This is a genomic window from Thioclava arctica (assembly GCF_040892615.1).
GTDB lineage: Bacteria > Pseudomonadota > Alphaproteobacteria > Rhodobacterales > Rhodobacteraceae > Thioclava > Thioclava arctica.
Window position 1 is genome coordinate 1 of the sequence record NZ_JBFRYC010000013.1, and the last position, 57,671, is coordinate 57,671.

A 57,671-nucleotide genomic window follows, 5' to 3' on the forward strand; every position below is an offset into this window, starting at 1 on the left:
AGTGATCCCGTGAACTTGGAAAACGTTCTTGGCCAAATCAAGGCCGATCGTGGTAACTTGCATGGGGTGGCTCCTCTCATAAGCAGATATCGACACCTGCAGTATGGCGCATTGCGACGCCCGTTGAAGCAGGAGCCATCCACCCCATCAGCGATCGTCACCCAAGGGACGCCCGTCTTGTCAAATCGCGGCGATGGTGGCTTTGACCGCCTTTTGCCAGCGCGCATAACGGGCTTCGCGCACGTCTTCTGGCATTTGCGGGGTGAAGGTGCGCTCAAGGGCCCAGGACTTGGCGAAAGCCTCTTGATCGGGGTAAATCCCGGCCTTGTGGCCCGCAAGCCAAGCCGCCCCAAGCGCGGTGGTTTCCAACACTTCGGGGCGATCTACGGGCGCGCCCAGAATGTCGGCGAGAAACTGCATCGCCCAATCCGACGCCGTCATGCCGCCATCGACGCGCAGCGTCGGCGGCGCGTCATCGGCCCAATCTGCCTGCATAGCGGCCAACAGATCGCGGGTCTGAAAGCCGACCGATTCCAGCGCGGCACGGGCAAATTCGGCAGGCCCGGAATTGCGCGTCAGGCCGAAAACCGCACCACGCGACTCTGCCTCCCAATAGGGTGCGCCAAGGCCGGTGAAGGCGGGCACGATGATCAGTTCTTGATTGGGGTCCGCGCTTTCGGCGAGCGTCTGGGTCTGACTGGCCGCCTCGATGATGTGCAAACCATCGCGCAGCCATTGCACCACCGCACCGGCCACAAAGATCGAGCCCTCAAGCGCATAGGTCACTTTGCCGTCCAGCTGATAGGCAATTGTGCTAAGCAAGCGATGCTCAGAGCGCACCATCTGATCGCCCGTATTCAGAAGCGCGAAACACCCCGTGCCATAGGTCGATTTCAACATGCCCGGCTTGAAACACGCCTGACCGACGCAAGCTGCCTGCTGATCGCCCGCCACACCAAGGATCGCAATCTCAGCGCCCAGCAGATCACTTTGCGCCATCCCGAAATCGGCGGCGCAATCGCGCACTTCGGGCAGCATATCCATGGGCACGTCAAGGCGGTCGCAAATCGTGCGTGACCAGCGCCCCTTGGCAATATCATACAGCATCGTGCGCGCCGCATTGGTCGCATCGGTCAGATGCGCCTTGCCACCCGTCAGCTTCCAGATCAACCAACTGTCGATCGTGCCAAAAGCCAGCTTGCCCGCCTGCGCACGCGCGCGAGCCCCGTCGACATTCTCCAAAATCCAGCGCAGTTTCGTGGCCGAGAAATACGGATCAATCAGCAACCCTGTGCGCGAGGTGATCGTTTCTTCAAACCCCGCATCGCGCAGCTCGCGGCAATAGTCAGCGGTGCGCCGGTCCTGCCAAACAATCGCATTGTGCACCGGCTCCCCGGTATCGCGGTCCCATACAACGGTCGTTTCGCGCTGATTGGTGATGCCGATGCCCGCGATATCAGAGGGCGCGATGCCAGCGCGGTCAATCGCTTCACGCGCGGTCGCAAGAACAGAGTCCCAGATTTCATTGGCATCATGTTCGACCCAACCCGAGCGGGGGAAATGCTGCGCAAACTCTTGTTGCGCAGAGGTGACCGGGCGCAGATCACCGTCAAACAGGATCGCGCGCGTCGAAGTGGTTCCCTGATCGATCGCTAAAATATGGGTCATGGTTCGGGGTCCGCAGTTTTGGGAAAAGGGATGGGGCGAGTGTGGATTGCCAGCGCCACATCGCAAGGCGCAAAAGAGGCCGAGGCTCTCCCCCGGCCCGCTATCTTATCGGGCGGAATTACGCATCCAGCTTTTGACCAGCGCGTCATGGCTCACCGTCACCGTGACATTCTGCAAGACCATATCCAGCGGATGAATTTGCCTGCGCCCATCAACCGAATTGGACACCGATTTGAGTTCTAGCGTCATAGTTCCTCCCTTTGATCGCGCCCTCTCCTAAGCGGCGACCAATGTGCTGACATGGTGCAGCACGAATTCCTCCAATGTCGCGACCTGCTCTGGGCTCAGACGCAATCCGAGTTTGGTACGCCGCCAGATCACATCTTCAGCCGAACGCGCCCATTCCTTTTCGATCAGCCAGATCACCTCAGCTTCGCTGAGCGTCGCACCGAAATCGCGCCCCAAATCGGCGGCGGATTTTGCCGACCCCAAAATCTCACGCGATTCCAGCCCGTAATGGCGCATCATCCGCTGTGCCCAGGCCTCGCCCAGAAACGGATAATCGCGCGCCAGATCGGCGGTAATCTGTGCGGTGTCTTGCGGCTTGAACGCGCCTCCGGGCAGCGATACGCCAGCCGTCCAAGCCCCTTTGAGGTCGGGGAAGAAGGGGGCGATCTTTTCCAGCGCATGTTCGGACAACCGCCGATAGGTCGTGATCTTGCCGCCAAACACATTGAGCACCGGCGCGCCGCCCGCATCATTGAGCGAGAGCACATAATCGCGCGTCGCCGCCGTGGCCGAGCTGGCCCCGTCATCATAAAGCGGACGCACGCCGGAATAGGTCCACACAATATCGTCGCGCGTCACCGGCTTGGCGAAATAGTTCGAAGCGAAGGCACACAGATAGTCTTGCTCTTCGGGCGTGCATTGCGCCTTGGAGGGGGCGCCCTCATGTTCCTTGTCGGTGGTGCCGATCAGGGTGAAATCCTGCTCATAGGGGATTGCAAAGATGATCCGCCCGTCCTCGCCCTGAAAGAAATAGCACTTGTCGTGATCATACAGCTTGCGCGTCACGATATGGCTGCCGCGCACCAACCGGATGCCCTCGGTCGAGTCGATCCCGATCGTGCCGCGCAGCACCTGATCGACCCAAGGTCCACCGGCATTGACCAGCACTTTGGCGTAGTGATCGGCGCGCCCTTTGGGCCCCTCGGTCACGATGTGCCACAGCCCGTCTTCGCGGCTTGCCGAGATCACCTTGGTGCGCACCATGATCTGTGCGCCGCGCGCCTCGGCGTCGCGCGCATTCAAAACGACCAGCCGCGCATCCTGCACCCAGCCATCGGAATATTCATAGGCCTTGTGAAATTTCGGATTCAGCGGCTTGCCCGCCGGGTCTTGCGTCAAATCCAGCGTCGCGGTGCCGGGCAGCAATTTGCGCTTGCCCAGATGGTCATACATGAACAACCCCAGCCGGATCAGCCATGCCGGGCGGCGGCCTTTCATCCATGGCATCACGAAGGACAAAAGCTTTGAGGTCGGCGTCTCGGTCTCAAAGCGCATGTCGCGGTGATACGGCAGCACAAAGCGCATCGGCCACGAGATATGGGGCATTGCCGACAGCAGCACCTCGCGTTCCTTCAGCGCCTCACGCACCAGACGGAATTCGAAATACTCCAGATAGCGTAACCCACCGTGAAACAGCTTCGTCGAAGCCGAAGACGTCGCTTGCGCCAGATCGCCCTGCTCGGCCAGCGCGACCGACAGGCCACGCCCAGCTGCATCGCGCGCGATTCCGCACCCGTTTACCCCACCGCCGATCACGAATAGATCTTTCGGCACATGGTGTTGATCGTCTAAAGGCACCGACGCCCCTCCCTCTCAAGTTGCGACCAAGGAAGAACATATCATGAGCATAAGTCAACTTTATATTTTCGTTTTTATTCGAAATTGATATAAACGAACAAAAGCGCGCCAAATTCGAAAGCTCAAAGATGTGGAGAAAGCTGTTTCGTGACAAGATTCTAGCGCTGCGGCACCTGTAACGGAGGGGGACTTATGGCACTTAATGTTCGACAGAAACAAATTCTTGAGATCGCGCGCAATGCTGGCAGCGTGGCGGTCGAAGACCTTGCCGATCAGTTCACGGTGTCCCTGCAGACGATTCGACGCGACCTGTCGGACCTTGCCGAAGCGGGCCATATGGACCGGGTGCATGGCGGCGCGGTTTTGCGCACAGGGGTCAGCAACTTTGCCTATGACGAGCGGCGGCGAATGAATGAGGGGGCGAAGTCTGCGATCGCCAAAGCCTGCGCGCGCGCGATCCCGGACAATTGCTCGATCATCCTCAATCTTGGGACCACAACCGAAGCCGTGGCGCGCGAATTGCTGGGGCATCGCAACATCACGGTGGTCACGAACAACATCAACGTGGCCAATATCCTGCTGGCCAATGACAGTTGTGACATCATGGTGGCCGGTGGCAGCTTGCGTCGCCTTGATGGTGGTCTGGTGGGCGATCTGACGGCGGATTTCATCAACCAGTTCAAGGTGGATTACGCAGTGATCGGCACATCGGCCTTGGATGAAGATGGTGATCTGCTGGATTACGACCTTGCCGAGGTGCGGGTGAGCCGGATGATCCTGCGCCGTGCACGCAAGGTGTTTCTGGTGACCGATGCATCGAAACTCGCGCGCTCTGCCCCGGTGCGGCTGGCTTCGCTCAGCGATATCGACACGCTTTTTATCGACGCACCCTTGCCCGAAGCGCTGCGCCAACGCTGCGCCGACTGGGAGACCAACGTCCAAATCGTGTGACGCGGGCGGTCTTGGTGCGACGGCGCGCGGAAAGGGATTGCAGCCACAGGGGGCGTCGCGCTATGGGCAGATTATGCCCAGATACGCGTTTCAAATTGAATATGATGGCGGCCCATTTGCCGGCTGGCAACGCCAGGTCAACCAGTCTTCAGTGCAAGGCTCGGTGGAGGCGGCATTGGCGCGCCTCGAACCGGGTCCGCATTCGGTTATAGCTGCCGGGCGCACGGATGCGGGCGTTCATGCCAGCGCGCAGGTCGCCCATGTTGATCTTGCAAAAGACTGGGATGCGTTTCGCCTGTCGGAGGCGCTCAACTACCATCTGCGTCCGCACCCGATTTCCATTCTCGCCTGCGAACGCGTCAGCGAGGATTTCCACGCCCGCTTTTCCGCGATCGAGCGGCGCTATGCGTTTCGGCTGGCCTACCGCCGCGCCCCACTGACCTATGAGCGCGGGCAGGTCTGGCGCATTCGCAAGCCGCTTGATCTTGAAGCGATGCGCGCAGGCGCGGCCCATCTGATCGGGTGGCACGACTTTACCTCGTTCCGCTCAACTTACTGCCAAGCGAAATCTCCCGAGAAAACCCTCGACGAGATCACTATCGAGGCGCATGAAATCGCCAGAGGAATGGAATATCGCTTTCATCTGCGGGCGCGCTCGTTCTTGCACAATCAGGTGCGCTCGATCGTGGGCACGCTGGAACGCGTTGGGGCGGGATCTTGGGCGCCAGAGCGTGTGAAAGAGGCGCTTGATGCGCGCGACCGGGCAGCCTGCGGACCGGTCTGCCCGCCGCATGGGCTCTATCTGGCAGGTGTTGGCTACCGCGACGATCCCTTCGCCTAGCCCGCCTTATTCGCCGGGGCGATTGGCCGGGCGGTTCACAGCGCTGCGTTCTTGGACGACGCTCATCTGAAGGCTTTCTGCGGCGTGGCTTTGCGGCATATATTCGGGGATCGCGCGCGCCAGCGTGGCCAGCATCTCGGCGGGGTCATTGCGCTCGATCGCATCGCGCAAATCGCGCAGCATCGCGGCGGTTTGCAACTCTGACAACCGATCCTCGCGCACGCGGATGATCTTGGGATGCGAGGTGCTGCCCGCACCTTTGCGCACCATCAATTCCTCATACAGCTTTTCACCCGGGCGCAGTCCCGTCGTGACGATTTCAATATCGCCATCAGGATTGGCCCGATCACGCACCTGAAAGCCGCGCCCCTCGATCATCCGCCGCGCCAGATCGCGGATCAGCATGGGCTTGCCCATGTCCAACACATAGACCTCGCCACCATCCGCGAAGCTTCCCGCCAGCAAGACCAGTCGCGCCGCCTCTTGGATGGTCATGAAATAACGCGTCACCCGCAGATCGGTCAGCGTCACTGGCCCGCCCCGGAGAATCTGCTCTTCGAACAAGGGCACCACAGAGCCCGAAGACCCCAAGACATTGCCAAAGCGCACAATCGAAAAGATCGTTCCCTCAGGCCGGTCTGCCAGATCCTGCACAACCAATTCGGAGAGGCGCTTTGAGGCGCCCATCACCGAGCCCGGTCGCACCGCCTTATCCGAAGAGACCAGTACGAAACGCGCCACCCCCGCCTCGCGGGCAGCGCGCGCCAGAACCTGCGTTGAGAAGACGTTATTCTGAAGCCCCGCGCGCATATTTTCCTCGACCAAGGGAACATGCTTATAGGCTGCGGCATGCATCACCGCATCGACACCATTCTGCGCGAATAGGCTTGCCACCAGAACTGGATCAGCCGCCGAACCAAGCACGGGCACGATCCGCGTACCAAACGGCTCGGCAAGCAGGCGCAATTCTTGATTTGCGGCGTAAAGTGCAAGTTCAGACAGTTCGAGCAAGATCAGTTGCGCCGGACGACAGGCAATGACCTGCCGGCACAATTCCAGACCGATCGAGCCACCCGCACCCGACACCAGCACCGTGCTGCCTGCGTAGGCAATGTAGCTAGAACTGAGCGTTTCAAACAGATCATCACGCCCAAGAAGCTGGCCTGATTTAACCGGCTCAAGGCGCGAAGCAAGCGTGCTGTCATCAATCAGCTGTGCAAAGGCGGGCAGCGTTTCCGTTGTGATCCCAAGCGCCTCAAACTGACGCGACAGTGCTGTCTTGCGATCCGCGGGCAGGTCTGGATCTGCAAGGATGACACGGTTGATATTGTAAAGTACACGCAGTTCTTCCGCCTTGAAAACGGGATAAACCGTCAAGCCGTTCACATGCGAGCCGCGCAGCGCCGGGCTGTCATCAATAAAGCCATAGACCATCACGTCAGGACGATCCATCATCTCGCGAGACAGTTTGATCCCGGAAAATCCTGCACCATAAATGATGACCCGCGACACAATCCGCGAGCGGCGATACAGCATCGTCAAAAGCTGCAGCATGCCCCGGCGCAGCACGATATAGCTGAGAAAATACAGCATCCCAAATAAGGTCGGCGCAATTGGCCTGAGACGTTGAGACGAAACCACCTCCAACAGCCCTGACATCATCGTCAGACCGATGGACATGATCAAGGCGCGTGTTATCGCCTCAGCATCGAAATGTTTGAGCTGCACGCGATGCAAACCAAGCATCATCGACAGACCGCCTGCAACGATCATCAAGATTGGCAGATATCTGGGACCCAACTCAAAGATCGTGCGGTTATACTCAAGAAGCAAAAGCGCGGACATCAAGCCGACAATTGGCACCAACGCCACATCAACCGCCAAAAGGAAGAGATCCTTTTGTTTGCGCGTGAGACCCATGAACCGTTTAAGCAACATCTATGAAAATTCCCGCCATAGTTGTAACGCGCATCAGCGATGCACGCTATTGGCAAGCTCATAGCTATATCTACATCATTAACAGGTTCTTAATTTTGGAAGCCTGCGCCGCAGCAATATTCAGCCGAAGACGCTTTTGAAGGTCCGCCAAATGAGCACGAGATCGAAACAAACCGACATATGCTTTTGATAGATCAGGTCCAGCTTGGCCTTGGCGGGAACACACCGTCGCGCATAGGTCGCATCGACCTCAGCTGCACTGGTGCACTGTCCGAGAATCCACGTTTCATGTTCATTAAAACAAAGCGATGCGAGCCCGGTGACCCCTGGCGGCGTCTTGAGTACCTCCGCATAGATATCGGGGAAACGTTCGACATATTCGCGCAAGGGTGGGCGGGGTCCGACAAAGCTGATGTCACCGCGATAGATGTTCCAGAACTGCGGCAATTCATCTGCCCGCAGCTTGCGCATGATCCCGCCCATCCGGGTAATTCGTTGCTGCTTATGCCCGCCAGACACCCCCGAATCACCTGCAACGACTTCCATTGTGCGAAATTTCAGCAGGCGAAAACTTTGAGTCGGGGACTTCATCCGCTCGGCGGCGTAAAAATAGGGCCGCTTTTCAAATAGGATCACCGTGATCAGCGTGAACAGGAACAATCCCGCGACCAATGGCGTCAGCGCCACTGCCAGCGCCAGATCAAAGAGGCGTTTTGCCAGACGCTGCGTGCGTGTCATGCCATCTCCTGCCGTATGCGTTTCATATCTTCGACCAGATCGGCAGCGTCACCATCTGCGCGCCCCACAAGACCCAAACGCACCGCCTGCGTCACGTCCAGTTCGACGCGCGCGATTGCGGCCTCGGGTGCTGGAATCGGCTGCCATCGCTCCCCGGCCGCAGTCAGCAAATCATCCATCCCAACCACACCGGGGAGCGCGAGATTGAGCCGCTTCGGGAGACGCGCGCGATCGGCAACGGCCAGGCGAACCAGCCGCGCTATCGCAGCCGCCAGCGCACCGGGCCCGATATAGCTGCGCTGCGGCGCGCGGCCATCGGCAAAAACATGCAGGCGGCGGCCCTCAGCGGGCGCAGCCGCGCCGAGCAGCGCATCCGCCCCCGCCACATTCCCAATGCGCAGCGCACAGCCATGCGCCATCCCGGCCAGCATCGCCTCCATGTCGCATTTCGAGCGGCCATAGGCATTGAGAGGCGCGCAAGGCGTGTCTTCGGTCAGTGGCCCGGCCCCGCGCCCATAGACCGCAGCGGACGATGCCGCGATCAGCGGCACCCCCGCCATTTGCGCCGCGTCGCGCGTAGCCTTGGCCAATGCAGCATTGACGACCAAAGCCTCGGGGGGGCCGTTGATCACCCCGGCCAGCAGCAAAACCGCATCGGCCTGAGCGCAGGCGCGCGCCAGCGACTCGGGCGCGTCGAGAATGTCAAACACCGGCCCGTCCAGACCTGCCGCGCGTCGCGCCTGCCATATCGGCACAATCCCCGCTGCATCAGGCGTTGCGCACCAAGCCGCGCGCAGCATCGTTCCCAATCGCCCGGTGCCGCCCAAAATCAGCAACTGCGGCAGATCGGCGCGCGGAGCTTTGGCATCAACGGGCATAGGGAAAATCCATACTGATATTCATTTCAAACCAGTATCATCTTGCTGTTACGTTAAGATCAAGCGCTCTCACCGCCCATGCGCCACGCTATTTCACTGACGCAAAGGTGAGCGCATTTGCCCTCTCGTTTGGCACCGATACAATCGCATCTCTGGACAGCGTCGGCGCGGGGTGGTTTTCTCCGCCGACTTCAGGAGGGTCCCATGGCATTCGGCACGAATATTCGCACTTGGTTCGAAGGTAGCTGGCACGAGGGCGATATCCCCGTCATGCGCGCCGCCGATCACGGACTTTGGCAAGGCAGTTCGATCTTTGACGGCGCACGACTGTTTGACGGGCTGGTGCCCGACCTTGATCTGCATTGCGCGCGCGCCAACCGCTCGGCCGAGGCGCTAATGGTCACGCCAACGATTGACCCCACCGAGATGGTCGAGATCGCCCGCGAAGGTCTGCGCAAATACGCCAAGGGGGCCGCCGTTTATGTGCGCCCGATGTATTGGGCGATTGCGGGGTCGGATCTGGGCGTTGCGCCGAAACTGGGGGAAACCCGCTTTGCGCTATGTCTGGAAGAGGTCGCGATGCCTGATCCTGACAAGGCTACGACACTGACCACCACGCAGTTTCGCCGCCCCGTTCTGGCCGATAACGTGTGCAACGCCAAGGCGGGCTGCCTGTATCCGAACAATGCGCGCATGCTGGTTGAGGCGCAGAGCAAAGGGTTTGGCAATGCGCTGGTGCAGGATTCCCACGGCAACGTTGCCGAAAGCGCCACGGCAAACGTCTTTATGGCGCGCGACGGTGAAGTGTTCACACCGATTGCGAATGGCACTTTCCTTGCCGGGATCACCCGCGCGCGCCACATCAAGAACCTGCGCGCTGCGGGATTTAGCGTGCATGAAACGGTGCTGACCCTTGAGGATTTCCGCGCAGCAGATGAGGTATTCTTGTCAGGCAATTTCGCCAAGGTCACGCCTGTCGCGGCCTTTGACGATACCCGCTACGAAATCGGTCCGGTGACCCGTGCCGCGCGCGAAACCTATTGGGATTGGGCGCTTGGCGCGCCGCTGTAAGCGCAGTTGCCAAAGCCGCCCACCCGCGCGATGATCGCCGCGCGATCCGCGAGCCCGGAGGAAAGATGCGTAAATTTCTGGTCGTTCTTGACGATACCCGCGAATGCCTCAACGCGATGCGCTTTGCGGCGATGCGCGCCTCCCATACCGGGGGCGGCGTGCTGATTCTGTCGGTGATCCCGCCCGAGGAATATCAGCATTGGATCGGTGTCGCCGAAATCATGCGCGATGAAGCACAGGAACGCATCGAGGCGCATTTTGAGGTCTTCGCGAAATGGATGCGTGATCGGCAGGGCGTGGACCCTGAATTGCTGATCCGCGAGGGGGATTCCACGACAGCGATCCTTGAAGTGATCCGCGAGCACCCTGAGGTCGGGGTGCTTGTGCTGGGGGCCGGTACGGGGAAATCCGGGCCCGGCCCCTTGGTCACGCAGATGACAAAAGAGGCCGGCTCGCTGCCCTGCCCTCTCACCATCGTTCCCGGCGAGATGTCCAAGGAAAAGCTTGAACAGATCACCTGAGTTGACCCGCCGAATTCTTGACTATTTCACTCGGAAGGCGCATATGTGCCCCACGCCAAGGAGGCTCGCCATGTTTATTCAAACCGAAACCACACCGAACCCCGCAACGCTAAAATTCCTGCCCGGTCAGACCGTGCTTGAGGCTGGAACTGCTGACTTCCCCACGGCCGAGGCGGCTGTGAAGTCACCGCTGGCGGCGCGCATCTTTGCCGTGCCGGGCGTGACGGGCGTGTTCTTTGGGTCCGATTTCGTGACCGTGACAAAGGCAGAGGCGACTTCGTGGGATCACGCAAAACCCGCGATCCTTGGCGCGATCATGGAACATTTCCAATCTGGCGCCCCGGTGATTGAGGGCGAAGCTGCGCCTTCGGGTCATGCCGAGCATGACGGCGAAGACGGTGCCATCGTCGCCCAGATCAAAGAATTGCTCGACACGCGGGTGCGCCCTGCCGTCGCTCAGGATGGTGGCGACATCACCTTTCACGGGTTCGAGCGCGGCGTGGTCTATCTGCATATGCAAGGGGCCTGTGCGGGCTGTCCGTCTTCGACGCTGACCCTGAAAATGGGCATCGAAAACCTGCTGCGCCACTACATCCCCGAAGTCACCGAGGTGCGCCCGGTCAATGCGTGACGCGCTGATCCTTGGCTTTGATACATCGGCCGCGCACTGCGCGGCCGCTTTGCTGTGTGGCGATCAATGCTTGGCCGCACGCCAGGAAGAGATGACCCGCGGACAAGCTGAACGCCTGATGCCGCTGCTCGAAGAACTGCTTGCCGAGGCTAGCGCAAGCTGGCGTGATCTGGCGCGCATCGGCGTGGGTATCGGGCCGGGGAATTTCACCGGCGTGCGGATCGCGGTGTCTGCCGCGCGCGGTCTCGCGCTCAGCCTGAAAATCCCCGCTATCGGCGTATCAAGCCTTGAGGCCGCAGCCCATGCCAGCCAAGGCCCGGTTCTTGCCGCCATCGCCGCGCCGCGCGCGCGGGGCTACTTTGAGGGCTATCGCATGGCCCGCTCCATCGCCCTGCAAACACGCGAGATCGCCGAACTACCCACCGATTGGGCAGAGCCGGGGCTGACCTGCATTGGCTCTGCCGCCGAAGACGCCGCGATGCAGCTTGGCGCCACCGTCCGCCCCGCCGCCTTCGCACCCGCCGAAGCCATCGCGCGCATCGCCGGAGAACGGGCGCTGGTGGCGGGTTTACGCCCTGCGCCACTTTATCTTCAGCCCGCCGATGCCGCGCCGCCCTCTGATCCGCCGCCGGTAATTTTGGACCGATGACCCCTGCTGAACTCGCCCAGTTGCACGCGGCCTGCTTTACAACGCCGCGCCCTTGGTCGCAGGGCGAGTTTGATGATCTCCTGAAAACCTCTGGTGTCTTTCTGCTCAGCCAACCGGGAGGATTTCTGCTCGGCCGCGTGATTGCGGATGAGGCCGAATTGCTGACCCTCGCCGTCGCCCCCGAACAGCGCCGCAAAGGCATCGCGCGCGCCCTTGCCGCGGCCTTTCACATCACCGTGAAGTCGCGCGGCGCGCAAACCGCTTTTTTGGAGGTTGCCGCCGAAAATGCGGCTGCGCGCGCGCTCTATTTGGCAGCGGGCTGGACAGAATCGGGGCGGCGCAAAGCCTATTATCATGCACCCGATGGCCACCGAAGCGATGCGATCATCATGGTTTTGTCCGTTGATGGGGCAAACGGCTGACCAATCAATCAAATTTGCAAGCATCCCTTACGTCAGCGCCATTTTGACGCTTGACCCCCTTGGCAAGCTCTGCCCAAATTCAGTAGTCCGCGGGCCCATAAGAGGCGCGCCAACAGGCCTATCCAAAAAGGCCCTAATGACCGGGAGTATTTCATGACCTTTCTTAAACAGTTTCTTGGCGCCGCAGCCACGCTTGCGCTGAGCGCCGGTGCCGCGCTCGCCGAGCCTGCGATCATCTATGACCTTGGTGGCAAATACGACAAAAGCTTTAACGAAGCCGCGTACAATGGCGCAAAGCGTTGGGCGGACGAAACGGGCGGCAAATACAAGGAACTGGAAATGCAGTCCGAAGCCCAGCGCGAACAAGCGCTGCGCAAACTGGCTGAATCGGGAGCCAACCCGATCGTGATGACGGGCTTTGCCTTTGGTGACACGCTCAATCAAGTGGCCCCCGATTATCCCGATACCAAATTCGCAATCATCGACATGGTTGTCGATCAGCCCAATGTCGAATCGATCGTCTTCAAGGAAGAGCAAGGGTCGTACCTTGTCGGCCTGATGGCGGGCATGGCCTCGAAAACCGGCACTGTTGGTTTTGTCGGCGGCATGGACATTCCGCTGATCCGCAAATTCGCCTGTGGTTACGTGCAGGGCGTCAAGGCGGCGAACCCGAACGCCACGGTGATCCAGAACATGACCGGCACGACCCCGGCCGCGTGGAATGACCCGGTGAAGGGCGGCGAGATCGCCAAAGCCCAGATCAGCCAAGGTGCTGACGTGATCTATGCCGCCGCTGGTGGCACCGGGATTGGCGTGTTGCAAGCGGCGGCTGACGGGAAAATCCTGTCGATCGGCGTGGACAGCAACCAGAACTATCTGCACCCGGGTCAGGTTTTGACCTCGATGCTCAAGCGCGTCGACACGGCCGTTTACAACGTGTTCAAAAATGGCGGAGACATCAAACCGGGCATCAAGGTGATGGGCCTTGGCGATGACGGTGTGGGCGTGGCCCTTGATGACAACAACAAGGCGCTGGTGACCCCGGAGATGCTGAAAGCTGTGGATCAGGCCAAGGCCGATATCATCTCGGGCAAAGTTCAGGTCCATGACTACATGTCGGATGACAGCTGCCCGGTTAAGTGATGAGCGCAGCAAATAAACCAAAGGCGGGGCGGCAGGCAACTGCCGCCCTTGGCGCTAAAAATGCAGCCACGCCCGCAAAAGTGCCCGCGATCGAGTTGAAAGGCATCTCGAAAGCCTTTGGCACGGTGCAGGCGAATAAAGACATCGCGATCCGGGTCATGCCCGGTACGATCCATGGCATTATCGGCGAAAACGGCGCGGGAAAATCCACGCTGATGTCGATCCTCTATGGGTTTTACAAGGCCGATAAGGGCGAGATCTGGATCAAGGGTCAGCGCACCCAGATCCCCGACAGCCAGGCCGCGATCAGCGCCGGCATCGGCATGGTCTTTCAGCATTTCAAACTGGTGCAGAACTTCACCGTTCTGGAAAACATCATCCTTGGTGCAGAGGAAGGCGCCTTGCTGCGCCCCTCGCTCGCCAAGGCCCGCAAAGAACTCAAACGGCTGGCCGAAGAGTATGAGCTGAACGTCGATCCTGACGAGCTGATCGACGAGCTATCCGTAGGCCACCAGCAGCGCGTGGAAATTCTCAAGGCGCTCTATCGCCAAGCCGATATCTTGATCTTGGACGAGCCAACCGGCGTGCTGACCCCCGATGAGGCCGACCACCTGTTCCGTATCCTCGATTTCCTGCGCAAAGAGGGCAAAACGATCATCCTGATCACCCATAAGCTGCGCGAAATCATGGAGATCACCGACACGGTTTCGGTGATGCGGCGCGGCGAAATGACTGCGACCGTCACAACCTCGGAAACCTCGCCCGAGCAACTGGCGGAGCTGATGGTCGGGCGCAAAGTTTTGCTTAACGTGACCAAGACCAAGGCCAATCCCGGCGCCACGGTGCTGGAGGTCGAAGACCTGCGCGTGCGCGATGAGGATAAGGTTGAGCGGCTCAAGGGCATCAGCCTGAACATCCGCGCGGGCGAGATTCTGGGCATTGCGGGCGTGGCTGGAAACGGTCAGTCCGAATTGCTCAAAGTGCTGGGCGGCTTTGCCAATGGCACGGGCACGATCCGCATCAAAGGCGAAGAGATCGACCTGACCGGCAAGCATTCCGATGGTCAATCGCGGCGCGCACGCGGCATTGCCCACGTTCCCGAGGACCGCCACCATCTGGGGCTGATCCTTGATTTCATGGCGTGGGAGAACATGATTTTCGGCTACCACACCGAGGCGGCCTATCAAAAGAATGCCCTTGTGATGGATAATGCCGGGATCATCGCGCATACCGCCTCGGCGATGGAGCGCTTTGACGTGCGCCCACCGATCCCGACCTTGCCTGCCAAAAGCTTCTCGGGCGGCAATCAGCAAAAGATCGTTCTGGCGCGCGAGATCGAGCGCGATCCGGTCTTGCTACTGGTTGGGCAACCGACGCGCGGCGTCGATATCGGCGCGATCGAGTTCATCCACAAACGCATCGTCGAGCTGCGCGATCAAGGCGCAGCGATCTTGCTGGTCTCGGTCGAGCTGGATGAAATCTTTGCGCTTTCGGACAGGATCGCCGTGATGTTTGACGGCCAGATCATGGGCGAGCGCCTGCCTGAAAACACCGATGAAAAAGAACTGGGACTGATGATGGCAGGGGTGGCGACGTAATGGAAAAGACCCCGAAATGGATTGACGTGGGGCTGATCCCCCTGCTCAACCTGCTGATTGCCTTTGTGATTTCCGGCATCGTCGTGCTGCTAATCGGGGAGAACCCGGTGCAGGCGATCAAAGTGATGGTGGATGGCGCTTTGGGCTCGCCCTATGGCTGGGGCTACACGCTGTTTTACGCCACCAACTTCATCTTCACCGGGCTGGCCGTGGCCGTCGCCTATCACGCCAGCCAGTTCAATATCGGCGGTGAGGGACAGGCGACACTCGGCGGTCTTGGCGTGGCGTTGGTCTGTCTGGCCTTCCCGTGGCCGCATTGGTCGATCGCGCTGCTTGCGGCGATGATCGGCGGCGCGGTGTTTGGCGCGGCTTGGGCGGCAATCCCGGCCTATCTGCAAGCCAAACGCGGCAGTCATATCGTGATCACCACGATCATGTTCAACTTCATCGGCGCGTCGCTGCTCAATTACATGCTGGTCAATGTGCTGCGCCCGCGCGGCTCGATGGACCCGGCCACCGCGCGTTTTGCCAATTCCACGCATTTGCCGACCTTCCATGATATGCCTCTTATCGGGCAGTTCTTTGGCAAATCGGTGCCGGCGAATATCTCGTTCTTCATCGCCGTGCTGGCGTGTTTCCTCGTCTGGGGGCTGATCTGGCGCACGCGGCTGGGCTACGCGATCCGCGCCTTTGGTCGCTCGGAATCCGCCGCGCGCTATGCCGGTATCTCGCCTGTGAAAATCGTGATGGCGGCGATGCTGATTTCGGGAGGGCTAGCGGGTCTGATGGCGATCAACAACGTCATGGGCACGGGGCACCGCCTTGTTCTGAATTCGGTCGAGGGCGCGGGTTTCATCGGCATCGCCGTGGCGCTGATGGGGCGCAATCACCCGTTTGGCGTGTTTCTGGCTGCGTTGCTGTTTGGCTTTCTCTATCAAGGCGGCGGCGAGTTGGCGCTGGAAACCACGATCCCGCGTGAGTTGATCACCGTGATCCAAGCGCTGGTGATCTTGTTCACGGGTGCCTTCGACAACATGCTGCGTGCGCCGATCGAAAGCTTTTTCGTCGCGCGTGCCAAAGCCAACAAGGAGGCGTAAGCGATGGATTTCGCAACCATTATCGAGCTGCTCGATAGCGCGGTGCGTCTTGGCACACCGCTGTTGCTGGCCTGCCTTGCGGGGCTGTTTTCCGAGCGCGCGGGGATCTTCGACATCGGCCTTGAGGGCAAGATGCTGATGGCGGCGTTCTTTTCAGGCGCGGTGGCGGCGATGACCGGGTCGGCCTGGCTGGGTCTTTTGGCCGGGATCGGCGGCGCGATGAGCCTTGCGCTGATCCACGGTCTTGCCTCGATCACTTTCCGGGGCAATCAGTTGATCTCAGGTGTGGCTGTGAACTTCCTCGCTTCGGGCTTTACCGTTCTGATCGCGCAAAGCTGGTTTCAGCAGGGCGGCCGCACGCCACAGCTTTCAGGCAATGCCCGGTTTGAGCCGATCACCCTGCCCGGCGCCGATGCCGTCAAGGACGTGCCTGTGATCGGTCAGATCTATAGCAACCTGCTCTCGGGCCACACAATTTTGGTCTATGTCGCCTTTGCGATGGTGCCGCTGACATGGTGGGTGTTGTTTCGCACGCGCTTTGGCCTGCGCCTGCGCGCCGTCGGCGAGAACCCGGAATCTGTGGACACTGCAGGCGTGTCGGTGATCCGGCTGCGCTACACCGCAGTGGCAATCACCGGCGTTTTGTCGGGGCTTGCGGGGACGTATCTGGCGACCGGTCTGGCTGCAGGTTTCGTTAAGGAAATGACCGCCGGGCGGGGCTTTATTGCGCTGGCCGCGCTGATTTTCGCGAAATGGCGCCCGGTGCCCGCTCTTGGTGCAACCATGCTGTTTGGTCTGCTTGAAGCGATCTCGAACCGCTATCCCAACATTGATCTGGGCGTCGTGAATCTGCCGATCCAGTTCATGCAGGCGGTGCCTTATATCCTGACCGTTGTCATTCTTGCCGGCTTCATCGGCAAGGCCATCCCCCCCCGTGCCGGAGGCCAGCCCTATGTCAAAGAGCGTTGAGCTTGCCGATCTGATCCGTGCGCGCGCTGGCGATGCACCCCCGGTGCTGGGGCTGATCCTTGGCTCGGGGCTTGGCCATCTCGCCGAGGAAGTGGACGGCGTGGCCATTCCCTATTCCGACCTGCCGGGTTTCCCCCATGCAGGCGTGTCGGGCCACAATCCGAAACTGATGATCGGCATGCTTGAGGGCGTGCGGGTCGCGGTGTTCGGGGGCCGCGTACATTATTACGAGCATGGCAACCCAGCCGAGATGCGCTTGCCGCTCGAAATCCTGCGTGAACTGGGTTGCGAGCAGCTTTTGCTGACCAATGCCGCCGGGTCTTTGCGCGAAGATATCCGCCCCGGCGGGCTGATGATGCTGAGCGATCACATCAATTTCTCGGGCAATAACCCGTTGATCGGCGAACCCACGGATGCGCGTTTCGTACCGCTCACCGCGGCGCATGACCCAGATATTCGCGCGAGGCTTGCCCAAGCTGCGAAGGATGAAGGGATCGAGCTACCCGAGGGCGTCTATTGCTGGTTCTCCGGCCCCTGTTTCGAAACCCCCGCTGAAATCCGCGCCGCCAAGATTTTCGGCGCGGATGCCGTGGGCATGTCGACTGTGCCCGAAGTGATCCTTGCGCGCTTCCTAGGTCTGCGCGTTGCCGCCGTGTCGGTGATCACGAATATGGGCGCGGGCATGGCGGATGAGCAGATCAGCCACGAACAGACCAAGGCCATCGCCCCGATGGGGGCGGCCAAGCTGGAACGGGTTTTGCGACGATATCTGCAACAGATTTGATCGCGCTCTCGGCCGGGGTTTGACTTGCCTCCCCGCCACGGGCAAACAAGAAGAACCCTCCCCTGCAGGTGCCTTGAATGCAAATCTACCTGCCCATCGCCGAAGTTTCGGTCAACATGTATACCCTGCTGGGCCTTGGCGGGATCGTCGGGCTGTTGTCGGGACTGTTCGGCGTGGGCGGCGGGTTCCTGATTACGCCCCTACTGTTCTTCATCGGCATCCCGCCTGCGGTGGCGGTGGCCACGGGAGCCAATCAGGTCGTGGCCTCTTCTGTTTCTGCGGTACTGGCCCAACTCAAGCGCAAGGCCGTCGATATTCCGATGGGGCTGGTGCTGTTGGTGGGCGGTATTCTTGGGTCGGCGGGCGGCATCTGGGTGTTCAATCTGCTGACCAAGCTGGGCCAAATCGATCTGGCGGTGCAGCTGTGTTACGTCGTCTTTCTCGGTTCAATCGGCTTGTTAATGCTACAAGAGGCCGTGCGCACCATGCGGCGCCAGAAGAAAGGGTCCGGCGCGCGCAGAAAACGCAATCAGCACACTTGGGTGCATAACCTACCCTTCAAATTCAAGTTCCGCGCCTCGGGGCTGTATATTTCCGTAATCCCGCCTCTGATCGTAGGGGTTTTCGTGGGTATCCTTGCCGCCATCATGGGCGTGGGGGGCGGCTTTATCATGGTCCCCGCGATGATCTATCTGCTGAACATGCCCACCAAAGTGGTGATCGGAACCTCGCTGTTCCAGATCCTTTTCGTGTCGGCTTTTACGACGTTCATGCATGCCATCACCAACCAGACGGTCGATGTGATGCTGGCGCTTTTGCTGATCGTGGGGGGCGTGGTAGGGGCGCAGATCGGCTCACGACTGGGCGCTCGGCTGAAGGCCGAACAACTGCGCATTCTGCTGGCCCTTCTGGTCATCTTGGTCGCGGTCAAATTGGGGACCGATCTGATCATCCGCCCGCATGACCTCTACTCGCTTGCAGTGGGGTCACACTGATGATGCGCGCCCTCACACACCCCTTGCGCCTCGCGCTGCTGCTTGCACTGGTGCCAGTGTTCGCGCCCGCTCAAGAGGCGACACCGCAACCGGGCCAAGAACCCGCTGAACAAATCGTCGCCGGTCTGAGCCGTGACAATATCGGCATCACCACCTCCTTTGACGGCTCGCAAATCCTGATTTACGGCGCAATCAAACGCGAAGCCCCCGAGCCAGCCAATGACGGTTTGGCCGTGATCGTCACCCTCGAAGGCCCGCTTGGGCCTGTCACGATCCGGCGCAAGTCGCGTGAATTCGGGATCTGGGTGAATACGGCGGCTCTGGGTGTGGCCTCCGCACCCAGCTATTATGCAGTGGCAACCTCGGGTCCGCTCAAAGACATTCTCGACCCCAAGGTTGACGTCCAGCAGCGCATTTCGATTCCGCTGGCAATGCGCGCGTTTTCCGGCCCCGTTCAGGTCAAAGATACCAGACCTTTTACCGAGGCAATGGTGCGCATTCGCGAACGCCAGGGGCTGTATACGCTTGAGACAGGCGGCGTGCGCTTGGTGGAAAACACCCTGTTTCGCGCCGATTTCGAACTGCCTGCGAACCTGACCGAAGGCGATTACAAAACCCGTATCTTCCTGCTGCGCAAAGGCAAGCTGGTCGATCAGTATCAATCCGCGATTGACGTGCGCAAAGTCGGTCTAGAGCGCTGGCTCTATGCGCTGGCCCATGAGCATGCCGCGATCTACGGCCTGCTCTCGCTGGCCCTTGCGGTGATCGCAGGCTGGGCGGCGGCAGCGGTGTTCCGCTTCGTGCGCTAACCGCGCCCGACAAAGGGCATCGCGCTGGCCATCACCGTCATGTTCAGCACATTGGCCTCAAGCGGCAGAGACGCCATATGCAACACCGAGCGCGCGACATTGGCCACATCCATCGTTGGCTCCGCCGTTTTCGTGGCGGCCTTGTCGATCCCCGCCAAAAGCCCGGTGCGCGCATTGCCAATATCAATCTGACCACAGGCAATGCGAAAATCTCGCCCATCCAACGCAAGCTGCTTGGTCATCCCGTTCACCGCATGTTTAGAAACCGTATAGGCCAGCGATTTCGCCCGCGGCACCTGGCTCGAAATCGAGCCGTTATTGATGATCCGCCCCCCTTGCGGATCTTGCCCCCGCATCTGCGCAAAAGCGGCGCGCGCACATAAAAACATCCCCGTCAGATTGACGTCGATACAGGCCTGCCAATCGAGCAGCGTCACTTCATCGGGTAAGGCGGCGGGCGGAAACATCCCGGCATTATTGAACATCACGTCAATGCGGCCAAACCGCGCCACGATCTGCGCAAACGCCTCCGAAACCGCACCCTCTTCGCTCACATCACAGGCGATTGCCAAACCATCGCCCTTGGCTGCGATGTCGTGCAACACTTCCAACCGCCGCGCCAGACAGGCCACCTGCCAGCCCTGCGCCAAAGCCATTTCGGCGACCGCGCGACCGATCCCGGCGCTCGCCCCTGTCACCACCATCACGCCCATCGCACCCTCCCTTTCATCTAGCCTGAAATACTCTCGCCGAAGGCATCCCGCATCAATTGCCCTGCGCTTCGACCTGCAGCTTAAGCGCCCCCCCGCCTTTGGGCAGATCCTCGATCGATAGCGGCCCGGAGGGGCGGGCAAGCCGTGCACGCACCACCCACAGCAGACGGTTTTGCGCCCGCGTGATCGCGACATAGGCCAGTCGCTTCCACAGCGGAATACCCGCCTCGACACGTCCCGCACGATAGGCGGCGTAGATATCGGGGGCAAAGACCTGCACATCTTCCCACTGACTACCCTGCGCCTTGTGGATCGTCACCGCCGCACCGTGCAAGAACGCCGCCCCCATCCGCGCGGCATAGGGAATAAAGGGCTCTTCCGCATCGGGCATCTCGATCTTGATAATCGAGGCCGCCGACAATCGCGGCTCCTCCGCTCCCATGACATGCAGCCGCGAAAACCCCGGCTTGGTGCCCGGACCAAGGTAGACCACCTGTGCGCCCTTGATCAGGCCGCGCGCCTCAAGATCAATGCGTTTCTTGCGGTGTTTCACGGGCAGCTCGATCCCGTCACAGACCAGCGGTTCACCGGGCAGCAGCATATCGGCGGGCGCGGAATGGGCGGCGCGAAAGGCATGGATCAAGCGGATGCGCGTGGCATTGCGCCAGACCAGCACCGGAGAACGCGCCATCAGATCGCTTTCCACCCGCTCGGCCCAGACCACGCGGTCATCCTTGGCCGCAGCCGCCTCGACCGCGCGCTCAAACGCTTCAAACGTCACGCTTTCATCGCCCAGCATATGCGCCAGATCAAGGATCGGGTTATCCTCGGCCTGCCGGTGAATGCGATGCAGCACGTGCTTTTGTTCATCGGGCAGGCGCTCGAATACCATCTGCCCTGACTGGTTCACCGGTGCCAACTGCGCAGGATCACCAAACAAAACCAAGGTGGGAAAAATCTCTTTCAGGTCGTCGAACTGGCGCTCATCCAGCATCGAGGCCTCATCGACAAAGCCAATATCCAGCGGGTCTTCGCGCCGCTTCCAGCCCTTGATGAAATCCGATCCGCGCAGCCCTGCAGACGCCAACGCGCCTGGCACCGATTTCTGCAAATCGTAAAACGCCTTTGCGCGATCCAGCGCCTCTTCGGTCAGGCCGGGGATCTGGAGTTGCGTAATGTCGGGGCGCGATCCCTGCCCCGTCAACCATTCGGCAATACGTTCATATTCCGGGTCGTAGACCGGGGTGTAGAGAATGCGGTGAATGGTGGTGGCAGGCACGCCGCGCGTGCGCAAAACGCTCGCGGCTTTGTTCGTCGGCGCCAAGATCGCCAAGCTGCGCCGCTCGCGCCGCTTTTTGCCCTCGAAGTCGCCCGAGACCAGATCAACCCCGGCCGCGTCGAGCGCCTTATACAACTCTGCCAGCAACAAGGTCTTGCCCGACCCCGCCTTGCCAATCACCGAGAGCACGCGATTGCCACCGCCCTCGGGCTGCAAATGGCCCTCTAGAATATCAACGCCCGCAGCCTGCAATGCCTCGGAAACGGCATCCCAGGCTTCGGCCTGATCGTCGGAAAACTGAATTGAACTGCTCATGGCCCGACTTTACGCGCGCCCTTGGGCGGGCGGAAGGGCGAAAGCCTCTGGCTTCGCGCCCAGATTTGATGTGGATGCCTCCGGCGGGGATATTTGGGTCAAGAGGAAGTCCAAAGCATCTTCCTCTTGATCTCAATATCTCACGGGGGTCTGGGGGTGTGAAACCCCCAGCGGTCTCAGGCAGCCGCTTCGGTCGGTGTCGCCAGCGCCACGATATCCATCATGATCCGGTTAAGCTCAAAATCCTTGGGCGTATAGACGCGCGCCACACCAAAGCCGCGCAATTTAGCGGCATCCTCGTCGGGGATAATGCCGCCAACGACAACCGGGATGTGATCCAGTCCGGCGGCACGCATCCGCTCCATCAGCTCTTCGATCAGCGGCATATGGCTGCCCGACAGGATCGAAAGCCCCACGACATGGGCCTGATCCTCAAGCGCCTTGGCGACGATCTGTTCAGGCGTCAGGCGGATTCCGTCATAGGTGATGTCCATGCCGCAATCGCGGGCGCGAAAGGCGATCTGCTCGGCACCGTTGGAATGGCCATCAAGGCCGGGCTTGCCGACGAGAAACTTGAGGCGACGGCCCAGTTGCGAGCTGACCGCGTCCACTGCCTCGCGGATCGTGTCGAGGCCTTCGGTTCGGTTCGAGGGGCTGCGCGACACGCCCGTGGGGCCGCGATATTCGCCGTGGACCTTGCGCATGATACCGGCCCATTCGCCCGTCGTGGCCCCGGCTTTCGCCGCGGCGATCGAGGCGGGCATGACGTTCTCGCCCGCCTTGGCCGCATCGCGCAGCGCGCCCAGCGCCAGCTGCACCGCGTCCTCGTCACGTTCGGCGCGCCAAGCAGTCAGACGGCCGATCTGGTCCTGCTCCATCGCGGGGTCGACCACCATGATCCCGCCATCGCCCGCCGTTAGCGGCGAGGGCTCGCCCTGTTGCCAACGGTTCACGCCGACGACGATGGTTTCCTCGGCCTCAATGCGGTTGATCCGGGCGGCGTTGCTGTCAACCAGACGTGCCTTCATATAATCAATTGCGGCAATCGCGCCGCCCATGGAATCGAGTGTCTCCAGCTCGGCACGCGCGCCGTCCTTGAGCGCCTCGACCTTGGCAGTGACTGCTGGATTGCCCTCAAACAGATCGCCAAATTCCAGCAGGTCCGTCTCATAGGCCATGATCTGTTGCATGCGCAGCGACCATTGCTGATCCCACGGGCGCGGCAGGCCCAGCGCCTCGTTCCAAGCAGGCAGTTGCACGGCGCGGGCGCGGGCATTCTTGCTGAGAGTCACCGCCAGCATCTCGATCAGGATGCGATAGACGTTATTCTCGGGCTGCTGTTCGGTCAGGCCAAGCGAGTTCACCTGCACGCCATAGCGGAAGCGGCGGAACTTGGCGTCTTCGATACCATAGCGCTCGCGCGTGATCTCATCCCACAGCTCGGTAAAGGCGCGCATCTTGCACATCTCGGTGACGAACCGGATACCCGCATTCACAAAGAAAGAAATCCGCCCGACCATTTCGGGAAAAGCCTCGGCGGGCACTTTATTCTTGAGATCATCCAGCACGGCAATCGCCGTGGCCAGCGCGAAGGCCAGCTCTTGTTCGGGCGTCGCGCCCGCCTCTTGCAGATGATAGGAACACACGTTCATCGGGTTCCATTTCGGCAGATGCTCACGCGTGTAGGCCGCAACATCGGTGATCATCGCAAGGCTGGGCTTGGGCGGGCAGATATAAGTGCCGCGCGACAGGTATTCCTTGACCAGATCGTTTTGCACCGTGCCTTGCAGCGCGCTGACATCGGCACCCTGTTCCTCGGCCGCCGCGATATAAAGCGACAGCAGCCACGGCGCAGTCGCGTTGATCGTCATCGAGGTATTCATCTGCTCAAGCGGGATCTGATCGAACAGTGCGCGCATATCGCCCAAGTGACAGACTGGCACGCCGACCTTGCCAACCTCACCCTTGCTGAGGATATGGTCGCTGTCATAGCCGGTCTGGGTCGGCAGATCGAAGGCCACCGACAGCCCGGTCTGCCCCTTGGCAAGGTTTGCACGATACAGCTCATTCGACTTCTTGGCCGTTGAATGGCCCGCATAGGTGCGAAACAGCCACGGCTTGTCCTTGGCGGGTTTGGCGTCTTGGGTCATGGCGAGCTCCATCCTCTGGCGAATCTGAGTTGCGCAATATTGTTGCGCGATGACCCGTCATAGATTGAAGTTTGTGACCCTGTCAATTCGCCGCGCTGCGGCGCAATCGGCATTGGCGTTGCAATACCGCGTTTCGCCTGAAACAAGGTACGCGCGCGTGAGGGCGAGTGATCGGCGGGGACATAAAATTACAAAAACCTAACGTCAGGGATTGCAAAGTTGCGCGGGCCTGCGTATCCCTCAGATCGAACCCCGCCCGATTCTGCGGTGCGGCACGACGATACAGGAGAGAGCCATGGCCCTTGATCAACACACCGGGATCGCCCCTTATGACGCCCCTGAAAAGGACCTGTACGAGATCGGTGAAATGCCGCCGCTCGGCTATGTCCCGGCGAAAATGTACGCTTGGGCGATCCGTCAGGACCGTCACGGCGAGCCTGAACAGTCGTTCCAGGTCGAGGTGGTCGACACGTGGCAGATCGACAGCCATGAGGTACTGGTGCTCGTGATGGCGGCTGGCGTCAACTATAATGGCGTTTGGGCCGGTTTGGGCGTGCCGATTTCGCCCTTTGACGGGCACAAACAGCCCTATCATATCGCGGGTTCGGATGCGTCTGGGATCGTGTGGAAAGTGGGCGACAAGGTCACCCGCTGGAAGGTCGGCGACGAGGTGGTGATCCACTGCAACCAAGACGATGGCGATGACGAGGAATGTAATGGCGGCGATCCGATGTTCTCGCCCAGCCAGCGGATTTGGGGCTATGAGACCAATGACGGCTCATTCTCGCAGTTCACCCGTGTGCAGGCGCAGCAATTGCTGCCCCGCCCCAAGCATCTGACATGGGAGGAAAGCGCGTGCTACACGCTGACGCTGGCCACCGCCTATCGGATGCTGTTTGGCCATGAGCCGCATGATCTCAAGCCCGGCCAGAATGTGCTGGTCTGGGGCGCATCGGGCGGTCTGGGCAGCTTTGCAATCCAGTTGATCAACGCGGCGGGCGCGAATGCGATTGGCGTGATTTCAGACGAGGACAAACGCGAATTCGTGATGTCGCTGGGCGCCAAGGGCGTCATCAACCGCAAGGATTTTACCTGCTGGGGGCAACTGCCCAAGGTCAACACGCCCGAATATAACGCCTGGCTCAAAGAGGCGCGCAAATTCGGCAAGGCGATCTGGGAGATCACCGGCAAGGGCGTCAGCGTCGACATGGTGTTCGAACATCCCGGCGAGGCGACCTTCCCAGTCAGTTCGCTGGTGGTGAAAAAGGGTGGCATGGTGGTGATTTGCGCCGGCACCTCGGGGTTCAACTGCACCTTCGATGTGCGCTACATGTGGATGCACCAGAAGCGTCTGCAAGGCAGCCACTTTGCGCATCTCAAGCAAGCGGCTTCGGCCAACCGAATGATGATGGAACGTCGGATCGATCCCTGCATGTCCGAGGTCTTCCCGTGGGCGGATATTCCGCTGGCCCATACCAAGATGCTGCGCAATGAACACAAGCCCGGCAATATGGCAGTGTTGGTGCAAGCGCCCAAGACAGGCCTGCGCACCTTCGAGGATGCGCTCGACGCGGGTCCCAAGCGCTAAACGACTGCTCTTCAGCATGAAACCCGCGCCCCACATGGGCGCGGGTTTTTTGCTGCCTGCCCCCATAACCGAAAATGCCCGGACTTAAGCAGGCCGAAAACGCAGGGTCACGACAAGACCGGGGTGATTGTCGCCCAAATCCAACTCGGCCTCGTGCAGGCCCGCAACCGCATGGACCAAGGCCAAGCCCAAGCCATTGCCGGGCGTGGTGCGCGAGCGTTCCAGCCGATAAAGCCTGCGCAACACCTGCGCGCGCTCGGGCTCGGGGATGCCGGGGCCATGATCGCGCACACGCAACACGACCGAATTGGCCTCGCGCGCGATCTCGATCGCGATCTGGGGCGCGGGACCGGCGTGGCGGATCGCGTTTTCGATCAAGTTCGAGAGAACCTGCCCCAATAGGCCGCGATCCCCCGTCACGGTGGCGCGCCCCTGCGATGTGTCTTGCAAGACCAGTTTGCCGCCCGCCTCTTCGGCAGGGGCCGCGTAAAGTTCCGCAATATCACCCGCCAAAGCGCCCAGATCGAGCCGCGTGAAGCGCGCTTTCGGGCTGCCACCTTCGATCTGCGCGATTTGCAGCAGTGAATGAAACACCGCGACGGCGCGCTCGGATTCGTCGCCCGCACGGCAGGCAATCTGATGCGCCTCACTCCCTTCGGGGACCACAGCACGCAACTGCGCCAGCAGCACCGAAATGCGCTGCATCGGAGTCTTGAGGTCATGGGCAATATCCGCCGAGACCTGACGCAGCGCCTCAACCGTCGATTCCTGCGTCTCTGCCATCCGGTTGAGCCGCGTTCCGATGCGCGCCAGATCATCGCCACGCGACAGTTTGATCGCCCTTTGAGGCACCCGCGCGGCCAGCCGCCCCTCGGTCAGGTTATCCAGCGTGTCTTCGATCGCGCTGACGCGGCGGCGCGCGCGCATCCCCGCCCAAGTGCCATAGGCGGCTGAAACCAACACCGACGGCACGAAGGAAAAGATCAAGATCGCCAGAAAAGTCGAGGTCAATTCCGCAATCGGCGCACGGCTTTCGCCGATCACCAGAAAGCCCCCGGCAATCGGCATCACCAGCGTGAAATAGCCATGCTGAGACAGCGCCGCATAGTCAGGATCACGCGAAATCAGCCAGTGACCGGAGCGTTGCGACACCTGCACATTGCCAACCTGACGCCCATCCGCCAGCACAAACGCAATCGCACGTTCTGCCGGGTCGGCGGCGCGGGCCTCGGCCGAGACGATGACTGACAGGGTTTCGGGGTTGGCAGCGACCTGAAACACCGCAGTTTGCTGCTTGAGATCGGCGCGGATCGCGTCTTCGGTCGAGGAGCGCAGCGCGACATAGGCAAAGCCCAGCGTCACCAGCAAGATCGCAAAGACAAGCCCCATCAACCCAAGCGCCTGACGCAAGGGCGTCGAGGCAAGGATCGCTGCGCGATTGAGCCGCCCCGTCATCCGCCTTCGATCCGGTAGCCAGCGCCGCGCACCGTATGGATCAAGTCGCGCGCGAAGGGCTTGTCGACCTTGTTTCGCAGGCGCGAAATATGGGTCTCAACGACATTGGTCTGGGGATCAAAGTTCAGATCCCACACCCCTTCCAGCAGCATCGTGCGGGTCTGCACCCGCCCCTTGCGGCGCAGGAGAAACTCGAGCAGCGCAAATTCGCGTGGCAACAGGTCGATCTCTTGGCCCGCGCGCGACACCCGGCGCGTTATGAGATCCATTTTCAGATCGCCCGCCTCCAGCACAACCTGTTCGGCCTGCGCCTGAGGGCGACGCGCAAGGGCTGCGAGCCGCGCGGACAGCTCGCCAAAGGCGAAGGGTTTGACAAGATAATCATCGGCGCCCGCATTCAGCCCCTCGATCCGGTCATCCACCCCACCAATCGCAGTCAGAAAGATGATCGGCGTGGCGATCTTGGCTGCGCGCACGGCCCGCACGATCGACAGCCCGTCAAGTTCGGGCAGCATCCGATCAACAATGATCGCATCATATTCGCCCCCAAGCACCTGACTGAGCCCATCACGCCCATTGGCGAGTGCGTCCACCAGATGCCCCTCTTGGCGCAACCCCTGGGCGACATACTCAGCCGTGGTCGCATCGTCTTCGATCAACAATAGCTTCATCGCCCGACCTTCCTTGTATCGCTTGATGTAAATGGCTGCGCCCAAAGCACAAGTCACGCCTTGCTCTCTCAATGGTGAACAGGATTACACCACTGCAATCTTCTTGCAGAGTCCCCGACAGGCTTGGCCCGCTAGAAAGGGTCATCCCTGACACGAAGGAGAGAGAAATGCAGGACATTCGCAAAGCCCGTCTGCTGCGCACCCTGGCCGCGTCGGTCATGATCGGAGCCGGCTCCATTGCGACAACCGGCTTGGTTCTGGCCCCCAATATGGCTGCGGCCGAGGCCTTTACCAACACGGTTGATCTGGTCAAACAAGTCATGCCCGCCGTGGTAACGATCGAGATCAAGAAAAAAGCCGACAATCAGGAAATGGCCCAAATGGGCATGCCTGAAGATTTCCCCTACCAGTTCTTCTCGCGCCGCTTTGGCATTCCGATGCCGAACGGACAGGGCGATCAAAGTCAGGGCCAAGACCCGATGCCACGGCCAGAGATCACCGGGCTCGGCACTGGGTTCGTCATTGAAAAAGACGGCTATATCGTCACCAACGCGCATGTCGTCGACGGGGCCGAAAGCGTGAAGGTCACCTTCCAGGACGGCACGTCTGACGATGCGAAAGTGATCGGCGTGGACAAAGCAACCGACATCGCGCTGATCAAGGTCAACACCAAGAAAGATCTGGCGACGGTCGGTTTTGGCGATTCCGCCAAAGCAGAAGTCGGCGAGCCCGTGGTGGCCATTGGCAACCCCTTCGGCTTGGGCATCTCGGTCTCCGCCGGGATCGTTTCGGCGCTGGGTCGCGATCTGCAATCGGGGCCGTTTGACAACTACATCCAGACCGATGCGGCGATCAACAAAGGCAACTCGGGTGGTCCGCTGTTTGACGCCGAAGGCCAGGTGATCGGGATGAACACGGCTATTCTGTCGCCCACCGGTGGCTCGGTCGGGATCGGGTTCTCGGTGCCTTCGGACACGATCAAAGGCGTGGTTGCTGATTTGCAAAACGTCGGCTCGGTCAAGCGCGGCTTCCTTGGTGTCTCGATCCAACCGGTCAGCGCCGATATCGCGGCGGCTTTGGGTCTCGACAAACCCGAAGGCGTTTTGGTTGCTGATGTCAGTGACGGCACGCCCGCCCAAAAGGCAGGCCTGAAGCGTGGCGATATTATCGTGGCCGTTGACGGCAAGCCGATGAAAGCGCCGCGCGATCTGACCCGCGCTATCGGGTCTGACAATCCGGGCACGACGGTGCAGCTGTCCTTGCTGCGCGCGAACAAGCCGCTCACTCTCTCCGTCAAGCTAGAAGAGCGGCCCACCGAGAAGTCTGCAGGATAAGCAGAGCCTATCGGTTGCAGCGTCACGCCCGGAGCCTTGCGCTTCGGGCGTGACTATTTTCAGCCTCGGCTATTGCGCCGCGCTGGGTGCTGGGGTCTCTTGAGGTGCCGCGTTCGGAGACGGATTGGCGGGCAGAGCAACCTGATAGATCCGCCAGTCGCGTTGACGGAAATGGCGCTCGGCGATCTGGCCAAGCCCGGACACATCAGGAAGCGCGCCTGGCGCCAACACGATGCCACCCGGATGCGCGGCCATCCAGCGCCCCAGATCGGCGCTATTGCCCAGCACTTGCACCGGCTCCACCAACCGCCCGGCATAGGAAAACTGGCCCGCATAGCCCGTGTCGGTCGTCGCCACCCCATGTTGCGAATGCGCTGCCAGCAGCGCCCCCAGCGGCACCGGGTCATAGATCGGCCACAGGATCGGCCAGACCATCGCCTCGATCGCCACAAGGCTGAGGGGGGCGACCCAAGCCTCGGCGCGCCAGCCCGCATGCGCGCGTAGCACGATCAACGCTGCAAGCGCCAAAATCACCACCCCGACAATCCAGAACAGCCAAGACCCCGTGCCTGTCGGCAAGTCCGGGAAGGCCCCGAACGGCACCGCCGCTGCCGCGATCACCACGCCCAAGCCGGGCAGCAGCCACGCCAGACGCAAGGCGCGCATCCGTGGCTCAGCGGTGGGCACCATCCCCGACAGCAACAGCGCCAGCGCGGGCATTTCCGGCAGCAAGTAATGCGCCTGCTTGCCCGAAATCAGCGAGAACGCAATCAGCGCCGCAATCGCCCAGATGCTGACCATCCGCGTGCCGGGATCGGCCCAAAGGCGGCTTGGTTTCAGCGCCGCCAGCCCGGCCCGGCTCCAGCCCCACGGCCAAAGATACAGCGGCAGCAACGCGATAAAGAACCAGACGGGGCGACCATGGGCAAAGCTTTCGACCATCCGGCCCGCGCTTTGCTTCCACAAGATCTGCTCGCGATATTCCGCGCCGCCAAGGATCACCGCAGGGCCGAGCCAGATCAACACAAGCGCTAAGGCAATCACAAAGGCCAAGGCGATGCGGCCATACCAACCGGCAAGCCGAACACGCCCCTCGCGCGCCGCCCATAGCGGCATCAACAGCGCAGCAGGCATCACATGCACCAAAATCACCGGTCCCTTGGCCAGCACCCCAAGCGCCAGTGCAACGCCCATCCCGATCACCGGCCCAAGCCGCAATCCGCCCCGCAACGCCCAGATCGAGAGCATACCGATCAGCGTCGCCGCGCTGAGCATCGTGTCAAACATCGTGGTCGAGCCATAGAGCAGGAACATCCCCGACGTCGCGAGGATCAGCGCCGCCAGACCGCCGCGCTCGGGCGCATCAGGCCAAAGCGCGCGCGCCAGACGGGCAACCAGATAGACCGACAGCAACCCGAAAGCAGGCGCCACCAACCGCGCCGCCCATTCGCTTTGCCCAAAGGCCATCCAGGCAAGGTTCACCAGCCAGAACAGCAGCGGCGGCTTATGCGAATAAATCTCGCCGTTCAGATGGGGGACAAATTTCGAGCCGCCCTGCCACATCTCCCAAGCGACGGTCAGATAACGCGTCTCGTCGATCGCCATCAAAGGGCGCATCATCATCAAGACCGTCGCAAATAGCGCAAATGTCACCAGCGCACCGATTAACGTCACACGCCCGGGATTGGAGGTCATTGGCAAAGCTCCTCTGGCTGGCCTCAATTCTCAGCTCTGCTTGACGCAACTATAGTGCCCGCTGTCAAGCCCGCGACCGCGTGCGGCTCTATGATGCAGGCGCCAGAAATAGTTGGGAACCAAGTAGGTCACTCGACGTTAGTCAAATAATTACGTCCTAACCGGAGAGACACTTCCATGAAGAAAATGCTTCTCATTCTGCCGCTCGTTACCGGCCTTGCTGCCTGCCAAACGACCCCTCAAAATCAATCTGCCGCGACTGGCGCTGCGGCTGGTGCTGTTTTGGGGGCGGCTGTGTCTAAAGATGGCGATCGTATTAAGGGCGCAGCCCTTGGTGCCGCCGCTGGCGGCGTCGCGGGAGCACTCATCGGGCAAGCGAACCAACCCGGTCAGTGCCGATATCGTGATGCTTATGGGCGCGAGTATATCGCCCCCTGCTGATCCTTCCTCGTTTTCGAGACTGGTAACCCTCGAAGACACCGCTCGGGCCCTGCGCCCGGGCGGTTTTTCGTATGTCAGCCCCTTGCGCTGTCCTTGCGCCGATTGTCGCAGGGCCATTGCCCCGCCCCCTGCAGCCCGCTATCTGGCGAATCAAGCGCAGGAAACGAGATGACGGAAACCACCCCACAAACGCCAAAGCAGATCCTTTCGCGTGTGGCCGCCCCGCAGGCGCGCCGCTTGAAGGCCGCAGGTTGGTTGTCGGTTTTGGCGGCGCTGATCTGGCCGATGCAGGCGACTTTGGTTGGGCTTGTGCTGGGGGATTTGGTGGCACCGGGCGTCTCACCGCAGCTTTCGCCGCTGATGGGCGCGGCCGGGTTCATCGCCCTTGCGCTTGTGCGCATCGTGCTGGACTGGATGGCGCTGAAGCTGAGCGCAGATGCCGCCGAGGCGATCCTGACCGAGGCCCGCAAGCGCCTGATCGAACATGCCATCTTACAAGCCACCGGGGCAGCTGCCCTCTCGCCTTCGCAGACCGCCTCGCTGATGGCGGAAAAGCTGGCAGCCCTTGGCCCTTGGGCGACGCGCTATCAACCCACCTTCATTCGCGCGCGCATTGTGCCGCTTGCGTTCATCCTGATCGCGCTGACGCAAAGCTGGGCCGTGGCTGTGATCTTGTTGCTTGCCGGCCCCCTGATCCCGCTGTTCATGGCGCTGGTGGGGATGGCTGCGCAAGAGGCTTCCGAGCGTCAGATGGTCGAGATCGGCGCGCTCAACAAGCTACTGATCGACCGGATCGCCGCAATCACCGACCTACGACTTTTGGGGGGCGAGGCGCGTTCGCGCGCCGATCTCGAGGTCAAGACCGAAGACCTGCGCACCCGCACAATGGCGGTGCTGCGCGTGGCGTTTTTGTCCTCGACCGTGTTGGAACTGTTCGCTGCGATTGGCGTGGCGATGGTTGCCGTTTATGTCGGCTTTTCCCTGATTGGCTGGATGCATTTTGGCACATGGGGCACGCAGATGACCCCGGCCACCGGGATTTTCCTGCTCATGATCGCGCCCGAATTCTTTCAGCCATTGCGCGATCTGGCAGCCGCTTGGCATGACCGCGCCGCCGCGTTGGCCGTGGCGGGCGAGTTGGACAGCGCCGAAACCGAGATTGCGAAAGCCAGCAAAATGTTGGGTCAAGGCGGCGCAGGGCAGCCCTTGGCAAGCGGCACGCTGCGCTGGTCCGGGCTACAGATCCGCCCTGCCCAAGGCGCCGCGCCAATTGCGATGCCCGACGGCGCGATCAAACCCGGTGAGGCGGTGGCGATCACAGGCGTTTCGGGGGCCGGAAAAACTACGCTTTTGACCACGTTGGCCGGGCTGATCGTGCCCGAGGCGGGTGAAATCACGCTGGGCGGCACGCGGCTGGAGGATGCCAGCGCCGATGATTGGCGCGCCGCTTTGGGGTGGATTCCACAAACCCCGCGCTTTGCCGATATGACGCTGCGCCAGTTGATCACGCTGGGTCAGGAGGGCGATATCGACGCAGCCCTTGAAGCGGCGGCGGCGGGCGAGATCGTGGCGTCTCTGCCCGAGGGGCTGGAGACGCGGCTTGGCGATATGGGCGGGGGTGTTTCGGGTGGCGAGGCGCGCCGTTTGCTGATCGCGCGCGCGCATTTCGCCCATCGCCCCTTGCTGTTGGCCGATGAACCCACCGCCGATCTGGACCCAGACACCGCCGCCAAGGTCATCGCCGGACTGATCGGCCTACGCGCACAGGGCGTGACTTTGATCGTCGCCAGCCACGACCCCGCCATGGTGGGCGCGCTAGATCGCGCCATTGCGCTGGAGGCTGCGACATGAAGGTGCTTTTGACCTTGATCGAGCGCCTTATCGCGCAGCAAAAGACAGCCTTCACGCGCGGTCTTGCGCTGTCTTTTCTGGTGCTTGCGATGGGGGCGGCCCTGTTGGGCCTGTCGGGGTGGTTCGTGACGGCGGCCGCAGTGGCAGGGGTCACCGGGCTGGGGCTTGGGTTTGATTTCTTCCAGCCCTCGGCCGGGGTGCGCGGGCTGGCGCTGGGACGGGCGGTTGCGCGCTATGGCGAGCGGGTGTTGACCCATGACGCGACCCTGCGCGCCTTGGCCGATCTGCGGCTGGCGTTGATGGATGGTGTCTCACGCCGACCGCATGAGGATCAGGCGAAACTGCGCGGCGCCGAGGCGCTGAACCGGATCACCTCGGACGTTGATGCGCTGGACGGGTTGCTGCTGCGCCTTGCGCTGCCGTTCTTGGCGGGCGGCATGGTGCAACTGTCCGCGCTGTTGATGTTGTGGTGGCTTGAGGGGCTTCCGATTGGCTTGGCGGTCTTCGCGATTTATCTGATCGGCGGCGGTGGTGGGCTGATCTGGGTGGCGCGGGCCGCGCGATCCGATGCGCGCGCGGCGGAAACCGCGCTGCAGGCGATCCGCAGCCATGCGCTGGAATTGATGCGCGGGCGGGCTGATCTGGCGGTAGCGGGTGCGTTGCGCTCGCAAAGCGCGCAGATTTTGGCCCAGATCGACGCCGAAGCGATTGCCCGGCGCAATCTTGAGGCCTTGGATCGCCGCGTCGGCGCGGTGATCAGCGCGACCGCGGCCCTTGCGGGGGCTGCTGCCTTGGCCATCGGTGGTCAGATGGCGGCGGCAGGGCAAATCACGCCTGCGCGCGCCGCAATCGGTCTGTTTGTCGCGCTGGCATTGGCGGAATCGCTGATGCTACTGCGCCGGGGAATGGCCGAGATCGGGCGGATGCAAGAGGCTGGCGCGCGGGTTCTGGACCTCAGCGACACGCCTGCGCGCCCCGATGCCACGACCCAGCCCCTCCCGGTCCCTGATGCGCCGCTCTTGCGTGCAAAAGGGCTCAGCTTCACGCGCCCCGGCGCACAGGCTCCGGTGTTTGAGGGGCTCAATTTCGATCTGCATCCGGGCGAGACGCTGTTTTTAACTGGACCGTCGGGGGCAGGAAAATCGACCGCGCTGGCGGTGCTGGCGGGGCTGCTAGCGCCCAGCGCTGGCACGCTTGCGATGTGCGGCGTCGCGATGGCGCAATGGCCCGAGGCCGATTTGCGCGCGCATCTGACGATGGTGGCCCAACGCAGCCAGTTGATTGGCGGCATGGTGGCCGAAAACCTCGCACTGGCTTTACCGCAAGGGAAATTGCTGCCCGAGGACGAAGCGCGCGCCGCTTTGCACGCGGTTGACCTTGATGAGGTGATCGAGGCGCGCGGCGGGTTTGCGGCACTTTTGGGCGAAGGCGGGGCCGGGCTTTCGGGCGGTCAGGCCAAGCGTTTAGCTCTAGCGCGGGCCGCTTTGCGCCGCCCGGAAATCTTGCTGCTTGATGAGCCTACAGAGGGGCTGGATGCACCGACAGCCGCCGCGACTTTGGCGGGCCTGCGCCGCCTTTTGCCCGACTCAGGTATCATCATCGTCTCGCATCGCAATCACGATCTCGCCTTTGCAAGCCGTGAAATTGCGCTGAAATGACGCGGATCTGCGACGCTAAGTCGCGGAATAGCTGAGGCAAATTGTCCATCACAACTGTTCACAGGTGCGTGCGACAATGCGTCAATTTGATCTGCCTCAAGGAGAAGCGCAGAGCCGTCCCTAGAAGGTGCATCCAGGAATAACATTTCTGGAAGACTCGGCATTCCCCGAGTCGACGTAAGGACTCGGGTTATGCTCGGGTGCAAGTAGGGAACGGAGAACGAGAATGGATATCGGGATCGTTGACCTGTCACGGCTGCAATTCGCTATGACTGTCATGTATCACTTCCTCTTCGTGCCGCTCACGCTTGGTCTATCGATCATCGTGGCGATCATGGAGACGGTCTATGTAATGACCAACCGCCCCATCTGGCGGCAAATGACAAAATTCTGGGGCACACTGTTTGGCATCAACTTCGTGCTGGGCGTAGCGACCGGGATTACGATGGAATTCCAGTTCGGCATGAACTGGAGCTACTATAGCCACTATGTGGGCGACATCTTTGGCGCACCGCTGGCCATTGAGGGGCTGATGGCCTTCTTTATGGAAGCAACCTTTGTCGGGTTGATGTTCTTTGGTTGGGACAAGCTGAGCCCGGTCAAGCACATGGTCGTGACATGGTTGGTCGCCCTCGGGTCGAACTTTTCGGCGCTATGGATTTTGATTGCCAATGGCTGGATGCAAAACCCCGTCGGGGCCGCGTTTAACCCGCTGACGATGCGCATGGAAATGACCTCGTTCTTCGACGTTGTGTTCAACCCTGTCGCACAGGCAAAGTTCGTTCATACCGTTTCGGCGGGCTATGTGACGGCGGCCGTGTTCGTGATGGGCGTTTCAAGCTGGTATATGCTGAAAGGTCGCCATTTCGAACTGGCGCGCCGTTCGATCGCAGTCGCGGCGGCCTTTGGTTTGGCCTCGGCTTTGTCGGTTGTCGTTCTGGGCGATGAGTCGGGCTATGAGACCACCCACAACCAGAAAATGAAGCTCGCCGCGATGGAAGCGATGTGGAACACGGAACCCGCACCCGCCTCGTTTACGCTGTTTGGTATCCCCGATCAGCAGGCGCGCGAAACCAAGTATGCAGTGCATATTCCGTGGGCGATGGGCTTGATCGGCACGCGCTCGCTGACGGGGCAGATCGAAGGCATCAACCAGTTGGTCAAAGGCTCGGAAGAGCGGATCAAAAGGGGCATTATCGCCTATGACGATCTCCTCAAGATCCGCGAAGCCAAGGGTGATGTCAGCCCCGAGGTCAAAGCGCAGTTCAACGAAAATGTCGGTGATCTGGGCTATGCCTATCTGCTGATGCGCTACGTCGATGACCCGCGCAACGCAACGCCGGCACAGATACAGCAGGCGGCGAATGATACGGTGCCAACCGTTTGGCCGATCTTCTGGTCGTTCCGCATCATGGTGGCACTTGGCTTCTCGTTCATCGCGGTGATGGCCTATTTCTTCTTCGTCTCGAACTGGAGAGGCATGCAATACCCGCGTTGGGCATTGCGCGCGGCGGTCTGGATCATTCCCACCCCGTGGATTGCTGCGGAATTGGGCTGGTTCACTGCCGAATTCGGGCGTCAGCCTTGGACGGTGGACGGGGTGCTGCCCACGGCGCTATCGGTGAGTCACCTGTCGGTCGGCGATCTGTTGGTCACGTTGGCAGGCTTCATCGCCCTCTACACAGTGCTCTTCATCATTGAAATGGGCTTGATGATCAAATTCATCAAAAAGGGCCCCTATCAGGACGTGGAACTGACGCAAGACTGGCAGCAGCGGCATGAAGACCGTCTGTCGGGTCGCAGTTCCCCCGTCACCATGCCAGCGGAGTAAGAAAATGATTCTTTCCGAACTAATCAGCCTTGATGTGCTGCGCGTGATCTGGTGGCTCTTGCTGGGTGTGTTGTTGATCGGCTTCGCGCTGACCGATGGCTTTGACCTGGGTGTGGGCGCGTTGCTCCCATTCGTTGGGAAAACCGACACTGAACGTCGTGTAGCGATCAATACGGTCGGCCCGGTCTGGGAGGGCAACCAAGTGTGGTTCATCCTCGGCGGCGGTGCGATCTTTGCCGCTTGGCCGCCGCTCTACGCGGTCAGCTTCTCGGGTTTCTATCTGGCGATGTTCGCGATTCTTGCCGCGCTCATCCTACGGCCCGTGGCGTTCAAATACCGCTCCAAGCGTGACGGCCACGCTTGGCGCAACGGATGGGACTGGGCGCTGTTCGTCGGCGGAGCGGTGCCTGCACTGATCTTCGGCGTGGCAGTGGGCAACGTGCTGCAAGGCGTGCCCTTCCAGTTGAACGATATGTTGATGCCGCTCTATCCGGGCAACTTCTTCATCAAGTTCATCTCGCTGCTCAATCCGTTTGCCTTGCTCGCCGGTGTCGTCTCGATTTCGATGCTGATGATGCACGGCGCGGCATGGCTCACGCTGAAAACCGAAGGCCCTGTGCAGCTTCGCGCACGGGCAATCGGATCGGTGGCGGGGATGGTGGCCTTTGTCACCTATATCCTCGCAGGTGTCTGGCTTGCCTTTGGGATCAAGGGCTACACGATCACCTCTGTCGTGCCCGATAACGGCCCGTCCAACCCGCTATTCTCGACCGTTGAACACGGTGGCAGCTGGTTGTCGGCCTATTCGGATCGCCCGTGGATCGCGATTGCACCGATCCTTGGCCTGCTGGGCATCGCGCTGGCCACGATGGGGCTGCGTGCGGGTCGCGAAGGCTCGACACTGCTACTGTCGAAACTGGGTATCTTCGGGGTGATTTCATCGGTCGGTCTGACGATGTTCCCGTTCATTCTGCCCAGCTCGATTCAACCCGATGCATCGCTCACTGTCTGGGACGCGTCGTCCTCGCAGCAAACGCTGTTCGTCATGCTCGTCGTCACGGTCATCTTCATGCCGCTCATTCTCGCCTACACTGCCTGGGTTTATAAGGTTCTGTGGGGCAAGGTGACGGCCGAAGAGGTCGAAAGCGACAGCCATTCCTACTGAGAGGAGACCAAGTTATGTGGTATTTCGCATGGATCCTCGGGCTTCCACTGGCCGCGCTGATTGCGGTGGCCAATGCGATGTGGCTCGAGATGCAGAACGATCGCAAATTCGCGGGTGAATCCGAGACCGACTGATCTTGCCTCACGCGTGTGACTAAACGAAGGCCGCTCCCAACCGGGGCGGCCTTTGCGATTCCCCCCTCAAGGCGACGTTACGGCAGGCCATCCGGCGCGATAGCGCAAACAGTCGTCAAGACGTGACGTCCGACGCCCAAAAGTGACGTTTTACCCCTGTCCCTTGGGCGCTTGCTCTTGTAACAAAATTACCGAACGAACCTGTCCGCCCGCAACAGGCGGACCCATGATTAGGGAGACACGCCGATGAAGGTCCTGGTGCCGGTGAAGCGCGTGATCGACTATAACGTGAAAGCCCGTGTGAAAGCGGATGGCAGCGGTGTCGATCTAGCCAATGTCAAAATGTCGATGAACCCCTTTGACGAGATTGCCGTCGAAGAGGCGATCCGTCTGAAAGAAAAAGGGGCCGTCGAAGAGATCGTCGTGGTCTCGATCGGCGTCAAGCAGGCGCAGGAAACGCTGCGCACGGCGCTGGCGATGGGCGCGGATCGCGCGATCCTTGTCGTGGCTGCCGATGATGTGCACCAAGACATCGAACCGCTGGCCGTGGCGAAAATCCTCGCCAAGATCGTCGAGGAAGAGGCCCCCAAGATGGTCATCCTTGGCAAGCAAGCGATCGACAATGATATGAATGCGACCGGTCAGATGCTGGCCGCGCTGCTGGGCTGGGGTCAGGCGACCTTCGCCAGCGAAGTCGTGGTTGAGGGCGAGGCGGCGAAAGTCACCCGCGAAATCGACGGCGGCTTGCAGACGATCGAGGTGAAACTGCCCGCGATCGTGACGACCGATTTGCGTCTGAACGAGCCGCGCTATGCCTCGCTGCCCAATATCATGAAGGCCAAGAAAAAGCCGCTCGAAGAAAAAACCGCCGCCGATTACGGCGTCGATGTCACCCCGCGCCTGTCGGTGGTGAAGGTCGCAGAGCCTGCGGGCCGGTCGGCTGGCATCAAGGTGGGCTCGGTCGATGAGCTGGTGGCGAAATTGAAAGAAGCGGGGGTCGTGTGATGGCTGTTCTTCTGATTGCGGAAACCCATGGGGCCGATCTGGCCACTGACGCGACCGCCAAGGCGGTGACCGCCGCCAAGGCGATGGGCGACGTGACCGTTCTGGTCGCAGGCTCGGGCATCTCTGGTGCGGCTGATGCGGCGGCGAAACTGGACGGCGTGGCAAAGGTTCTCAAGGCCGATGAAGCGGCTTACGCGCATGGTCTGGCAGAACCGCTGGCCGATCTGATCGTTTCGCTCGCGGGCGATTTCAGCCATATCGTGGCGCCGGCCACGGCGAGCGCCAAGAACGTGATGCCGCGCGTCGCGGCTTTGCTGGACGTGATGGTGATCTCGGATATTTCTGCCGTGGTCGATGCCGATACGTTCGAGCGCCCGATCTATGCTGGCAACGCGATGCAGACGGTGAAATCGTCTGACAAAATCAAGGTCGTAACGGTGCGCACCTCGACCTTTGATGCGGCAGGCGATGGTGGCGCGGCCTCGGTCGCGGATGCGGCGGGTGCAGGTGACAAAGGTCTGTCGTCCTGGGTCGAGGATAAGGTTGCCGAGAGCGATCGTCCGGAACTCACCTCGGCCAAGATCGTCGTGTCGGGTGGTCGTGGCGTTGGCTCGGAAGAGGATTTCCGGATCATCGAAGCGCTGGCTGACAAGCTGGGAGCAGCCGTTGGCGCCTCGCGCGCAGCTGTCGATTCGGGCTTTGCGCCCAACGACTGGCAGGTCGGTCAGACCGGCAAGGTCGTGGCACCCGATCTTTATGTTGCAGTCGGCATTTCGGGCGCGATCCAGCACCTTGCCGGCATGAAAGACAGCAAGATCATCGTCGCAATCAACAAAGACGAAGAAGCGCCGATCTTTCAGGTCGCCGATTTCGGATTGGTTGCCGATCTGTTTGACGCGGTGCCGGAATTGACCAGCAAGCTTTGAGGGCGCAGAGGCGCGGCCTCGGCGAACGCATATTTTCAAAAGGGGCTGGGATTTTCCCGGCCCCTTGTTTTTGCCCGGCGTTACAGCAAGCGGCGCACCACCGGGGCCAACGCCTCGGCAATCTCGGAATGCACCATCGGGCCGGGCAACATTTGCGCTGCGGGCTCTTCCATCGCAGCGAAATGCATCCCCGACGTTCCCGCACTGCGCGCCATAATCGAGGGTTCGACCCGCACCACCTCATCCGCGAAAGGACGCAGTTCATCGACCATGGCGGCCGTCACCAGCAATGGCTCTGCCCCCAGCGGGTCTTGGTGGCCGCGGGGGCGATATTCGCCCAGCCAAAGCAAGACCTTATGCCCCTCGATGCAATCCAAAAGAGCACGCATGCGTAGCCCCCAAGCAATGCGCAACTCGTCTATCAACGCCTCAAACTTGTCAGGCTCGCGTGTCTTGAGCGCCGTCAGCATGTGGCGCGTAAAATTGAACTCGGTGAAATCGACTCCGCGAAAGATCGATCGCATCAGGCTTGAAGCGCGCAAAAACCGATCATTGCGGCGCGGATGAACCGCATAAAAGCGGTTCGACATATTCTGCGCGCCCATCAGTTGCACCACGTTCAAACGTGCCGCACGCGAGGCTTCCACGATCTGGGGTTCATTGACGAACACATCCGCACCCGCATTCATATAGCCGAAATTCACAACCGGCAGACCAAGCCGTTCTTCCAAAAGCGTGGGCCATGGATTGGTCACGAATTTCCCGTAGGTTTCCGTGCCGCCAAGTGCGGCAACATATTCCCCCGTAAGCGAGCGGCACGGGCCGCGAAACAACAGTTTGGACTTCCCGTAGCGGCACGGAAAGTAGTCAAGGGCGCCATCGCCCGCATATTCGAAAGCCATTTATCCCACCTTACATCTATTCGACTCACCCAAAGCCAACTTGCCTTGAAACACTTCACAAACGGTTATTGAGAAAATGCGCGCTATCTCGTTGCGCCCCTTGCACGGGGGCGCTGGCCGCGTATGGTCAAGGCGGTTTCTTGAAAGGGCAGAACATGACGATTGAAACGGTCGGCATCGTAGGGGCGGGACAGATGGGCAACGGGATTGCGCATGTCTTCGCACTGGCAGGCTATGAGGTGCTGCTCAACGATATCAATGCGGATGCTTTGGAAAAGGCGCTGGCGGTGATTGGCAAGAACCTTGATCGTCAGGTGTCACGCGAAAAGATCAGCCAAGCCGACCGTGATGCGGCGATGGCGCGGATCAAGACGACAACAAAGCTGATTGAACTTGGCCCGACCGATCTGGTGATCGAGGCCGCGACCGAACGCGAGACCGTGAAGCAGGCGATTTTCGAAGATCTGCTGCCCCATCTCAAGCCCACGACGATTCTGACGTCGAACACCTCGTCGATCTCGATTACGCGGCTAGCATCGCGCACCGATCGGCCAGAGAAATTCATGGGGTTCCACTTTATGAACCCGGTTCCCGTGATGCAGCTTGTTGAGCTGATCCGAGGCATCGCGACCGATAAAGAAACCTATGAGACCTTGTTGGCTGTCGTTGACAAACTGGGCAAAACGGCCGCCTCGGCCGAAGATTTCCCCGCCTTCATCGTCAACCGCATCTTGATGCCGATGATCAATGAGGCGGTCTATGTGCTGTATGAAGGGGTGGGCAATGTCCGCTCGATTGATGAATCGCTGAAGTTGGGCGCGAACCATCCGATGGGGCCGCTGGAACTGGCCGATTTCATCGGGCTCGACACCTGTCTGGCGATCATGAACGTGCTTCATGACGGGTTGGCCGATACGAAATACCGTCCTTGCCCGCTGCTGACAAAATATGTCGAGGCTGGCTGGCTTGGGCGCAAAACCGGGCGCGGATTTTACGACTATCGCGGCGAGGTGCCGGTGCCCACGCGCTAAACGACGGGCAGTCTGCGCTGTCGCTTGCAACGGCGCCTTGGCCTAGAGCCGCAGCGTCTCTTCTCGCAGATCGGCAAGGAATTTGCGTGGGTTTCCCAGCGCTTCCCCGATCTCTTCGGCGGTTTTCGCCGGGCCAATCACAGGATGCTGCGGTTTGTAGAGCGCGCGCTTGATTTCATAGAGCAGCAACCCTTGGCGCACCGTCGCGCTCAGCTTGTTGGCGATCTGATAGGCGCGCGAGTTCTTGCCCGGGAAATGGATCGGCACGACCGAGGCCCCCGAGCGCGCCAGCATTTTGGCAGTGAAGGGGTTCCATTCCTGCTCAATCACCGGGCCGAAAAGCGTTTCGGAATGGGCAACCTGACCGGCGGGGAACAGCACGACGACACCGCCACGTTTGAGCTGCGCCATGCAGGCCGCGCGCATCTTGAGACTGTCCTCGCGGGCGTTTTGCTCATGCGGGAAGGGCACTGGCAGCATGTATTGCTCAATTTCCGGAATGCCGGTCAAAAGCGAGCGCGTCAGGATCAGATAATCATCGCGCACCTGCCCGATCAAATAGGCAAGCACCATGCCATCCACCAAGCCGTGGGGGTGATTGGCAACCACAACCAGCGGCCCCTCTTTCGGGATATTGGCGATCTGTTCGGGCGGCGTCGTCACCTTGATCCCCATGATATCAAGCGCTTGTGGCCAAAAATCATGCCCGGTTGGGGCGCCGCGTTTTTCAAATTTCCGGATCAGATACAGCAAATACGCCTTGGCGGTCATCCATTCGAGAAACCGTATAGTTCCCACCTTGAACGGATTTGTAAACGTCCCGGCATAAGACAGCCGGCGCTTATCATAGACTTTGGTTTGCGCTTGATCTGCGGTGAATTTGACCTGCTCATCCACGATATGGACCTCTCGGTTCCGAGCGGGTTACATGCCTTCGCCGAACTTGTCCTCAACCAGCGCCTGCAGCGCATTGGCGAGTTTTTCGGCGTCGGCCCCGCGTGTCGTGACCTCAATACTGGTTCCGCGAGAGGCTGCCAACATCAAAAGTCCCATGATCGAGTCGCCCGAAACGCTTTGGCCATCCTTCATCACCAGTGCTGAGGCGTCATGGGCCTCAACAACTTCAACAAATCGCGCCGAGGCACGGGCATGCAAGCCCTTTTCATTCACAATTTCTAGGCGACGGGTCACGGACATTTGGCCCGCGCCTCTCGCAAATTGTAACTATTGATATATTTGCGGCCCGCATCCAGCGCGGCTTCAACTGCGGCATGTACGTTTAAACTGCGCGATTTCGCCAATTTGATCAGAAGGGGCAGATTGGCACCGTAGATGATTTCACGGCCATTCTGTTCGCACGCCAGCAGCGACAAGTTTGACGGTGATCCCCCAAACATATCGGTCACCACGACAACCCCCTCGCCCAAGTCAACGGCATCGGCGGCATCGCGAATTTCTGCCTGTTTTCGGGCGCGATCATGATCGTCCTCAATGGTGATCGCGCGGATGCCATTTTGCGGCCCCACGACATGTTCAACCGCCGCGAGATACTCCCGCGCAAGCCCCCCATGTGCCACGATCACGATCCCGATCACGCACGCTCTCCTGTCTTCGATCCTGCCCCGTCGGGCGCTTTACGTTCCAATTCTCTGTGACGCTTAGACACTTGCCAACCAGCTTCCGCAAGCGCTTTGGCAACGCTTTGCGTCATTGCAACCGAGCGATGTTGCCCGCCTGTGCACCCAAATCCGATAGACAGATGTGCCTTGCCTTCGGCGACAAAGGCCGGAAGGAGAAACAAAAGCAAATCCATCACCTTAGAGTGAAATTCTTGGTAGCGCGGATCACTGGCGACATAGGCGGCGACCGCAGGATCGCGCCCATCAAGGGGGCGCAGCGCGGGCTCCCAATGCGGATTGACGAGAAATCGGCAATCAAACAACAAATCCAGCCCGCGCGGTACACCACGTTTATAGCTGAAAGAATGCACCGAAACGGCCAGTTTCTCGATCTTGCCAGTATCAAAGAAACGCCCCAACTCGGCGCGCAGATCGTGTGGGCTCATCTCTGAGCTGTCGATCAGCACGTCGGCGCGCACCTTGATCGGCGCGAGAATGTCGATTTCTTGCGCAATCCCCGATCCAGGCGGCTCATCGGGGGACAGCGGATGGCGACGGCGGGTCTCGGAATAGCGCCGCTCCAAAACGTCCGGGCGCGCATCAAGATATAACAGCTCGAGCGTCAAATTGGGGTCGCGCGTCAATGTGTCGATCAACTCGATCAGCGCCGAGGCCGAAAAATCCCGCCCGCGCACATCAACACCCAAGGCAACCGGGTGGCCAATGTGACCCGAAAAAAGCCTTGGGATCAGGCTGAGCGGCAGGTTGACGATTGGCTCATAGCCCAAATCCTCAAGCGCGCCGATCGCCGTGGTGCGCCCAGCCCCAGACGGGCCAGTTACCAGTACGACGCGCTGGCCAGCCTGCTGTGTCGCCGGGTCTGATCGGGTCATGCCCATCGGCCGCCTTTCAGCCATTGCAAGATTGCTACGTCAAAATGGCCATGTTGCACGCGCAGCACAAGAGGCAGTTCGACCCCAAGCACCCTGTCTTTTCGATGGTTTGGAAGGCGTTCGGTCTCAATCTCATCCAGATTGACGCATAAAATGATGCGGGCCTGTTCCAATGCCTCGGCACGCAACAGACCCACCGCGCGCGCCTCAATCCGGCCTGCGATCTGAGGCGGTGCGCTGGCGATCAAATGCCCGTCTTCAACGCTCAGATCGACGCGATCATCTGCGACAAGATGCGCTCCAAACGCCATGAGGCGGAGAGCGAGGAGGGATTTACCTGATCCAGAGGGGCCCGTGATCAGAACGCCGCGTTCTGCATCCAGGGCGACAACGCTGGCATGGATGTTGGTACGCGCGATCGACGTGGCACCCTCCACCACATCAGACCGGGAGACCGACGACGAAGCGTGCCCCCAATGGGTCAGACGTCAGGTCGGCATCGGTCGGGCGAATATTTTCGGCCCAGATAACGCCGCCATGCGCCTCTACGATCTGTTTGGAGATCGCCAGACCCAACCCCGAGTGATCGCCAAACTGGCCCACCGGACGTTCCGAGTAAAAGCGCTTGAAGACCTTGGTCAGCGCCTCTTGCGGGATGCCGGGGCCGGTATCCTCGACCACGACAAGAACGCGGTTGTCGCGCCGACGTGCCCAGACCCGCACCGCATCGCCATCCTCGCAGAACGAGGTCGCATTGGTAATCAAATTGACGAACACCTGCGCCAAGCGTGCCTCGAGACCGGAAATCTGGATTGGCTGCGCGGGAAGGTCGATGATGAAATCAACGCCTTTCTTGCGCGCCTCTTGGCCCAGATATTCCGCCAGATTGCTGACCATTTTGACGAGGTCGAACGATTCTTCTTCCTCTTTCACCAGCTCGCTATCAAGGCGCGATGCGTTTGAAATATCGCTTACCAGACGATCGAGGCGGCGCACGTCATGTTCAATTACATCAAGCAGCTTGATACGCTGCTCTTCCTTTTTGACCATGCGCAAAGAGGCTACGGCAGAGCGCAGACTGGCGAGCGGATTCTTGATTTCATGACTCACATCGGCGGCGAATTGTTCGTTCGCATCGATCCGGTCATAGAGCGCCGCCACCATGCCGCGCATCGCGCCGGACAGCCGCCCAATTTCATCCGGGCGCCCGGTCAGATCCGGAATACGCACCCGTGCCGGAGACATCTTGCGCGCATTTTTCTCACGCCCGATTTCGGCAGCAGCAGCAAGATCCGAGATCGGATTGGCAATCGTCGACGCCAGCACAAGGCTGAGCCCAATCGACACGATGATCGCGATCACGAACATCTGGATCACCTGCTCGCGCTCGACGCTGACCAAGGCGTCGATCTGCCCGGCAATTGAGGTCAGCCCGACGACGCCTACGACCCGATCCCCTTGCCGAATGGGCGTTGCGACAGCAAAGATCGTCGCCCCTGCCGCGTTTTTCTGCGAAGAAATTTGCGTGCGTCCATTCAGAGCGGCGGGCACAATCTGGCGCACCATGTCCAACGCCGTATCGCCAGTGTCAGTGCCCGGGCGGCTAATCACATTCGAGATGCCGTTCCAGATCCGGCTCAGAAAATCCGTTAAAAGCGTTGTGCGCCGGTCCATTTGCAGGCCGTCGACATGCTCGACCGGGGCACGATCACCGGTCGTGGTTGTGCCAATCAGCGCCTCGCCGGGATCAAACAGGTAAAGGTCAGCGCCATCGGGAAGCTCGATCCCCGCGATGGTCGCAGCCGGATCGATGCCATCGCCCGCGGCCAGATTGACCGGCGCGCCTTTGGGCAGTTGCGCCTCAAACACATCGGCGGCGAGCTGCGCCTCATTTACCAAGCCACTTTCACGCTGCATCACCAGCGTGTCGCGGAAGGGGTTCAAATACAGCACACCTACGACCAGAACGATCATCGCAAGCAGGTTGAAGGTGATGATCTTGCGCGCCAAAGGCGAGCGGTTCAAAGCGATAAAACCGCGCCGGGCGCGGCCCTTGCGCAGATCTTCGTCAACCACACCTTCCGGGCCAACCCAATCTTCGCCAAGGATCACATCCCCGCCCAAAGACCTAGACTTGGTGCTGCGTGCGCGTCCCAACCCAATTCTCCCCGCGATGCTCATACGCGCCTCACGTCATTCTTCATTATAGCGATAGCCGATGCCATAGAGCGTCTCGATGGCCGAAAACTCATCATCAGCAGAGCGCATTTTCTTGCGCAAACGCTTGATATGGCTGTCAATTGTTCGGTCATCGACATAGACCTGATCGTCATAAGCCACGTCCATCAATTGATCGCGCGACTTCACGAACCCGGGCCGTTGCGCGAGTGCCTGAAGCAACAAGAACTCAGTCACCGTCAAGGTAACATCATTGCCTTTCCAAGTCACAGCATGACGCAGCGGATCCATTTCCAACCCGCCACGCACCATGACCTTGGTCTCTTCGGTGGTTGCGACTTCGCCAGTGCTGATCGCATCCTGACGGCGCAGAAGTGAGCGGATCCGTTCGACCAAAAGGCGCTGCGAGAATGGCTTTTTAACGTAGTCATCCGCACCCATGCGCAGACCCAAAACCTCGTCGATCTCATCATCTTTCGAGGTCAGAAAAATCACCGGCATCGCGGTCTTCTGGCGCAGCTTTTGCAAAAGCTCCATCCCGTCCATCCGCGGCATTTTGATATCCAGTACGGCCATATCCGGTAGGCGCTTGTTAAACGCGTCGAATGCGGCCTGACCGTCATTATAAGTCTCGACCTCGTATCCCTCGGCCTCAAGTGTCATCGACACCGAAGTCAGAATATTGCGATCATCGTCGACCAGAGCGATCCTTGACATGCCCGTTCCCTCATTGCTGCTCTTTTGTTATTGGCCACATCATCTGCATTTGACGGACGCAAATCAACCAAGATGTGCGAATCACACCCGTTTCCCGAATCATCTGAGTCGAAAAAACCGAAGGTTTGACTAATTTACCTCACCTTGAGGCGACATTTTGCGATGGTGGCGCTAAACCTGCAAATGGTTGCGCTAACTGCGCCAATGCTTCCTGTTCCATCATGAAATTGTCATGCTATAGGCGAGCCATCCGGGTAACATTGTTGCTTGGATCGGCACCCCGAGGCCCCGGGATGCCGGGAGGAACCCAATGAACGCCGCACGACGGCATGGGGAGCGAAAAATGGACATCGGACGTGTAAACCCGGCGAAACGCCTTGAAGATCAAGGAATCGAAGGTCTGGGAAATGTCTATTATAACTTGCTGGAACCAGCCCTGATCGAAGAAGCGATCAAGCGCGACGAAGGCACATTGGGCAAAGGCGGGGCGTTTTACTGCACCACCGGCGCTCATACCGGGCGCTCGCCCAAAGACAAATTCGTCGTACGCACGCCCGGCGTGGAAGATACGATCTGGTGGGAAAACAACCAGCCGATGGAGCCCGAGGCGTTTGATCGTCTCCATGCCGACATGCTTGCCCATCTTAAGGGTCGCGACATGTTCGTTGAGGACCTGTATGGCGGGGCCGATCCTGCGCATCGCCTTGATGTGCGCCTTGTCGCCGAATTGGCTTGGCACGGTCTGTTCATGCGCACGATGCTGCGCCGCCCCGAGCGCGCCGAGTTGGACGGGTTCAGCCCCGAGTGGACGATCATCAACTGCCCCAGCTTCAAGGCCGATCCTGCACGTCATGGCTGCCGCTCGGAAACGGTGATTGCGCTCAATTTCGATCAGAAGATCATCTTGATCGGTAACACCGCCTACGCGGGTGAGAACAAAAAGGGCGTCTTCTCGCTGCTCAACTACATCCTACCCGGCAAGGGTGTGATGGCGATGCATTGCTCGGCCAACCACGCGATTGGCGATCCCGACGATGCGGCTGTGTTCTTTGGCCTGTCGGGCACCGGCAAAACCACGCTGTCGGCTGATCCCTCGCGCATCCTGATTGGCGATGACGAACATGGCTGGTCCGAAAAAGGCATCTTCAACTTTGAGGGTGGCTGCTATGCCAAGACGATCAATCTGAGCAAAGAGGCCGAGCCCGAAATCTACGCCACCTGTTCGATGTTTGGCACCGTGGTTGAAAACATGGTCTATGACGCTGAAACGCTGGAGCTGGACTTCGAGGACAACTCGCTGACCGACAACATGCGCTGCGCCTATCCACTGCACTACATTTCGAACGCGTCGCCGACGTCTTTGGGTGGTGAGCCGAAAAACGTCATCATGCTGACCTGTGATGCCTATGGCGTGCTGCCTCCGATCGCGCGACTGACCCCGGCGCAGGCGATGTATCATTTCCTGTCGGGCTTTACCTCGAAGACGCCAGGCACCGAAGTGGGCGTGACCGAGCCGCTGCCGACCTTCTCGACCTGTTTTGGCGCGCCCTTCATGCCGCGCCGCCCTGAGGTATACGGCAAACTGCTGCAAGAGAAGATCCACAATACTGGTGCGTCGTGCTGGTTGGTTAACACTGGCTGGACCGGTGGTGCGTTTGGCACCGGGTCGCGGATGCCTATCCGGGCAACCCGCGCGCTGCTGACGGCGGCCCTTGATGGTTCGCTGCATGACGTCGAGTTCCGCAAAGACGTGAATTTCGGGTTTGACGTTCCTGTCGCGGTCAACGGTGTGTCTGATGTGCTGCTCGATCCGCGCCGCACTTGGGATGACGGAGCCGCTTATGACGCACAAGCCGCAAAGCTGGTGCAGATGTTTGCCGACAACTTTGCGCAATATGTGCCCTATATCGACGAAGACGTGAAAGCCGCCGCAATCGGCTGACACAAAGGCGGGCGAATAAAAAAGGCCGGGCAAAACGCCTGAGGCATTTTGCACTGTTGGACATAGACCTATCCAACCTGTCGGCCTTCGGGTCGGCAGGTTTTTGATTTTCGGTCATATTTCCGGCTGATTTTACTGATTTAGAGGATACTCCTGTGGGAAGCTCGACCTTCCCGCGCGAAGGAGCCATTTTGCTCTTTGATGTCCTGTGCAGCCAAAACGGCCAATATCGGAGGCAGTGCAAGACTTTGACCCAGCAGACAAAAGGATCAAACGCGTTGCAGAGCCTCAAAAACCTAACGCTTGCACAATATTGCCCCGCAGTGCCGGGAAAAACATACTTGAACTGCTACGGGGATCCTGACTTCGGCGCGATGCGCATGCTGGGTCGGTTCACAATGATTATACTATGTGGGCTTTTAGCCGGCTGTCCGGTGATCGCGCAAACCGCGCAGACGGTAGAGCTTTCGACGCGAACCTTTTGGCTCGGCGAAGTGCCCAATACGATGAGCGTAGACCCGCCCTTCTTCGCGCCGCGGCGGGTTCAGTGGATCGAAAAGATCATAGAAGCAGACCCAGTGCTCAAGGACACAGTCATCCATGTCGAACTCGCGTTGCTTCCAGCGTCGAAGAATGCGGAGGCAATCAATATGTATTACGCACCCCTCCGCCGCGATAGACTTGACCCGCGCTACGACCTGCCGGGCTACCTTATCTTTGGCTCTCCTGTCTCGGTCGCTGATCCGACAAGACTCCCCAACAGGCTGCACTATATTCCCCAATCGCCCGACGCCGGATTCGACGTTACTTGCAGCGTCGATAACCTGCGCGAAAAGATGAGGCTCTGTATCGTTTACGCGACCTATCCGCCAGACGATGGCATCCGCCTCAAGGCGCGGCTCTATTTTCCGAAAGACCCTGCCACGCGGCCCGGCTATTTCCGTGAAGTCGCCGAACGGATGCGCGATCTGGTCTACTGCCTAGATGTGACTGATGACCTGGTCGATGTGCAGAAAGACCGCCCTTCGTTGACTGGGTGCCGGCCTGACGTCAACTCGTAAGGATGTCTGGTAATCCGCTTAATGAAGCAGTGGAAGAAGTGGCCCCGGACGGAGATCACAGGGCGCATAGAGGTGGCTGGTGCCGAAGCATGTGATGGCTTCACCGTCAGATCCCTGCCGCGCAGCGCGACCAATCTGCTCTGCCCGCGGCGCAGCAACTTGGCGTCAATGTAAAAAAGACGCGACTTCGCTGCGAGCAGATGGCGAGAAAACTCGAGGTCACATTTGGGCTCTGAGCAGGGTTCAGACCCTGACGATGGCAACCGCTAAAATAGCATGGGTGACGATGAAAATCGCCGTCCATGTCCTACAGTGCGAGCTGCCTCACAAAACGCCCCGGCCTTTTCCCATTTCAGATCACATCCGAGCGCGATCAGTCGACTTTGACGCCGACGCGGCTGGCCTGAAAAATCTTGATTTCAGTGCCGGGCTTCACCGCGGTCGCAAGCACTTGGCGCCCTTCGATTTGACCGCCGCAACGCTGGCTGTTCAGCGCGCCAACACCACCATCGGAATAGACGACCAGCTTTGAGTCCGGCAGGAGCGCTTCGATGTCTTTGAAGCTTGGCGCAGGGCCGTTGCAATCGCCGCCGATATAGCTGGCAAGCACTTTGCTTTCGCCGAGTTTGAGTTTCTCAACATGACCGGCCTGCGCAATCGCAGGCATGCCAAGCAATGACAGGGCACAGACACCCCAAGAGATGGTGCGTTTCATGTTCGCTCCTAAAATATCGTAACTCCCTGCGTGGGCACATGGCGTGACTCGGCGCGTGTGTCCAGTTCATGCTGCTATGCAGAAAAAGCATATCTCTCTCATATCAAATAATTGTAGGGGCACGCGCGGCCATTTGCTGCATCTGCAACGCCACACTTCCCTAACGCCCTGATCCACCTACATTGCACTCATATGGAACGAGACCTGATTCATTTGGTCCTATGGGCCCTATTGGCGGGCGTGATCGTGTTGATCGCGCTGACACTGATCGCTGCGCGGCTGTCACATCGCCGCCCGCGTGGCCCATTTGCGCAGGCGCAGACCCTGATCGCACCCGAAAGTGGCGCGGTAGCGCGGGCGCTGCAGCCGCGTCTCGCCAACGCCCCCGCCGAGAAAACGGCGGTGCAGGTGCTGACCGATCCGATTGACGCCCTCGCGGCGCGACTGGAGTTGATCGGTGCCGCCGAGGTCTCGCTCGATCTGCAATATTACCTCTGGCAGAACGATACCGCAGGGGCGCTGATGCTTGGGGCCATGCGCAAGGCAGCCGCGCGGGGGGTGCGGGTGCGGCTGTTGATTGATGACAATGGCACCGCGGGGATGGATCGCATTTTGGCCGCACTCGATCAGATGCCAAATATCCAAGTGCGGCTGTTCAACCCGTTTCCGTTGCGGCGCGCGCGCGTGCTTGGCTATCTGTCTGATTTCTATCGCCTCAATCGCCGGATGCATAATAAAGCCATGATCGTGGATGGTCGGATTGCGATTTTGGGGGGGCGCAATATCGGCAGTGACTATTTCGATCCACGCTCGGAAACCGGACTCTATATGGATCTGGATGTGGCCGTTTCGGGCCCCATTTTGGCGACAACATGTGATCAATTCGATCTCTATTGGAACGCACATTCCGCGATCCCGGCGCATCTGATGCTTGGGACGTGTCCCGAGGCCGAAGCGAAGGCCCTTTTGCGCGATGAAAAAAACCGCCTGAGCTCCCCCGAGGTCTGCGCCTATCGCGACATGCTGAGCGAGCCCGAGCGCGCGCACCGCATCCTTGACCCCGAGGCAGAGGTGATCCTTGCCGAAGCTCAGTTGATCTATGATCACCCTGCCAAGATCCGAGGCATGATGCGCGGGCGCAAATTGCTGTGGCAATATCTGATTCGCGCTTTGGGCCAACCCAAGCAGGAATTGGTGTTGATCACCCCCTATCTCGTACCGACGCGCGCTGGCGTGCGGTTTCTGCGCCGGGTTGCGCGCACGGGCGTGGCGATCAAGGTGCTCACGAATTCCTATTCCGCGACCGACGTGCCGATCGTGCATTCGGGTTACGCGCATCGCCGCCGCGCAATGCTGCGCGCCGGGCTTGAGATTTACGAATACGCGCCTGATGCGCAGGCCGAACACGCGCGCGGGATGCGCCCAGGGCAATTCATGGGCAGCGCGATCAAGGGCACCTCGCCGTTCTCGCGCAACAAGCTGCATGCCAAGGTTTTTGCTGTGGATCGCGCGCGGGTGTTTATCGGCTCGTTCAACCTTGATCCGCGCTCGATGCGGTTAAATACCGAACTGGGCGTGGTGATCGCCGCGCCCGAAATCGCCGCGCAGATTTCCGACAGTTTCGCGCAGTTCATCCCCGAACGGGCGTGGCGGGTGCGGCTGGGCCGGGCGCAGCAACTGCGCTGGTCGCGCCCCGGCCAGCCCGAGTTGAAGCGTGAGCCCGGCGTGCCCTGGACGCATCGCGTGTTTCTGGCGATTGCCCAGCGCCTGCCGATCGAATGGATGCTGTAGCGCTTAGGGTTTGCGCGTGCGTTTGACCTTGCGCGCAATGGCGCGCTTCTTTGATGCCCCGCGCGCAACCTTGCGCGGCGGGCGGGTGCCCGGTCGGCGGCCTTTGCGCTTGCCCGAGGGCATATCTTGCCCGTCGATGTCGAGCAGTTCCAGCATCAGCCCGCCGGTGATCGGCACGGCCTCGGCAAGGCGCACGGTGACGCGCAACCCCGGCGTGATCGTCAGCCCGGTTTCCGAGCCTACCAATTCCTGAGCGTCGCGGTCGTAATGGAAAAACTCGCGCCCGATCTCGCGGATCGGGATCAGCCCGTCGGCCCCTGTCTCATCGAGCCGCACGAAGGCGCCGAATTTCTGCACCCCCGCGATCCGGCCGGTAAATTCGCTGCCCACGCGCTCGCTGAGATAAGCAGCGAGGTAGCGATCCGTGGTGTCGCGTTCGGCTGCCATCGAGCGCCGCTCGGTGTCGGAAATCATCTTGGCGGTCTCTTCGAGATGCTCGATATCCGACGCGCTCAGCCCGTCTTTGCCCCAGCCATGCCCGGAGATCAGCGCGCGATGCACGATCAGGTCGGAATAGCGCCGGATCGGCGAGGTGAAATGCGCATACGATCGCAACGCGAGCCCGAAATGCCCGTAATTCAGCGGGTGATAATAGGCCTGCGTCATTGAACGCAGCGTGGTCATATTGAGCAGTTCGTCAAATTCGCTGCCCTCGGATTGGCTGAGCAGATTGTTGAGATGCGAGGTCTTGAGCACCTGCCCCTTCGCCAGCGTAAAGCCAGACGCCTGCGCCACCTCGCGCAGAGCTTCGATCTTTTCGAGGCTGGGTTCTTCGTGCACGCGATACAGCAACGGGCGCTTGAGCCGTTCGAGTTCCTCGGCAGCTGCGACATTCGCCAGCACCATGAATTCCTCGATCAACTTATGCGCATCGAGGCGCTCCTTGAATTGGATCGAGGCGACTTTGCCATCTTCACCAATGACGATCTGGCGCTCGGGCAGTTCCAATTCCAGCGGCTGACGTTGCGCGCGCGCATGCAGCAGGGATTGATAGCAGGCATAGATCGGCGCGATCACGTCCTCGACCAGATCCTCGGTTTTCGCATCCGGCGTGCCGTCTTGCGCGGCCTGCACCTGCGCATATTCCAGCGAGGCCACCGAGCGGATCATGCCACGCGTGAAGCGATGGCTGATCTTGCGCCCGAAGGAGTCGATCTTCATCCGCACGGCCAAAACCGCGCGATCCACGTTTTCGTGCAGCGAGCACAGATTGCCCGACAGGCTATCGGGCAGCATTGGCACCACGCGGTCGGGGAAATAGCTGGAATTGCCGCGCTTGCGCGCCTCGCGATCCAGTTCCGATCCCGGCGTGACGTAATGGGCCACATCGGCAATCGCGACCCACAGTACATGCCCGCCGGCATTCTTGGGATCGTCATCGGGAATCGCCAGACAGGCATCGTCGCGGTCGCGCGCATCCGCTGGATCGATGGTAATGAAGGGCAGCTCGGTCAGATCCTCGCGCCCGTCCAGCGTGGCGGGCTTCGCCGCATCGGCCTCGGCCACGACGGCATCGGGGAAATCATCGGGGATGCCGTGCTGATGGATCGCAATCAGCGAAACGGCACGCGGCGCGCCCGGATCACCCAACACTTCAATCACCCGCGCCTTGGGGAGCCCCATGCGTGCGCGCGGGCCGGTTTGTTCAGCCTCGACCAACTCGCCATCCTTGGCACCCAGCGTCGCCGAAGCAGGCACCTGCCATTCATTCGCCAGCCCCTTGTCGATGGGCATGATCCGCCCACCCTCGGTCGATTTGCGAAACACGCCGAGAATGCGATGGGCCGCCTCGCCGATCTTGCGAATGAGACGCGCTTGATAGCCATAGCTTTCGCCCTCAACCGGGGTCAGACGCCCGAGGATGCGATCACCTTGCGCCAGCGCGGGTTCGCCCTCTTTGGGCACGAACAGGACAGCCGGGGCAGGCCCCTCGCCCGACCATTCGGCAGGCTCGGCCCATTGATCGCCCGACGCGTCCTCGGACAGCATCCGCAAAACGGTGACGGGTGGCAGGCTGTCGGGGTCGCGGACCTTGCGGCTGCGCGTCTCGATCAGCCCCTCGGCCTGCATCTCGCGCAGCATCCGCTTGAGCTCGATCTTGGCCTGTCCCGTCACGCCAAAGGCCCGCGCGATGTCACGCTTGCCACTTTGGCCGGGGTTGTCGTTCAGCCAATCGAGAATCTCTTGGCGCGAGGGTGTGGAGGCGGATTTGTTCATGGCTCTGCCTAGCATGAGGCGCACGGGGCGTCACGCGGGGAAGTAGGGCTTTTCGCCCAAGCGCAAACAAAGGCCCGCTCAACGAGGTGCGTGATCGAATGACGGCGTTTGCGGGACGGCGCGGCAAACACGAATCTTCGGCCAATGCCCCCAGCGCCACACTGGCCCCGCCATCTAAACCAGGGGCACTCCAACAAGATCGATAGGCGTTGGCCCTATGGCCGACAAAGCGCCCTTTCAGGCAACAGCGGCATGTGGATAGGTTAAATCGCGTTTTTGAAACGACAGGATCGTTGGCTTAACGACGGTGCCGGAATCGACATTCACCGCCCGTCGAATGGTCTCGTTTTTCTGCCAAGCGGCGCGCCCGTCAACCATTGTTGGCAAGTGCACGACGAGCGCTGCCGAGATCGAGCGTGACGCACTTTCCCAAAGGTAGTTGGGGGTATGATCGACGGCATAATAGTCAGAGGTTTCGACCCGGAACATCGGGCTCTTGAAGGTCGTCGGTTTGGCGAAATAGAACCCCATCCCCTCATCGCAGCTTACATCCACGATCAGGCTGTGGGGTTTGAGGCAGGATTTCTCCGCCTCGGTTATGAAATCCAGCGGGTGATCTGGCTCTTGAAAAGTGCCGTTGACGATGATGTCTGATTGCGAAATCAGCTCGGTCAAGGGCTGCTCACTACCGTCATGTTCGACGATAATCATGCGTGCTTCATCGGCATTGCCCTCTCTGAGGCGGACGTAGTGACAATCCAGAACCTCTTCGCGCACTTCGTGATCGGGGCGTTGAATGCAGATTGTGATGTCTCTGAAACCGTGCGCCTTGAGCGCGTAGATCGCGCCTCGGCTGACCGCCCCAAAGCTGAAGATGATGCATTTGCGCTGATTGCCGTAGTGACCATCAATGCCCTTTAGGCTGAGCGCGTGCAAAATGGCGCAATAGCCTGCCATTTCGTTGTTCTTGTAAAACGTGTGCCGCCCGACTTGCCCGGAGGGGCCCCAGACGAACATATCCTCAAAAGCCACTAGGGTCAGCTTGCGGTCGATGGCCATCTGGGTGATCGCACGTTGTTGGGCGCAATGCGGGTAGCCCCAAAGTATGCCGCCTTCGCGAAGCTCTGAAAGATCGCTCAATGTCGGCTTGGCGATAATCACATTGCCAAGCTCTGCCAAAAGCGTGCTTCGTGGGGCGACGCCGCCCGATAGCGCCGCGAGGTCAGAATCTGACACACCAAAGGACGCGCCATAGCCTTCTTCGAAGACAAGCTTCTTGCGATAAGCCTCGCTCAGGCGCGACAGGTGGTCGGGATGAATGGGCACGCGGCGCTCATCTTGTTTGCGCGATGTGGCGATGACGCCAAAGGTTAACTGGTTCACATAGAGTCCACTTCCGGGGGCTTGCCCCTGAATTCATTGTCGGTTTTGCGATGTCGAATTGAGCCACTGACGCAGGAAGCTATCAGTGGGCAGCGCATCGGACCAAATCTGGCTCAGCGTCAAAACAGACGTAGAGCGATACATTCGACTTGGAACATTGGCTGTAGGATGTGGACACTACCTGATTGAGCAAGGATTCACTAGGGTTTGTAGAGATTCATCTCAAAGCCATCAGTGCCGCGAGACGGGTTCAGATTGCGCCATGCATGCGAGACGTTGGAACACGATCCACGCTTGCTCGCCCGCGGCATCCTGCGGAACGCCACCGAGAAAGCGAACCCGTATTTCGATCACGATTGCCCACTTGCACGATTCAATCTGACAGTTTAAAGAACGCGTCGCATGAACCCAGTGGCATAGCTGGACGTGCGCCTCGTTCTTCGCTCGCGGGTTTGCGCTGAAAGCGCTTCAAAGCTAACGGGTTCGAGGCATGAGACTAAAAATAACAGGGCCAAATCGGCCCCGTAAGCCGCTGTAGCTCAGATGGTAGAGCACGTCATTCGTAATGATGGGGTCGGGGGTTCGAGTCCCTTCAGCGGCACCACTTTCCTCTCCAAAATAATCCGAAGACATCCTAAAATCTTTTGTTTAAAAAGGTTTTAGCGATGTGGGTTGTCCGATGCTGTTCGGCCCGGTCCGATAGAATTCCCTAAGTTTGGGGGCATTTGCGGGGGCATCGCGTCTGAAGCAGAAAGGCGATGCCCCCAGATGGCCCTGACCGACACTCAGATTCGTAGACTGAAACCCAAGGACAAGCCCTATAAAGTTTTTGACTTCCAAGGGCTGTATGTGACGGTGGCCACTTCGGGTTCCCGCCTGTGGCATATGAAGTACCGGATAAATGGCCGCGAGAAGCGACTGGCCTTTGGCGCCTACCCGTCGATCTCTTTGGCGCAGGCAAGGAAGCTGCGTGACGATGCACGTGCGAGGCTTGCCGCCGGTGAAGATCCCGGTGAGGTTAAGAAAGAAGGCAAGCGCCAGAAGCTGCTTGTGCAGGATGCGACCTTCGCAAAGCTCGCAGAAGCCTACAAGGTGAAGGCCGAGAAGGAGGGACGTGCAGATGCCACCAAGGCCAAGACCGAATGGCTGTTGGGCATGGCAATTGACGCTTTTGGCAATAAACCCATCGCGGAAGTAACCTCCCCAATGGTGCTTGCTTGCCTGAGAAAGGTAGAGGCAAAGGGGAACCATGAGACCGCCAAACGACTGCGTGCAAAAATCGGCGCAGTTTTCCGCTATGCCATCGCTTCCGGCGTCGTTGAGCACGATCCTACCTTTGCTTTGCGAGATGCCCTTATCCGCCCCAAGGTCAAATCCCGATC

52 protein-coding genes and 1 tRNA gene (1 of these 53 running past the window's edge) are annotated in these 57,671 nt (G+C 60.2%); 30 read left to right on the forward strand and 23 right to left on the reverse strand.

What is annotated here, in order from left to right:
* Positions 1–180: 180 nt before the first annotated feature.
* From glpK to glpD, 3 genes are all read right to left on the reverse strand, one after another.
* Positions 181–1,668, reverse strand: coding sequence for a glycerol kinase GlpK (gene glpK / locus AB4874_RS16340; RefSeq protein ID WP_368392778.1), 1,488 nt, complete (start codon positions 1,666–1,668; stop codon positions 181–183).
* Positions 1,669–1,773: 105 nt separating this feature from the next.
* Entirely contained in the window at positions 1,774–1,917 is a 144-nt protein-coding gene (locus tag AB4874_RS16345; RefSeq protein ID WP_295530028.1) for a hypothetical protein, read from the reverse strand.
* Between the two features lie 27 nt (positions 1,918–1,944).
* Entirely contained in the window at positions 1,945–3,534 is a 1,590-nt protein-coding gene (gene glpD, locus AB4874_RS16350) for a glycerol-3-phosphate dehydrogenase (protein ID WP_368392779.1), read from the reverse strand.
* 192 nt (positions 3,535–3,726) lie between these two features.
* Here glpD and AB4874_RS16355 point away from each other — a divergent pair, with 192 nt between their 5' ends.
* Both AB4874_RS16355 and truA read left to right on the forward strand, forming a co-directional pair.
* Positions 3,727–4,485: a DeoR/GlpR family DNA-binding transcription regulator gene (locus AB4874_RS16355; protein WP_295530035.1), complete on the forward strand. Its 759-nt coding sequence runs from the start codon at positions 3,727–3,729 to the stop codon at positions 4,483–4,485.
* 73 nt (positions 4,486–4,558) lie between these two features.
* Positions 4,559–5,326, forward strand: a complete 768-nt coding sequence (gene truA / locus AB4874_RS16360) for a tRNA pseudouridine(38-40) synthase TruA (RefSeq protein ID WP_368392781.1) — start codon at positions 4,559–4,561, stop codon at positions 5,324–5,326.
* 6 nt (positions 5,327–5,332) lie between these two features.
* Here the strand turns inward: truA and AB4874_RS16365 are convergent, their stop codons facing one another.
* The 3 genes from AB4874_RS16365 to AB4874_RS16375 all read right to left on the reverse strand — a co-directional run bounded on the left by AB4874_RS16365 (position 5,333) and on the right by AB4874_RS16375 (position 8,880).
* Positions 5,333–7,264, reverse strand: a complete 1,932-nt coding sequence (locus AB4874_RS16365; protein ID WP_368392782.1) for a polysaccharide biosynthesis protein — start codon at positions 7,262–7,264, stop codon at positions 5,333–5,335.
* Between the two features lie 120 nt (positions 7,265–7,384).
* A complete protein-coding gene (locus AB4874_RS16370; RefSeq protein ID WP_368392783.1) occupies positions 7,385–8,002 on the reverse strand; it encodes a sugar transferase in 618 nt (205 codons plus the stop codon).
* Positions 7,999–8,880 (reverse strand): NAD-dependent epimerase/dehydratase family protein, encoded by an 882-nt coding sequence (locus AB4874_RS16375; RefSeq protein WP_368392784.1) that lies wholly within the window; start codon positions 8,878–8,880, stop codon positions 7,999–8,001. Before AB4874_RS16375 ends, AB4874_RS16370 begins: the two co-directional genes overlap by 4 nt.
* 204 nt (positions 8,881–9,084) lie before the next feature.
* On the opposite strand from AB4874_RS16375, the gene AB4874_RS16380 reads away from it, so the two are divergent.
* The 12 genes from AB4874_RS16380 (at position 9,085) to AB4874_RS16435 (ending at position 19,569) form a co-directional block, all read left to right on the forward strand.
* Positions 9,085–9,951: a branched-chain amino acid aminotransferase gene (locus AB4874_RS16380; RefSeq protein ID WP_295530050.1), complete on the forward strand. Its 867-nt coding sequence runs from the start codon at positions 9,085–9,087 to the stop codon at positions 9,949–9,951.
* A gap of 65 nt (positions 9,952–10,016) precedes the next feature.
* The gene (locus AB4874_RS16385; protein WP_295530054.1) at positions 10,017–10,472 is read left to right on the forward strand and encodes a universal stress protein; all 456 of its coding nucleotides are present in this window, start codon (positions 10,017–10,019) and stop codon (positions 10,470–10,472) included.
* 70 nt (positions 10,473–10,542) lie between these two features.
* Positions 10,543–11,103, forward strand: a complete 561-nt coding sequence (locus tag AB4874_RS16390) for a NifU family protein (protein ID WP_295530058.1) — start codon at positions 10,543–10,545, stop codon at positions 11,101–11,103.
* Positions 11,096–11,752 (forward strand): tRNA (adenosine(37)-N6)-threonylcarbamoyltransferase complex dimerization subunit type 1 TsaB, encoded by a 657-nt coding sequence (gene tsaB / locus AB4874_RS16395; RefSeq protein ID WP_368392785.1) that lies wholly within the window; start codon positions 11,096–11,098, stop codon positions 11,750–11,752. Before AB4874_RS16390 ends, tsaB begins: the two co-directional genes overlap by 8 nt.
* A complete protein-coding gene (locus tag AB4874_RS16400) occupies positions 11,749–12,174 on the forward strand; it encodes a GNAT family N-acetyltransferase (RefSeq protein ID WP_368392786.1) in 426 nt (141 codons plus the stop codon). The genes tsaB and AB4874_RS16400 overlap by 4 nt, the downstream gene beginning before the upstream one ends.
* A 153-nt stretch (positions 12,175–12,327) precedes the next feature.
* Entirely contained in the window at positions 12,328–13,317 is a 990-nt protein-coding gene (locus AB4874_RS16405; protein ID WP_368392787.1) for a BMP family lipoprotein, read from the forward strand.
* The gene (locus AB4874_RS16410) at positions 13,317–14,915 is read left to right on the forward strand and encodes an ABC transporter ATP-binding protein (protein ID WP_368392788.1); all 1,599 of its coding nucleotides are present in this window, start codon (positions 13,317–13,319) and stop codon (positions 14,913–14,915) included. Before AB4874_RS16405 ends, AB4874_RS16410 begins: the two co-directional genes overlap by 1 nt.
* Entirely contained in the window at positions 14,915–16,012 is a 1,098-nt protein-coding gene (locus tag AB4874_RS16415; protein ID WP_368392789.1) for an ABC transporter permease, read from the forward strand. Before AB4874_RS16410 ends, AB4874_RS16415 begins: the two co-directional genes overlap by 1 nt.
* Before the next feature lie 3 nt (positions 16,013–16,015).
* Entirely contained in the window at positions 16,016–16,981 is a 966-nt protein-coding gene (locus tag AB4874_RS16420) for an ABC transporter permease (RefSeq protein ID WP_295530077.1), read from the forward strand.
* Positions 16,965–17,765 carry a purine-nucleoside phosphorylase gene (locus tag AB4874_RS16425; protein ID WP_368392790.1) on the forward strand — a complete coding sequence of 267 codons (801 nt, stop codon included), beginning with the start codon at positions 16,965–16,967 and terminating at the stop codon, positions 17,763–17,765. The genes AB4874_RS16420 and AB4874_RS16425 overlap by 17 nt, the downstream gene beginning before the upstream one ends.
* A 77-nt stretch (positions 17,766–17,842) precedes the next feature.
* The gene (locus AB4874_RS16430) at positions 17,843–18,760 is read left to right on the forward strand and encodes a sulfite exporter TauE/SafE family protein (protein WP_368392791.1); all 918 of its coding nucleotides are present in this window, start codon (positions 17,843–17,845) and stop codon (positions 18,758–18,760) included.
* Positions 18,760–19,569 (forward strand): TIGR02186 family protein, encoded by an 810-nt coding sequence (locus tag AB4874_RS16435; protein WP_368392792.1) that lies wholly within the window; start codon positions 18,760–18,762, stop codon positions 19,567–19,569. The genes AB4874_RS16430 and AB4874_RS16435 overlap by 1 nt, the downstream gene beginning before the upstream one ends.
* Here the strand turns inward: AB4874_RS16435 and AB4874_RS16440 are convergent.
* From AB4874_RS16440 to AB4874_RS16450, 3 genes are all read right to left on the reverse strand, one after another.
* On the reverse strand, positions 19,566–20,282 hold the full coding sequence (locus AB4874_RS16440; protein WP_368392793.1) for an SDR family oxidoreductase: 717 nt from the start codon (positions 20,280–20,282) through the stop codon (positions 19,566–19,568). The genes AB4874_RS16435 and AB4874_RS16440 overlap by 4 nt on opposite strands.
* Before the next feature lie 52 nt (positions 20,283–20,334).
* Entirely contained in the window at positions 20,335–21,876 is a 1,542-nt protein-coding gene (locus AB4874_RS16445) for an ATP-dependent DNA helicase (RefSeq protein ID WP_295530086.1), read from the reverse strand.
* A gap of 176 nt (positions 21,877–22,052) precedes the next feature.
* Complete coding sequence (locus AB4874_RS16450; protein ID WP_368392794.1) at positions 22,053–24,026, reverse strand: protein meaA; 1,974 nt, start codon at positions 24,024–24,026, stop codon at positions 22,053–22,055.
* Between the two features lie 295 nt (positions 24,027–24,321).
* On the opposite strand from AB4874_RS16450, the gene ccrA reads away from it, so the two are divergent.
* Positions 24,322–25,614, forward strand: coding sequence for a crotonyl-CoA carboxylase/reductase (gene ccrA / locus AB4874_RS16455; protein WP_295530093.1), 1,293 nt, complete (start codon positions 24,322–24,324; stop codon positions 25,612–25,614).
* A gap of 84 nt (positions 25,615–25,698) precedes the next feature.
* On the opposite strand, the gene AB4874_RS16460 is transcribed toward ccrA, so the two are convergent.
* Positions 25,699–27,069: a sensor histidine kinase gene (locus AB4874_RS16460; RefSeq protein WP_368392795.1), complete on the reverse strand. Its 1,371-nt coding sequence runs from the start codon at positions 27,067–27,069 to the stop codon at positions 25,699–25,701.
* A complete protein-coding gene (locus AB4874_RS16465) occupies positions 27,066–27,740 on the reverse strand; it encodes a winged helix-turn-helix domain-containing protein (RefSeq protein WP_295530099.1) in 675 nt (224 codons plus the stop codon). Before AB4874_RS16465 ends, AB4874_RS16460 begins: the two co-directional genes overlap by 4 nt.
* A 167-nt stretch (positions 27,741–27,907) precedes the next feature.
* Between AB4874_RS16465 and AB4874_RS16470 the strand changes: the two genes are divergently transcribed.
* Positions 27,908–29,074, forward strand: a complete 1,167-nt coding sequence (locus AB4874_RS16470) for a Do family serine endopeptidase (protein ID WP_368392796.1) — start codon at positions 27,908–27,910, stop codon at positions 29,072–29,074.
* A 69-nt stretch (positions 29,075–29,143) separates the two neighbouring features.
* Here AB4874_RS16470 and AB4874_RS16475 read toward each other — a convergent pair whose 3' ends face one another.
* A complete protein-coding gene (locus AB4874_RS16475) occupies positions 29,144–30,769 on the reverse strand; it encodes an ArnT family glycosyltransferase (RefSeq protein WP_368392797.1) in 1,626 nt (541 codons plus the stop codon).
* Positions 30,770–30,955: 186 nt separating this feature from the next.
* Here AB4874_RS16475 and AB4874_RS16480 point away from each other — a divergent pair, with 186 nt between their 5' ends.
* The 8 genes from AB4874_RS16480 (at position 30,956) to AB4874_RS16515 (ending at position 39,780) form a co-directional block, all read left to right on the forward strand.
* Positions 30,956–31,210, forward strand: a complete 255-nt coding sequence (locus AB4874_RS16480) for a YMGG-like glycine zipper-containing protein (protein WP_295530241.1) — start codon at positions 30,956–30,958, stop codon at positions 31,208–31,210.
* 168 nt (positions 31,211–31,378) lie between these two features.
* On the forward strand, positions 31,379–33,061 hold the full coding sequence (locus tag AB4874_RS16485; RefSeq protein ID WP_368392798.1) for an ABC transporter ATP-binding protein/permease: 1,683 nt from the start codon (positions 31,379–31,381) through the stop codon (positions 33,059–33,061).
* Positions 33,058–34,719 carry an amino acid ABC transporter ATP-binding/permease protein gene (locus AB4874_RS16490; RefSeq protein ID WP_368392799.1) on the forward strand — a complete coding sequence of 554 codons (1,662 nt, stop codon included), beginning with the start codon at positions 33,058–33,060 and terminating at the stop codon, positions 34,717–34,719. The genes AB4874_RS16485 and AB4874_RS16490 overlap by 4 nt, the downstream gene beginning before the upstream one ends.
* 226 nt (positions 34,720–34,945) lie before the next feature.
* Complete coding sequence (locus AB4874_RS16495; protein ID WP_368392800.1) at positions 34,946–36,550, forward strand: cytochrome ubiquinol oxidase subunit I; 1,605 nt, start codon at positions 34,946–34,948, stop codon at positions 36,548–36,550.
* A 4-nt stretch (positions 36,551–36,554) separates the two neighbouring features.
* Positions 36,555–37,715 (forward strand): cytochrome d ubiquinol oxidase subunit II, encoded by a 1,161-nt coding sequence (gene cydB, locus AB4874_RS16500; protein WP_368392801.1) that lies wholly within the window; start codon positions 36,555–36,557, stop codon positions 37,713–37,715.
* 14 nt (positions 37,716–37,729) lie between these two features.
* On the forward strand, positions 37,730–37,849 hold the full coding sequence (gene cydX, locus AB4874_RS16505) for a cytochrome bd-I oxidase subunit CydX (RefSeq protein WP_295530121.1): 120 nt from the start codon (positions 37,730–37,732) through the stop codon (positions 37,847–37,849).
* 246 nt (positions 37,850–38,095) lie between these two features.
* Positions 38,096–38,854, forward strand: coding sequence for an electron transfer flavoprotein subunit beta/FixA family protein (locus AB4874_RS16510; RefSeq protein ID WP_295530124.1), 759 nt, complete (start codon positions 38,096–38,098; stop codon positions 38,852–38,854).
* Positions 38,854–39,780 carry an electron transfer flavoprotein subunit alpha/FixB family protein gene (locus tag AB4874_RS16515; RefSeq protein ID WP_368392802.1) on the forward strand — a complete coding sequence of 309 codons (927 nt, stop codon included), beginning with the start codon at positions 38,854–38,856 and terminating at the stop codon, positions 39,778–39,780. Before AB4874_RS16510 ends, AB4874_RS16515 begins: the two co-directional genes overlap by 1 nt.
* An 80-nt stretch (positions 39,781–39,860) precedes the next feature.
* Here the strand turns inward: AB4874_RS16515 and AB4874_RS16520 are convergent, their stop codons facing one another.
* Positions 39,861–40,682, reverse strand: coding sequence for a DUF6473 family protein (locus AB4874_RS16520; RefSeq protein ID WP_368392803.1), 822 nt, complete (start codon positions 40,680–40,682; stop codon positions 39,861–39,863).
* Positions 40,683–40,837: 155 nt separating this feature from the next.
* On the opposite strand from AB4874_RS16520, the gene AB4874_RS16525 reads away from it, so the two are divergent.
* Complete coding sequence (locus AB4874_RS16525) at positions 40,838–41,713, forward strand: 3-hydroxybutyryl-CoA dehydrogenase (RefSeq protein ID WP_295530134.1); 876 nt, start codon at positions 40,838–40,840, stop codon at positions 41,711–41,713.
* A gap of 42 nt (positions 41,714–41,755) precedes the next feature.
* Here the strand turns inward: AB4874_RS16525 and AB4874_RS16530 are convergent, their stop codons facing one another.
* Genes AB4874_RS16530 through AB4874_RS16560 form a run of 7 tightly spaced genes read right to left on the reverse strand, consistent with a single transcriptional unit; the run spans position 41,756 to position 47,120 of the window.
* A complete protein-coding gene (locus AB4874_RS16530; protein ID WP_438273497.1) occupies positions 41,756–42,613 on the reverse strand; it encodes a lysophospholipid acyltransferase family protein in 858 nt (285 codons plus the stop codon).
* 24 nt (positions 42,614–42,637) lie between these two features.
* Positions 42,638–42,910 carry an HPr family phosphocarrier protein gene (locus AB4874_RS16535; RefSeq protein WP_368392804.1) on the reverse strand — a complete coding sequence of 91 codons (273 nt, stop codon included), beginning with the start codon at positions 42,908–42,910 and terminating at the stop codon, positions 42,638–42,640.
* Positions 42,901–43,308 carry a PTS sugar transporter subunit IIA gene (locus AB4874_RS16540; RefSeq protein WP_368392805.1) on the reverse strand — a complete coding sequence of 136 codons (408 nt, stop codon included), beginning with the start codon at positions 43,306–43,308 and terminating at the stop codon, positions 42,901–42,903. The genes AB4874_RS16535 and AB4874_RS16540 overlap by 10 nt, the downstream gene beginning before the upstream one ends.
* A complete protein-coding gene (gene rapZ, locus AB4874_RS16545) occupies positions 43,305–44,225 on the reverse strand; it encodes an RNase adapter RapZ (protein ID WP_295530145.1) in 921 nt (306 codons plus the stop codon). Before rapZ ends, AB4874_RS16540 begins: the two co-directional genes overlap by 4 nt.
* Positions 44,222–44,665, reverse strand: coding sequence for an HPr kinase/phosphorylase (locus tag AB4874_RS16550; RefSeq protein WP_368392806.1), 444 nt, complete (start codon positions 44,663–44,665; stop codon positions 44,222–44,224). Before AB4874_RS16550 ends, rapZ begins: the two co-directional genes overlap by 4 nt.
* A gap of 1 nt (position 44,666) precedes the next feature.
* A complete protein-coding gene (locus tag AB4874_RS16555) occupies positions 44,667–46,406 on the reverse strand; it encodes a sensor histidine kinase (RefSeq protein ID WP_295530151.1) in 1,740 nt (579 codons plus the stop codon).
* Between the two features lie 12 nt (positions 46,407–46,418).
* A complete protein-coding gene (locus AB4874_RS16560) occupies positions 46,419–47,120 on the reverse strand; it encodes a response regulator transcription factor (protein WP_368392807.1) in 702 nt (233 codons plus the stop codon).
* A 343-nt stretch (positions 47,121–47,463) separates the two neighbouring features.
* Here AB4874_RS16560 and AB4874_RS16565 point away from each other — a divergent pair, with 343 nt between their 5' ends.
* Together AB4874_RS16565 and AB4874_RS16570 are read left to right on the forward strand one after the other, a co-directional pair.
* A complete protein-coding gene (locus AB4874_RS16565; protein ID WP_295530157.1) occupies positions 47,464–49,062 on the forward strand; it encodes a phosphoenolpyruvate carboxykinase in 1,599 nt (532 codons plus the stop codon).
* A 155-nt stretch (positions 49,063–49,217) separates the two neighbouring features.
* Positions 49,218–50,123 carry a hypothetical protein gene (locus AB4874_RS16570; protein ID WP_368392808.1) on the forward strand — a complete coding sequence of 302 codons (906 nt, stop codon included), beginning with the start codon at positions 49,218–49,220 and terminating at the stop codon, positions 50,121–50,123.
* Positions 50,124–50,496: 373 nt separating this feature from the next.
* Here the strand turns inward: AB4874_RS16570 and AB4874_RS16575 are convergent, their stop codons facing one another.
* A complete protein-coding gene (locus AB4874_RS16575) occupies positions 50,497–50,838 on the reverse strand; it encodes a hypothetical protein (protein ID WP_368392809.1) in 342 nt (113 codons plus the stop codon).
* Between the two features lie 213 nt (positions 50,839–51,051).
* Between AB4874_RS16575 and AB4874_RS16580 the strand changes: the two genes are divergently transcribed.
* The gene (locus AB4874_RS16580; RefSeq protein ID WP_368392810.1) at positions 51,052–52,629 is read left to right on the forward strand and encodes a phospholipase D-like domain-containing protein; all 1,578 of its coding nucleotides are present in this window, start codon (positions 51,052–51,054) and stop codon (positions 52,627–52,629) included.
* A 3-nt stretch (positions 52,630–52,632) separates the two neighbouring features.
* Here the strand turns inward: AB4874_RS16580 and rnr are convergent, their stop codons facing one another.
* Entirely contained in the window at positions 52,633–54,906 is a 2,274-nt protein-coding gene (rnr, locus tag AB4874_RS16585) for a ribonuclease R (RefSeq protein WP_368392811.1), read from the reverse strand.
* A 237-nt stretch (positions 54,907–55,143) separates the two neighbouring features.
* Positions 55,144–56,289, reverse strand: a complete 1,146-nt coding sequence (locus AB4874_RS16590) for a N(5)-(carboxyethyl)ornithine synthase (protein ID WP_295530172.1) — start codon at positions 56,287–56,289, stop codon at positions 55,144–55,146.
* A gap of 528 nt (positions 56,290–56,817) precedes the next feature.
* On the opposite strand from AB4874_RS16590, the gene AB4874_RS16595 reads away from it, so the two are divergent.
* Positions 56,818–56,893: transfer RNA gene (locus AB4874_RS16595), tRNA-Thr, on the forward strand.
* 164 nt (positions 56,894–57,057) lie between these two features.
* Positions 57,058–57,671, forward strand: the 5' portion of a protein-coding gene (locus AB4874_RS16600; RefSeq protein ID WP_368392812.1) for a tyrosine-type recombinase/integrase. 583 nt of this gene lie beyond the right edge of the window; only the first 614 of its 1,197 coding nucleotides appear in the window; the start codon lies at positions 57,058–57,060; its stop codon lies off the right edge, out of view.

Coding starts and splice junctions, on each gene's coding strand:
- glpK (WP_368392778.1), bottom strand. CDS start 1,668: ATGACCCATATTTTAGCGATCGATCAGGGAACCACTTCGACGCGCGCG.
- AB4874_RS16345 (WP_295530028.1), bottom strand. CDS start 1,917: ATGACGCTAGAACTCAAATCGGTGTCCAATTCGGTTGATGGGCGCAGG.
- AB4874_RS16355 (WP_295530035.1), top strand. CDS start 3,727: ATGGCACTTAATGTTCGACAGAAACAAATTCTTGAGATCGCGCGCAAT.
- truA (WP_368392781.1), top strand. CDS start 4,559: ATGCCCAGATACGCGTTTCAAATTGAATATGATGGCGGCCCATTTGCC.
- AB4874_RS16365 (WP_368392782.1), bottom strand. CDS start 7,264: ATGTTGCTTAAACGGTTCATGGGTCTCACGCGCAAACAAAAGGATCTC.
- AB4874_RS16370 (WP_368392783.1), bottom strand. CDS start 8,002: ATGACACGCACGCAGCGTCTGGCAAAACGCCTCTTTGATCTGGCGCTG.
- AB4874_RS16375 (WP_368392784.1), bottom strand. CDS start 8,880: ATGCCCGTTGATGCCAAAGCTCCGCGCGCCGATCTGCCGCAGTTGCTG.
- AB4874_RS16380 (WP_295530050.1), top strand. CDS start 9,085: ATGGCATTCGGCACGAATATTCGCACTTGGTTCGAAGGTAGCTGGCAC.
- AB4874_RS16385 (WP_295530054.1), top strand. CDS start 10,017: ATGCGTAAATTTCTGGTCGTTCTTGACGATACCCGCGAATGCCTCAAC.
- AB4874_RS16390 (WP_295530058.1), top strand. CDS start 10,543: ATGTTTATTCAAACCGAAACCACACCGAACCCCGCAACGCTAAAATTC.
- tsaB (WP_368392785.1), top strand. CDS start 11,096: ATGCGTGACGCGCTGATCCTTGGCTTTGATACATCGGCCGCGCACTGC.
- AB4874_RS16400 (WP_368392786.1), top strand. CDS start 11,749: ATGACCCCTGCTGAACTCGCCCAGTTGCACGCGGCCTGCTTTACAACG.
- AB4874_RS16405 (WP_368392787.1), top strand. CDS start 12,328: ATGACCTTTCTTAAACAGTTTCTTGGCGCCGCAGCCACGCTTGCGCTG.
- AB4874_RS16410 (WP_368392788.1), top strand. CDS start 13,317: ATGAGCGCAGCAAATAAACCAAAGGCGGGGCGGCAGGCAACTGCCGCC.
- AB4874_RS16415 (WP_368392789.1), top strand. CDS start 14,915: ATGGAAAAGACCCCGAAATGGATTGACGTGGGGCTGATCCCCCTGCTC.
- AB4874_RS16420 (WP_295530077.1), top strand. CDS start 16,016: ATGGATTTCGCAACCATTATCGAGCTGCTCGATAGCGCGGTGCGTCTT.
- AB4874_RS16425 (WP_368392790.1), top strand. CDS start 16,965: ATGTCAAAGAGCGTTGAGCTTGCCGATCTGATCCGTGCGCGCGCTGGC.
- AB4874_RS16430 (WP_368392791.1), top strand. CDS start 17,843: ATGCAAATCTACCTGCCCATCGCCGAAGTTTCGGTCAACATGTATACC.
- AB4874_RS16435 (WP_368392792.1), top strand. CDS start 18,760: ATGATGCGCGCCCTCACACACCCCTTGCGCCTCGCGCTGCTGCTTGCA.
- AB4874_RS16440 (WP_368392793.1), bottom strand. CDS start 20,282: ATGGGCGTGATGGTGGTGACAGGGGCGAGCGCCGGGATCGGTCGCGCG.
- AB4874_RS16445 (WP_295530086.1), bottom strand. CDS start 21,876: ATGAGCAGTTCAATTCAGTTTTCCGACGATCAGGCCGAAGCCTGGGAT.
- AB4874_RS16450 (WP_368392794.1), bottom strand. CDS start 24,026: ATGACCCAAGACGCCAAACCCGCCAAGGACAAGCCGTGGCTGTTTCGC.
- ccrA (WP_295530093.1), top strand. CDS start 24,322: ATGGCCCTTGATCAACACACCGGGATCGCCCCTTATGACGCCCCTGAA.
- AB4874_RS16460 (WP_368392795.1), bottom strand. CDS start 27,069: ATGACGGGGCGGCTCAATCGCGCAGCGATCCTTGCCTCGACGCCCTTG.
- AB4874_RS16465 (WP_295530099.1), bottom strand. CDS start 27,740: ATGAAGCTATTGTTGATCGAAGACGATGCGACCACGGCTGAGTATGTC.
- AB4874_RS16470 (WP_368392796.1), top strand. CDS start 27,908: ATGCAGGACATTCGCAAAGCCCGTCTGCTGCGCACCCTGGCCGCGTCG.
- AB4874_RS16475 (WP_368392797.1), bottom strand. CDS start 30,769: ATGACCTCCAATCCCGGGCGTGTGACGTTAATCGGTGCGCTGGTGACA.
- AB4874_RS16480 (WP_295530241.1), top strand. CDS start 30,956: ATGCTTCTCATTCTGCCGCTCGTTACCGGCCTTGCTGCCTGCCAAACG.
- AB4874_RS16485 (WP_368392798.1), top strand. CDS start 31,379: ATGACGGAAACCACCCCACAAACGCCAAAGCAGATCCTTTCGCGTGTG.
- AB4874_RS16490 (WP_368392799.1), top strand. CDS start 33,058: ATGAAGGTGCTTTTGACCTTGATCGAGCGCCTTATCGCGCAGCAAAAG.
- AB4874_RS16495 (WP_368392800.1), top strand. CDS start 34,946: ATGGATATCGGGATCGTTGACCTGTCACGGCTGCAATTCGCTATGACT.
- cydB (WP_368392801.1), top strand. CDS start 36,555: ATGATTCTTTCCGAACTAATCAGCCTTGATGTGCTGCGCGTGATCTGG.
- cydX (WP_295530121.1), top strand. CDS start 37,730: ATGTGGTATTTCGCATGGATCCTCGGGCTTCCACTGGCCGCGCTGATT.
- AB4874_RS16510 (WP_295530124.1), top strand. CDS start 38,096: ATGAAGGTCCTGGTGCCGGTGAAGCGCGTGATCGACTATAACGTGAAA.
- AB4874_RS16515 (WP_368392802.1), top strand. CDS start 38,854: ATGGCTGTTCTTCTGATTGCGGAAACCCATGGGGCCGATCTGGCCACT.
- AB4874_RS16520 (WP_368392803.1), bottom strand. CDS start 40,682: ATGGCTTTCGAATATGCGGGCGATGGCGCCCTTGACTACTTTCCGTGC.
- AB4874_RS16525 (WP_295530134.1), top strand. CDS start 40,838: ATGACGATTGAAACGGTCGGCATCGTAGGGGCGGGACAGATGGGCAAC.
- AB4874_RS16535 (WP_368392804.1), bottom strand. CDS start 42,910: ATGTCCGTGACCCGTCGCCTAGAAATTGTGAATGAAAAGGGCTTGCAT.
- rapZ (WP_295530145.1), bottom strand. CDS start 44,225: ATGACCCGATCAGACCCGGCGACACAGCAGGCTGGCCAGCGCGTCGTA.
- AB4874_RS16555 (WP_295530151.1), bottom strand. CDS start 46,406: ATGAGCATCGCGGGGAGAATTGGGTTGGGACGCGCACGCAGCACCAAG.
- AB4874_RS16560 (WP_368392807.1), bottom strand. CDS start 47,120: ATGTCAAGGATCGCTCTGGTCGACGATGATCGCAATATTCTGACTTCG.
- AB4874_RS16565 (WP_295530157.1), top strand. CDS start 47,464: ATGGACATCGGACGTGTAAACCCGGCGAAACGCCTTGAAGATCAAGGA.
- AB4874_RS16575 (WP_368392809.1), bottom strand. CDS start 50,838: ATGAAACGCACCATCTCTTGGGGTGTCTGTGCCCTGTCATTGCTTGGC.
- rnr (WP_368392811.1), bottom strand. CDS start 54,906: ATGAACAAATCCGCCTCCACACCCTCGCGCCAAGAGATTCTCGATTGG.